Origin of the sequence: Actinomadura sp. NPDC000600 (genome assembly GCF_040492135.1) — a bacterium.
GTDB lineage: Bacteria > Actinomycetota > Actinomycetes > Streptosporangiales > Streptosporangiaceae > Spirillospora.
Genome location: NZ_JBEUPD010000011.1, coordinates 188,566 through 244,309, shown reverse-complemented (window position 1 = coordinate 244,309; position 55,744 = coordinate 188,566). Strand labels below are relative to the sequence as shown.

Below are 55,744 nucleotides of genomic sequence, written 5' to 3'. Positions count from 1 at the left end.
CGGAGGACAGGCTGAGCGCACGCGCCGGACAGGCGGTCCGCACGGGACGGGAAAATCCCGCGCCGCCTACTCGCGGAGCGCGCGGATCGCCCGCATGGCCTCGCGGCGGGCGTCCCCGGACAGCACGTCGATGTAGACCCTGCCCGCCAGGTGGTCGCACTCGTGCTGCAGGGCGCGGGCGAAGTACCCGGTGCCCTCGACGCGGACGGGCCTGCCCTTCACGTCAACGCCCCCGACGACGGCGTGGTGGTGGCGGGGGGTGTCGAAACGCAGGCCGGGGACGGACAGGCAGCCCTCCGACTCCACGACCCGCTCGCCGTCGGCGGCCACCAGCTCCGGGTTGACGACGTGGCCGATGTGGCGGCGGCCCTTGTCGTCCTCGACGTCGTAGACGAACAGCCGCAGCCCGACGCCGATCTGGTTCCCGGCGAGGCCGGCGCCGTCCTCCTCGTACATGGTGGCGAACATGTCGTCGACGAGGCGCTCCAGCGACGCGTCGAACGTCCGGACCGGGTCGCACTCGGTGCGCAGGACCGGGTCCCCGAGAAGCCTGACCGGGCGGGCGGTTCCGCGCGGATGGGTCCGTTTGCTCACGATCAAGATCCTATATCCCGGGAAAACGCGGTCCCCCGAAACGCCGCGGGCGGTGCGGCGGGCCTGCTCAGGACCCGCCGCACCGCCCGCGGTGCGCGCGCTAGAGCTCGATGGGGCCGCGCGGCTGCTGCGGCGGGATGGGCGCGGTCGCCGGGCCGCCGGAGTCCTCGTCCGGACGCGCGGGCTTGGCCTGCGGCGGGACGGAGGGCGCCGGGCCGTCGCCGACCGGGGACGGCTCGGGCTTCTTGAGCGGGGGAGCGGTCTGCGGCGGGACCGACTGCGCCGGGCTCGCCTGCGCCGGAGCGGCGGCGGGCGCGGGCTTGGCCGGGGCCGGGGCCGGTGCCGGCTTCGCGGCGGCCGGCGCGGGCTTCGCCACCGGCTTGGCGCCCGGGGACGCGGGCTGCTGGGGAGCCGCCTGCGCGGGCTGCGCCTGCGGCGCCGGCTTGCCCTGGGCGCGGGGCGGCGAACTCTGCCGGACCGCGTCCTCGACCATCTTCTCCAGCGGACCGGCCTCGTTCTCGGCGGTCAGCAGCCGGTGCAGCGTCTCGCTGATCTCGGTGAGGCGCTGCAGGGCTTGGGTGTGGTTCTTGGTGAGCGCGGTGAGCCGCTGGGTCGCGCCCTCGTTGATCACGCTGGCGCGCCGCTCGGACGCGGTGAGGGTGCGCTCGGCCTCCAGCCGGGCGCCGGTCACCGTCTGCTCGGCCTCCTGCTTGGCGGCCGACAGGACGCTCTCGGACTCCTTCTTGGCGGAGGCGAGCACGTGCTCGGCCTTCTCCTGCGCCTGGGAGAGGTTCCGCTCGGCGTGCGAGCGGGCCTCGTCGATGATCCGCTTGGACTCCTGCTCGGCGTCCTTGCGGATCTCGGTGCCCCTGGCCTCGGCCTCGGCGAGCTTGTCCTGGGCCTCGTCCTCGGCGAGGTTGATGATCTGCCGGAGGCGGTCGCTGAGGTCGTCGCCGGTCGGCTTGCGGGCCTCCCGGACCTCGGCCATCTCGCGGCGGATCCGCTCGACCTCGTCCTGCGCGCGGGCGAGCCGCGCCTCTAGTTCACGGTGCTTCTGCTGGGCGCGGGCGATGTAGTCGTCGACCTGGCGGCGGTTGTAGCCGCGCATGACGATCTCGAAGGACTCTTCTTGGAGGAGGTTCGGCAGGATTTCGGCTTCGTTGCTCATGATGCCTAAGGGGTCGTTGGCGGGGGTCATCACCCCGTCAGGGTCGGTTGAGATGCGATCCTCACCCGCCGGTGAGCGGCCCACGGTGGGAAACGTCAGGACGACTCTTGTCCGGTCCACCCCATTCGCGCAACCGGAACCGCACTACTCGCAGCCGTTTCGTCACCTGGACATGCGCGACAAACTATCCAATCTGCGGAGAAAACCCTCCGCTGGGGGGCGGCTACCATCGGCGCCATGAGCTACCTGGGAGCGTTGGGCGAGGACCGGCCGAAGATCGACCCCGCGGCGTGGGTCGCGCCCGGCGCGGTCGTGGTCGGACGGGTGACGCTGGGCCGCGCGTCCAGCGTCTGGTACGGCTCGGTGCTGCGCGGGGACGACGAGGAGATCATCGTCGGCGAGGAGTGCAACATCCAGGACCTCAGCTGCATGCACTCCGACCCGGGCATGCCCGCGGTCCTGGAGGACCGGGTCAGCCTCGGCCACAAGGCGATGGTGCACGGCGCCCACGTCGAGGCCGGCTCGCTCATCGGCATCGGCGCCATCGTGCTGAACGGCGCCCGGATCGGCTCCGGGACGCTGATCGCTGCCGGCGCGCTCGTCCCGCCCGGCAAGAAGATCCCGTCCGGGGTGCTCGTCGCGGGCACCCCCGGCAAGATCGTCCGGGAGCTCACCGACGACGACCGGGCGGTCCTGCGGTACACGCCCGAGGTGTACGTCCAGAAGGCCGAGCGGCACCGCACCGCCCAGTGGGACTGAACCGTCCAGGGGGCTGAACCGCGCAGGGGGCTGAGCGGCTCGCCCGACCGAAATGTGCGGTACGGCCGACCGCGAACTGCCCCGCGGATCGCCCAGCCCCACTGTTTCCCGCCTCTGATAATTCGCTGACCTGCGGGGACACGGCGAATGGGCCGGTGAGGGGAGCCCCGGCCGGATTCTGCTGACTACCATGACCATCGTGGTGTGGGGACCGGGCTATGGCAGTGCTCCGCCGCCCAGCCCCGCTGCGGGGCAGGATCCGTTCACGGAGGCAGAGCGCGACACGAGGGCGATGGTGGCCGCCGCATGGTGGCCGTCGGCGCCTCCGCAGCAGCGCCATCACGCCATCGCGGGGCGCATGCTCGTCCTGCCGGACGGGACGTGGTGGCTGTTCGGGGCGTGGGCCCGCTGGTACCGGCTGCACCCGTCCGACGGGCAGTGGTACCTGTGCCCGCCGCCGCGCATCCCCGCCGTCCGGATGGCCGCGCGGCCCGCGCAGCAGCGGCCCGGGCAGGTGCCCGCGCTGCCGCCGCACGTCATCCCCGCCGGGCCCGACTTCTCCTACGACCCGCCGTCCGGGCTGCCCTTCGTCGCGCACGGGTTCGCGACCGAGCTGACCTCGCGGGTCCGCTCGACCGTCGAGTCCGCCGCCACGCTGGCCGCGCAGGACTACCCGCACTGGTGGCGGGAGTTCACGAGCGAGGCGCCGTCCACCGTCGCCGTCGCCTGGGGCGTGATGCTCTGGTGCTCCGCCGCGCCCGCGTTCGACTCGCGGCTGGACGCCCAGATGCTCGACCTGTGGAAGCCCTACCGCGCGAGGCCCCTCCCCGACGTGGACGGCCCGCGCTGGCTCACCCCGCCCGCCCTGGAGTCTCTGGTCGCGCTCTACTCCGAGCGGCTGCGCGCCAGCCGGGTGGACGCGGCGGTCGTCGTCCTGCGGACGATGTGGGCCGTCGCCAGCGCGCTGCGCGACGACGTCCGGTTCCAGGTGAGGGCGGACGCGCTGCTCGCCATCCTCGGCACCACCCTGTCCAACCCCACCGTCGACTACGGGGCGCTGCCCTACGGGGACCAGGCGATCGTCCAGCAGTGGCTGACGCGGTGCCCGCCCAACCTCGTGCCCGCGCTGAGGAACGAGAGCTCGCCGGGGGACAACTTCCGGCACGCCTTCTACACGCTCAGCGAGCTGATAGCCGACCTGTCGGGCGACCCCGCCGAACCGGCCTACATCGAGCCCCGGCTGGTGGCCGCCGCGCTGCTGGCCGCCGATCTGGACGTCGTCCGCAAGGACATGGTGGGCACCATCGTCCCCTGGCTGGACCCGGAGATCCGCTACACCGTGCAGGCGGTGTCGGAGCAGCGGGGGCATCCGCTGCGCCGGCTGTGGCCGCAGGACATGCGCCTTCCGGAGCCGCTGCGGTCGGCCGCCGGATCCGGTCCGGGCGCCGAGTCGCTGCTGGCGGCCATGTACGAGGTCGACCTCGCGTGGTGCCGGCTCGGCGGCATGCCCGCCCGGCCCCGCGGCTTCCCCGTCCCGACCGCGATCGTCGCCGGGATCATCGGACGCAACCGGGCCCGCGCCACGGCCGCCGCGCCGACGTCCACGCCCAGCCCGGTGCCGCAGCAGCCGTCCCCGTTCAACATGCCGAGCCAGCCCGGCCTCGCCCCCGGCGCGTCGCCGCAGGGGGCGTCCGGGGCGAACTTCGCGCCGTCCGAGCCCGACCGCCCCTTCGTCCAGCCGCCCGCGCAGCCCGGCTGGGAGAACGCGCCCGGCCCCGCCGCCGGGCATGCCCAGACCCCGGCGCCCGGCCAAGGGCAGCAGGCCGCGTTCAACTCCCCGGGGTTCGCCGCCCCGGATCCGATGATGGGCGGCCACTCGCCCGCCGAGGACGACAAGGACGAGGCCGCCGCCGCGCCGCCGTACACCGAACTCGGCTTCCAGCGCCCCGGCGCGGCCCCGCCCGCACCCGTGCAGAGTCCCGGAGCCGTGCCGCCCGCACCCGTGCAGAGTCCCGGAGCCATGCAGAGCCCGGCACCGCCCGCGCCGATGCAGAGCCCGCCGCTGCCCTCGTCTCCGGCGCAGCCGCCGTCTCCGGCCCAGCCCGCCGTGCCCGAGCCGGTCCAGGCCGGCCACACGCCCGCGCCTCCTCAGGAGGCAGGCGGCTTCTCCCCTCCCGAGGAGGAGAGTCAGGACGCCGACTTCCTGCCGCCGTACACGCAGCTGGGCTACCAGCCTGCGGGCTCGGCGCCTCCGCCACAGCCGAACGTCCAGCCGAACATGCAGCCGGGTCCGGCGGGCCCTGCGCAGCCCCCGTCCCCGGCCGAGCCGCAGCCCCAGGCGTTCGACCCGTACGCGACGCGCGTGGAGGACCAGGGCGGCCGGCCCCAGCAGAGCCGGCAGGCCCCGCCGGGGCAGCCGCCGGGAACGCGCATCCTCGGCCCGGACGACCTCGAGGACGGTCCGCCGAACCCCGCGCCGCCGCCCGTCCCGGGAGGCGGCCCGGGGACGAAGGTCATGTCCCAGACGATGGTCGGCGACTTCGACTTCCTGGACGACACGCCCTCGCCGGACCAGCCCGTCAGCGAGATCCCGCCGCCGAGCGACCGCAGCACCCGCCGCGTCCTGGAGCGGTTCGGGTTCGGCTTCGTGTACGGCGAGCACGACGCCGCGGCGCTGCTCGGCGACCTGAAGGCGCAGGCCGAGGAGTGGAACGCGGCGGGCGAGGACATCGAGCGCACCCGCGTGGACGGCGCGCCGAGCTCGATCAAGGCCGGCGTGCCCGGTGTGCTGCTGGTCGGCAAGCCGCACTCGGGGCAGCGGCGGCTCTCCCGGATGATCGCGCTGACGCTGGCCAACGCCGGGCTCGGCGACGGGTCGATCCGCGCGCACGACGCCGAGGACGTCCGGAACGCGCCGCCGGAGCGGATCGGGCAGCTGCTCGGGCAGCCGGGCCCGGTGATCCTCTTCGAGCGGCTGGACGTGGCCGTCACCGGCGCGGCCGACCCGGCCGCGGTCGTCGGCGCGGTGCGCCGCGCCCGCCGCGACCCGGTGAACACCACCCCGGTGATCGCGACCTGCGGGCCGGGCGCCTACAAGCGGCTGCTCCAGGAGCACCCGAAGCTCGTGCAGGCGTTCCGCGTCCACCGGCTGCCCGACTTCGGCGACCTCGACAACCGGATGACGCTGCTGCACCTGCTGGCGGAGGAGCGGCGCGTCACGATCGGCGCGTCGGCCCTGGAGGTGGTCCGCGCCGACCTGGAGCGGCTCCGCGGACCGGGCGACCTGGTCAACGCGCGGCTCGTCGAGGCGTACCTGGACCAGGCGGCCCAGCGCAACATGGAGCGCGCCGGGGCGTCCCACGACCGGCTCGTGCTGACCCCGGACGACCTCGCGGGCGTCGCCGAGGGGATCGAGCCGGCGCTGCGCCCGCCCGGCGACATCGACGGCTACCTGCGGCAGCTCGACCAGCTCACCGGGCTGGAGGACGTGAAGGCGGCCGTGCTGGAGCTGACCGAGGAGGCGGGCCTCGCGGCCGACCGGGCCCGGTACGGGGTGTCCGGCGGCGACGCGCGGCACCTGGTGTTCACGGGGCCGCCCGGCACCGGCAAGACGACCGTCGCCGGCCTCGTCGGCGGCATCTACGCGGCGCTGGGGCTGCTGGACTCCGGACACGTGGTCGCCTGCCGCCCGGTCCACCTGGCGGGCCGCGACCGGGTCGACACCGAGAACCGGGTCGCGGGCATGGTCGACCAGGCGCTCGGCGGCGTGCTGCTCATCCAGGAGGCGTACCTGCTCGACCGGTCTCCCGCCGTGGTGGAGGAACTGCTGCGCCGTATGCGGCAGGGCGCGGAGGGCAGGGCCCGGTTCATGGTGGTGTGCTCCAGTCCGGCGGCGGAGATGGAGGGCTTCCTCGCGGGCAGTCCCGAGTTCCGCGCCGAGTTCGGGCGGATCCTGGAGTTCACCGGGATGGGCGACCGCGACATGGTCCGGCTGTTCCAGAGCTATGCCGAGCGCGACCTTTACATGCTGGACGAGGAGCTGCGCGTCGAGCTGCTCAACCGGTTCTCGCGGCTGCGGGAGGACCCGCAGTTCGCCTACGCGCGGACGGTGCGCGCGCTGTTCGAGCAGACCGTGGCGCGGCAGGCGGCCCGGCTCGCGGGCGCCGACGTCAACGCCGCGACCGTGGCCCGGCTGACGGTCCGCGACCTGCCCGAGACGTCGCTGGAGCAGATGCTCGGCGGCTTCCACCAGGGGACCCGGGAGGGGTTCCGGCCGGGGCGGTGACCGGCCCGTCCGTGCCATGCGGCACGGGCCGCGCGCATCAGACGGGCGCCACCTGGGAAGGCTAGGCAGTCCGGGGTGCGGCTCCCGGGATCGGTGGGCCGCGGCTGTCTGGCGGCGCCTACCCCCCGGCGGGGGACCTCCCCCGGACGGACAGGGTCGGAGTGGCCCTCGAATGGCCCTCTTGGGTCATGTGCCCGCCGGGGCGAGGCGCGTAGCCTCGACGACGGGTGTGGGGAACGAACGGAGGTGGACGCGGTGCGCCAGAACCTCGATTTGCGCGTCCACGACCGCGTTGCGCTGGACGAGATCGAACTCTATGCCGAGATGCTGAGCGCGGTGGCCGCGGCGGAGCGGCCGCTGACCATCGCGGAGATCGACATGGTGCTCGGAGTGCGGTCCGGCGAGGCCGGTCGTCGTGAGCTGACGCCACGGGATTGAACCACCGCTGCCGGGGACGCCGTTTGGGGCGTCCCCGGTTCGTCTTTTCAGTCCGCCGAAGCCCGCCGCCCAGGTCGCGGCACTGTAACGAATCTCACTCGTGGTCATCCCTGTCGGGGCGCACGGCCGTCCCGCAAGCCCCGTTCTGACGGGCGTTCCCCCAGATTGGGGACTTCTCGCGGGGTATGTACCTCCTGATCTAGGGCAACCTTGTAGGTGAGAGGATGGCGGACAGCAGCCGAAGCCGGGGCAAAGGTTCTTTTTACGGCTGGTTGCGCCTACGATCCTCTGCGGACTGTTCCGGCACTTCAGGAGAACGACGTGCGCTTGCGTCTCACGCCGCGTGAGGACAGCTTCTACGACATGTTCGCCGACTCGGCGAACAACCTGGTCACCGGCGCCAGGTTGCTCGTGGAACTCATCAGCGACGGCGCCGACCGCGCGGCGATCGCGGAGAAGATGCGCGCCTGCGAGCATGCGGGCGACGAAAACACCCACGCGATCATGCGTCGGTTGAACGAAACGTTCATCACTCCGTTCGACCGCGAGGACATCTACCGGCTGGCCTCCACGATCGACGACGTCATGGACGAGATGGAGGAGGCCGCGGACCTCGTCGTGCTCTACAAGATCGACGAGTTCCCGAAGGGCGTCGTCCACATGGTCGAGGTCCTGGAGCGCGCCGCCGAGCTGACCGCCGAGGCCATGCCCCGGCTGCGCTCGATGAAGGAGCTCAACGAGTACTGGATCGAGATCAACCGGCTCGAGAACCAGGGCGACCAGGTCTACCGCAAGCTGCTGGCCCAGCTGTTCAGCGGCGAGTACGACACCCTGACCGTGCTGAAGCTGAAGCAGATCATCGACCGCCTCGAGGACGCCGCGGACGCGTTCGAGCACGTGGCGAACACGGTCGAGACCATAGCGGTCAAGGAATCATGAGCGCTGCCGAGGACCCCGGCGCCACCCTCACCCGCGAGTCCCCGGCCGGCGCCGAGACCCTGGGCGAGCAGGCGACCCGCCGGGTGTCCGGACGCGCCTGGCTGCTGCTGCTGGCGGGCGTGCTGGTCGTCATGATCGCGGGCGTGTTCGGCCTGCGCTCGGACGCCCAGCTGGCGGTGCTGGCCCTCGTCGTCGTGGTGGCCCTGGTGTTCGACTACACCAACGGGTTCCACGACGCGGCCAACGCGATCGCCACGGCGGTCTCGACCCGGGCGCTCACCCCGCGGGTGGCGCTCGGCATGGCCGCCGCGATGAACATGATCGGCGCTCTGCTCGGCGTCGGCGTCGCCAAGACGGTCAGCGAGGTCATCACGCCGCCGACCGGCCTGCACGGCCTCACCGTCGTCGCGGCCGGCGTGCTCGGCGCGATCACCTGGAACCTGATCACCTGGTACTTCGGGCTGCCGTCGTCGTCCTCGCACGCGCTGATCGGCGGGGTGGTGGGGGCCGGGCTGGCCTCGCTGTCGGACGTCAACTGGACCAGCGTGGTCGACAAGGTCGCGGTGCCGATGGTGCTGTCCCCGGTGGTCGGGTTCTGCCTCGCCTACCTGGCCATGGTCGCGATCCTGTGGATCTTCCGGCGGTCCAACCCGAGCCGGGTCGGCCGCCGCTTCCGCATCGCGCAGACCATGTCGGCCGCGTCCCTCGCGCTCGGCCACGGGCTGCAGGACGCGCAGAAGACGATGGGCATCATCGTCCTCGCGCTGGTCACGACCGGGCACTCGGACGGCAAGACCGTCCCCTGGTGGGTCATCATCGCCTGTGCGGGCGCGCTGTCGGCCGGAACCTACGCGGGCGGCTGGCGCATCATGCGCACGCTGGGCCGCAAGGTGATCGAGGTCGATCCGCCGAAGGGCTTCGCCGCGGAGGCGACCGCCTCCCTCGTGCTCTACGCGACCGCGTTCATCTGGCACGCTCCAATCTCCACCACCCACACGATCACTTCGGCGATCATGGGGTCGGGCGCCACCAAGCGGCTCTCCGCGGTCCGCTGGGGCGTCGCGGGCAACATCCTGATCGCCTGGGTGCTCACGATGCCCGCCGCCGGGGCGGTCGCGGCGATCGTCTACTACGTCGTCCACTTCTTCGGCGCGTGACATCCGGGGCCCGCCCCCGAGCGAAATGCCGAGCGGACATGCGTGTGGCCCGTGCCCCGGCGCCTGAGGCGCCCGGACACGGGCCACACCTGTGATCGATCACCTACCGGAGATCATCACTTGCCGGAGATGCGGTCCAGCGCGGGCGGGGAGATCGTGCCCTGCGCGGCGAAGTAGGCGACGAACGTGTCCAGGTCGATGGCGCCGAGGACCTGGTCCTTGCCCTCGGTGAAGACGCTGAAGCCGTCACCGCCGCCGAGGAGGAAGTTGTTCGCCGCGACCTTGTAGACGGCGGCCGGGTCGACCGGGGTCCCGCCGATGGTGATCGCCGAGACGCGGTCGCCGACCGGCCTGGTGCGGTCGATGGTGAAGTGCAGGTTCGCCGACGGCTGGAGGATCTTCTCGCCCGCCGGCGTCCACTGCTGCTCCAGCAGGGCGTCGAGCTGCGCGCCGGTCAGCGACGTCACGCCCATCACGTTGCTGAACGGCTGCACGGCGAACGCCTCGCCGTAGGTGACGACGCCGTCGCCCTCAGAGCCGCTCGCCTTGTAGACGAGGTCGGTGCGGACGCCGCCCGGGTTCATCAGCGCGACCTGGGCGCCGAGGTCCTTGGTCCCGGCGAGCTGGCCGTCCGCGATGACGTCGCCGAGCGCGGTCTCGCCCGCGGCGGAGGGGGCCCGGGTCAGATCGGCGGTGATCTTGCCGATGGGCTTGTCGGCGATCACGGAGACCCGGTCCTTCCAGGTCTGCACGAACCGCTGGGTCGCCGGGTCCGGCGGGACGTCCCGCGTCACGACGTGGTTGTCGCCCGTGACCGAGGACCGGACGATGTCGCCGGTGCGCCGGTCCACCTTGAGGTTCACCTCGGTGATGACGCGGCCGAAGGACGAGCCGGAGGAGAACAGCCGCGGGTTGCCCGCGGGGTCCTTGACCGAGCAGACGTACTGCTGGTGGGTGTGACCGGTCAGCACCATGTCGATCTCGGGGTCGGCCTGCTGGGCGATGCGCGTCCCGGCGCCCGGCACGACGCCGCACTCGTCCGGCCGCGAGCCGGACTTGACCTGGTCGCCCTCGTGCACGAGCAGGACCATCGCGCGGACGTGCCGGCGCTTCAGCTCGCGCGCGGCGCGGTTCGCCGCCTCGACCTCGTCCTGGAACTTGAGGTCCTTGATGCCCTCGGCCGTGACGATGCTCGGGGTGGTCTTGGTGACGACGCCGATGATGCCGATCCGGACGCCGTTGACGCGGCGGATCGTCCACGGCCTGATGGCGGGCCGGTCGTTCTTCTTCAGCAGGACGTTCGCACCGAGGTAGTCGAACTTCGCGCCGCTCCAGGTGCCCGCGGGGGAGCAGCCGTCGACCGGGTGGCAGCCGCCGTTCTGGATGCGGAGCAGCTCCTGGTAGCCCTCGTCGAACTCGTGGTTGCCGACCGCGGACGCCGTGACGCCGGCGTCGCCGAGGAACTGCACGGACGGCTCGTCGTGGTAGGCGGCCGAGATCAGCGGCGAGGCGCCGATCAGGTCGCCCTGCGCGACGGTGAGGGTGTCGCGGTTGCGCAGCTGCTTGAGGTGGGCCGCGATGTAGGCGGCGCCGCCGGCGGGGACGGCGTTGCCGTTCTCGTCGATGGCCGTGCCCGAGCTTCCGGAGGGGGGTTCGAGGTTGCCGTGGAAGTCGTTCAGGGCGAGAAGCCGCACGGACGCGGTCGGCGCGGGGCGCGCGGCGGCGGGTTGCGCGGCCACGCCCACGACCGTCAGCCCCGCCGCGGCGCAGGCCAGGAAGGTGCGTCGTCGAATCATTCTGAGGACGGTAGATTCGCTCGGCATCCAGTACCCGGCGGCCTGATGACGTTTCTATGACGAATTGACCAGGGGACATGCTCTCTGGGGGGTTCGCTTGGCGTGTGCGTTACGTCGGTCGCCGTCGGCATAGGCTGTGGACCGTGAGTGAGGTGCGGGCGCGCGGGACGCTGGGGGACGGAGAGGTCGCCGAGGTGCTGGCGCTGGCGCTGGCCGCGACCGAGGCCGACGGTGTGGGGCCGTTGTCGGAGCACGCTCTGCTGGCCCTGCGGGGCGGCCGGTCCGGGCTCGCGGTGTCCGACCGGGGCGCGGTCGTGGCCTACGCCCATTTCGATCCGGCCTCCGGGGAGGAGCCCGCCGCGGGGGAGCTGGTCGTCCATCCCGAGCACCGGCGCCGGGGGCACGGGCGGGCGCTGCTGCGCGCCCTGCGGGACGAGGCCGGCGGGCCGCTGCGGGTGTGGGCGCACGGTGATCTTCCGGCCGCCGCCGCGCTCGCGTCCGCCGAGCGGATGGAGCGGGCCCGCGCGCTGTTCCAGATGCGGCGCCCGGCCGCCGATCCGCTGCCGGAGGCGCGCGCCGCCGAGGGCGTGACGATCCGGACCTTCGAACCGGGCCGGGACGAGGGCGCGTGGCTGGAGGTGAACGCCCGGGCGTTCGCCGACCATCCGGAGCAGGGCGCCTGGACGATGGCCGACGTCCGCGAGCGCGAGGCCGAGGACTGGTTCGACCCGGCCGGGTTCTTCCTCGCCGAGCGGGACGGGCGGCTCGCCGGGTTCCACTGGACGAAGGTGCACCCGGGCGGGATCGGCGAGGTCTACGTCGTGGGCGTCGCCCCGGACGCGCAGGGCCTCGGGCTCGGCCGCACGCTCACCCTGCGGGGCCTGCACCACCTGCGCGACATCGGCATGGACCAGATCATGCTGTACGTGGACGAGTCGAACGCCGCGGCCGTCCGCCTCTACGAGTCGCTGGGCTTCACCCGCCACGCCGTGGACGTCATGTACGCCACCACCGCGTAGCTTCCCGGGCCGCGCAGCACCCGACCGCGCGGCACTCGACCCGCGCAGCGCCTGCGACCTGGGAAAACCCGCGGGTACCCGCATCCCGGCGGGCCAACCCTCCTTGGGGCGGCCTCGACCGGGATTTTGGGCTTCTGAGCTGCACTGTTAACCCCGTGTCCACGACATATCGGGACATTCTTCGTAACTCTGCTCGCCCGCGTTCATTCGCCGTTCACCTGGATCGGGGCGGCTGGTCACCTCGCCTGCTTAGCGTCGTTTTCGACGGCGAACCCGTCGTCCGGTCGACATGGGCCGGGGCGGCTCGGGGGACCCGCCCGACGAAACTCAAGGAGACCCTCCGGTGAAGAACGGTTCCCGACTCGCTGCCCTGGGCGGTGTAGTCGTCGCGGGGGCGCTGGCCCTCTCCGCTTGCGGAAGCGACAACAACACGACGGCGAGTTCGAGTGCTGCGCCGTCCGGCGACATCGACTGCGCCAAGGCCAGCGTCAACGCGGCCGGCTCCAGCGCGCAGAAGAACGCGATGGAGGAGTGGACGAAGCTCTACTCGTCCAAGTGCGCGGGCGCCAACCTGAACTACAACCCGAGCGGCTCGGGCGCCGGCATCCAGGCGTTCACGAGCGGCCAGGTGTCGTTCGCCGGCTCGGACTCGGCGCTGAAGCCCGAGGAGGCCCCCGCCGCGCAGAAGCGCTGCCAGGGGAGCAACGCGCTCAACCTGCCGATGGTCGTCGGCCCGATCGCGGTCGTCTACAACGTGAAGGGCGTGGACGGCCTCAAGGTCTCGCCCGAGACGCTCGCGAGCATCTTCTCCGGCAAGATCAAGACCTGGAACGACCCGGCGATCGCCAAGGAGAACGACGGCGCCAAGCTGCCGTCCGAGCCGATCAAGCCGGTCTACCGCTCGGACGAGTCCGGCACCACGGACAACTTCACGGACTACCTGCACAACACGGCGCCGAAGATCTGGACGTGGGAGAAGGCCAAGAAGTGGCCGAACTCCACCGGCCAGGGCGCGCCGAAGTCCGACGGCGTCAGCAGCCAGGTGAAGAGCACCGAGGGCTCGATCTCCTACGTGGAGATGTCCTACGCGACGAACAACCAGCTGCAGACCGCGCACGTCAAGAACGGCGCGGGCGAGTTCACCGAGCTGTCGCCGGACAGCGCGTCCAAGGCCGTCGCCGGGGCGAAGGTCGTCGGCACCGGCAACGACGTCGCGCTGAAGATCGACTACTCGACCAAGGAGCCGGGCGCCTACCCGATCGTCCTGGTCACCTACGAGATCGCGTGCGAGAAGGGGCTGCCGGCCGAGCAGGCCAAGTTCGTCAAGTCCTTCCTCACCTACACCTCCAGCGCGGACGGCCAGAAGATCCTGACCGACAAGGGTTACGCGCCGCTCCCGCAGAGCGTGCTGACCAAGGTCCAGGCGTCCGTCAAGGCCCTGTCCTGACAGCAGAAGACGGAAACCGCAGCCCCGCCGCCGACGACCTCGGCGGCGGGGCCGCCGCGGGTTCCGCCGACATGATCGAAGGAGGACGTCCCGTGACGAGCGAGACCGGTGTCCGGGCGGCCGCCGGCGTCGACCGCCGTGCGGCCGGGATGCGGATGAGCACCGGACGGGCCGGAGACAAGATCTTCGTCTCGGCGGCCCGCGGCTCCGGCATCACCGTGCTGCTGATCATGGCCGCGATCGCGGTCTTCCTCGTGTGGAAGGCCATCCCGGCCCTGCAGGACAACAAGGCGAACTTCCTCACCGCCGAGGAGTGGAACCCGAACGCGGCCCCGCCGAGGTTCGGCATCGCGCAGCTCGCGTTCGGGACGGTCGTCTCGTCGCTGCTGGGCATGCTCATCGCGACCCCGGTCGCGGTGGGCATCGCGCTTTTCATCTCCTTCTACTCGCCGCGGCGGCTCGCCTCCGGGCTCGGGTACGTCGTGGACCTGCTCGCGGCGGTGCCCAGCATCGTCTACGGGCTCTGGGGCCTGGCGTTCCTGTCGCAGCACATGGAGGGGATCAGCAAGTTCCTGAACGGGGCGCTCGGCTGGATCCCGCTGTTCGGCGGCGACTCCCCGGGCAAGAGCTCGATCTTCACCGCCTCCGTGGTGCTCGCGATCATGATCCTGCCGATCATCTCGTCGATCTCCCGCGAGGTGTTCCTGCAGGTGCCGCGGGCCAACGTGGAGGCCGCGCTCGCGCTCGGCGCCACCCGCTGGGAGACGATCCGGATGGCGGTGCTGCCCTACGGCCGCTCCGGCATGATCGGCGGCGCCATGCTCGGCCTCGGCCGCGCCATGGGCGAGACGATCGCGGTCGCGATGGTGCTGACCTTCGTCCCCGGGATCAACTGGCACATCCTGGAGAACGGCGGCGCCACGTTCGCGTCCAACATCGCCAACAGCTTCGCCGAGGCGTCCGTCACCGGCCGCGGGGCGCTCATCGCCTCCGGTCTGGTGCTGTTCGTGATCACCCTGCTCGTGAACATGGCCGCCCGCGCGGTCGTCGCGCGCCGGAAGGAGTTCGTGTGACCGCCGTCTCTACCGGCAAGCCCCGGCCCGGCGCCCGGCTCGCCCCGGTCTCCGCCGGACGCAAGATCAAGGACCGGGTCGTCCAGGGCCTGGTCTACCTCGCGTTCGCGCTGGCGCTCATTCCGCTGGTGTCGGTGCTGTGGACCGTGATCGTGAACGGCGCCAAGCGCCTCGACCCGACGTTCTTCCAGTTCTCGATGAACGCCGTCAGCGGCAGCGACGCCGGCGGCGGCGCCTACCACGCGATCATCGGCACCCTGGAGCAGGTGCTGATCACCAGCCTGATCGCCGTGCCGATCGCCGTGCTCACCGCCGTCTACCTGGTGGAGTACGCCGGGAACGGGCGGCTCGGCAAGCTGATCAGCTTCACCGTGGACGTGATGACCGGCATCCCGTCGATCGTCGCGGGCCTGTTCGTGCTGGCGCTGTGGCTGCTGACGTTCGGCTTCGACTTCTCCGGGTTCGCCGGCTCCCTCGCCCTGACGATCCTCATGATCCCGACGGTGGTGCGGGCGACCGAGGAGATGCTCAAGCTCGTCCCGAACGACCTGCGCGAGGCGTCCTACGCGCTCGGGGTGCCGCGCTGGCGGACGGTCTGCTTCGTCATCCTCCCGACCGCCATGACCGGCATCGTCACCGGCGTGATGCTGGCCGTCGCCCGCGTGATGGGCGAGACGGCGCCCCTGCTGCTCACGATCTTCTTCACCAAGGCGATCAACAACGATCCGTTCAACGGCGCGCAGGCCTCGCTGCCGACCTTCATCTGGGAGCAGGCCGCCGACCCCAACCAGAACTCGATCGACCGGGCCTGGACGGGGGCCCTCGTGCTGATCGGGATCATCATGCTGCTCAACCTGGTCGCCAGGCTCGTCGCGCGGCGCACGGCGCCGACAGGGCGCTGACCCCTCCGATCGGCTCGCAGAGCCCGCTGACCCAGAGAAAGGAACCCTGACCCCATGGCCAAGCGGATCGAGGTATCCGGGCTGCACGCCTACTACGGCGGCGTCCACGCCATCGAGGACATCTCGATGACGATCGAGCCGCGCTCGGTGACGGCTTTCATCGGGCCGTCGGGCTGCGGCAAGTCCACGTTCCTGCGCACCCTGAACCGGATGCACGAGGTCATCCCGGGCGCCCGCGTCGAGGGCAAGGTCATGCTGGACGACGAGGACCTGTACGACTCGGCCGTCGACCCGGTCGCGGTGCGGCGCGTCGTCGGAATGGTCTTCCAGCGGCCCAACCCGTTCCCCACCATGTCGATCTACGACAACGTGGCGGCCGGGCTGAAGCTGAACGGCGTCCGCCGCAAGGGCCGGTTGGACGAGGTCGTCGAGGAGTCGCTGCGCGGCGCCAACCTGTGGAACGAGGTCAAGGACCGGCTCGGCAAGCCCGGCGCCGGCCTGTCGGGCGGGCAGCAGCAGCGTCTCTGCATCGCGCGTGCGATCGCCGTCCAGCCGCAGGTGCTGCTGATGGACGAGCCGTGCTCGGCGCTCGACCCGATCTCCACCCTCGCGATCGAGGACCTGATCGAGAAGCTGAAGACGCAGTACACGATCGTCATCGTCACGCACAACATGCAGCAGGCGGCCCGGGTCAGCGACCGCACCGCGTTCTTCAACATCGCGGGGACCGGCAAGCCCGGCAAGCTCATCGAGATCGACGACACCAGCAAGATCTTCGCGAACCCGGAGCAGAAGGCCACCGAGGACTACATCACCGGCCGCTTCGGCTGACCGCCCGACCCTCAGGGCCGGCGGGTGCTGGTCCTTTGGGTCAGGGACCATGGCGCCGGCCGGGAGTCCGGCTCCCGGCCGCCGAGGATCGCCCTGGCGCAGGCCGCGCCCTGGTCGCGTAGGGATTGGGCGACCGTGGTCAGGCCCAGTGGTGCTGCCACCGCCGCGTCGTCCCAGCCGGTGACCGCCACGTCGCCGGGGACGGCACGGCCGGCCGCGTGCGCCGCTTGAACGACCCCGGACGCCTGCTGGTCGCTCATCGCGGCGATCGCGTCGGGCGGCTCCGCGGAGGTCAGGAGGGCCGTTGCGACGCGCTCCGCCTCTGCGGCGTCGTTGCGCGCGCATACGGCGACGGTCACGTCATGCCAGGCGGTCCCGGCGGCTTCGGCCGCCTCTCGATATCCCTCCAGGCGCTCGCGCGTCACCGGGAACAGGACGTCGGGGAGCTCCGCGCCCTTGGTGATCGAGGTCGTCCGGTCCCGGGAGAGCGGGAAGCTCACGATGGCCGGACGCGCGGCGCCCGCGAAGGCGACGGCGCCGACCGCTCGGGCCGCCGCGCGGTTGTCGATGCTCACCAGGCCCATCCCGTCCACCGCAGGGCCGCCGTGGACCACCGCGGGACGCTTCGTCGCCCGGACGGCCGCGAGGACGGGGTCGTCGTCGGACGTCGTCCACACGACGAACCCGTCGACGGCGGCGTCGGTGATCCGGGAGACGTCGTCGGCGGCGCCCGTGATCGGCACGATGGTCATGCCGTAGCCGTGATCGGCGCAGACGTCGGCGATCCCCGCCAGGAAGGACACCGCCTCCGGGTCGTCGAACGCGTAGCTCAGGTGCTCGCCCATCACGACGCCGAGCGTGCGGGTGCTGCCCCGGCGCAGGGACCGGGCGCTCGGGTCGGGGCCCGGATAGCCGAGGCGGGTCGCGGCGGCCAGCACCTTCGCCCGCGTCCGGTCCGATACGCGGTTCGGCCGGTTGTAGGTGTAGCTGGCGGTCATCACCGACACACCGGCCAGTTCCGCCACCTGGGCCAGGGTCGCCCGCTTCGCGCCTCGGGAGGGTTCCATGGCCCTCAGTTTAGATGTGTATCGTTACACAAATGAGTGTCGGCAATCGGATGACGTTCCGGGCATACCTGGGCTTCGGGATGTTCGGAGCGTTCTGGGGGGTGTGGGGCGCCTCGGTGCCGCGGCTCCAGGAGCAGGCAGGCGTCGGGGACGGCGGGCTCGGCTTCGCGCTGCTGTTCGTGGGCGCGGGGGCCCTCCCGGCGATGCTCCTGGCCGGACGTGCGCTGGATCGCCGGGGGCCCGGAGTCGCGGGCGCGGCCCTCGCCGCTCTCGGCGGCGCTGGAGTCCTCGTGGCGTTCACCGCTGTGAACCTGGCGAGCCTTTGCGTCGGGTTGGCCGTGGTGGGGGCTACCAGTGGGGCGGCCGACGTGGCCATCAACGCGGTCGCCGGGCGGGCCGAGAAGGCCGCCGGAAGGCCCGTCATCACCCGTGCCCACGGTGTCTTCTCCAGTCTGGTGGTGCTGGCGAGCCTTGCGACCGGGCTGGTGTCGTCGCTGCCGATCGCCGTTCCGTTCGCTGTCGTGGCCGCTGTCTGTTCGGGGACGAGTGTCGGCTTCAAGGCGGGTGCCGTGCCGGGGGCACGGTCTCGGCAGGTCGGGGCGCCTCCTGAGGAGGACGTCGTCCGGCAGGAGGCGGCGGTGCCGCTCGGGCGGCGCCGGACGGTCCCGTTGGTGCTCGTCGGGGTGCTGGGGGCGTTCGCGTTCGCCAGCGAGAACGCCCACCAGAGCTGGAGCGCGGTCTTCCTCCACGACGAGTTCCACGCCGGTGGGCTGAGCGCCGTCGCGCCCGCCGTCTTCGCGGGGACGGTCGCGATCACACGGTTCGCGGCGGGCGGGCTGACCGCCGTCCGCGGCGTCCTTCTCGCGGGGGCGGCGGGGGCCGCGGGCGGGGCCGCCGTCATCGCCGCCGCGCCCACCCCGGCGGTCGCCGGGGCCGGGCTCGCGCTGGCCGCCGCCGGGACGGCCGTGCTGTTCCCGACGCTGCTCCGCCTGGTCGCGCGGAACGTCGACGAGGACCGCCGCGGGCGCGCGACCTCGGTCGTCACGACCGTGTCCTACCTCGGGTTCCTCGCCGGGCCGGTCTACGTCGGGCTGTGGGCGGACGCCGTGGGGCTGCGCGGGGCCATGGTCGCGGTCGCGGCGCTCGCGGTCGCCCTCCTCGTCCTGACTCCGCCGCTGCTCCGCCTCAGCGGCTTCGGCGGCGCGGCACGGGACGGTCAGGCGCGGGCGGGAGTCTTCTCCTCGGCGTCGCCCGGGCGGTGGTCGGGGACGAAGCGGTAGCCGACGTTGCGGACGGTGCCGATCAGGGACTCGTACTCGGCGCCGAGCTTGGCGCGCAGGCGGCGGACGTGCACGTCGACGGTGCGGGTGCCGCCGAAGTAGTCGTAGCCCCAGACCTCCTGGAGGAGTTGGGCGCGCGTGAAGACGCGGCCCGGGTGCTGCGCCAGGTACTTCAGCAGCTCGAACTCCTTGAACGTCAGGTCGAGGACGCGGCCGCGGAGCCGGGCCGTGTAGGTGGCCTCGTCGATCGTGAGGTCGCCGCTGCGGATCTCGCCCGGGACCTCGTCGGCCTCCGCTCCGGCGGCGGCGCGCCCGACGGCGAGGCGGAGGCGGGCCTCGACCTCGGCGGGGCCGGCGGTCTGGAGCAGCACGTCGTCCAGGCCCCATTCGGGGCTCAGCGCGGCGAGCCCTCCCTCGGTGACGATCGCGAGCAGCGGGCAGTCGAGTCCGGTGGTGCGCAGCAGGCGGCACAGGCTCTTGGCCTGGACCAGCTCGCGGCGGGCGTCCACCAGCACGACGTCGGCCGGTGGCGCGTCGATGAGCGCGGACGCCTCGGCGGGCGCGACGCGCACGGAGTGCAGCAGAAGTCCGAGCGCCGGCAGGACCTCGTCCGAGGGTTCCAGCGCGTTGGTCAGCAAGAGCAAGCTGCTCAAATGCCGCCTCCCGTCTCTAAAAAGACGTAGGACCCAGGCGGCTCACCCTCCAGCCCCGGCACACGGCCAGCGGCTCGAAGACGAGGTGACCATGAAGGGCCTTTCGGATGAACTCCATGGCCTCGTCGCCCGGATCCCTCACCCCTGAGCATAACCGAGGTGGCCCCGGCGTCCATGGCGCGACCTGGCCGGACCGTGTCAGCGGGGGATGAGAGCCTGTATCCATGGCCAAGGGAACGATCCGGTACTGGGCGGCCGCCAAGGCGGCGGCGGGGACCCATGAGGAGCCGTACGACGCGGTGACGCTGGCGGACGCGCTGGCCGCCGCCATGGACGCGCGCGGCGACGAGTTCGCCCGGGTCGTGGGCAGGAGTTCGTTCCTCATCGACGGGGACCCGGTCGGGACCCGCCCGCACGCGACCGTGGCCCTGCCGGAGGGCGCTGTCGTGGAGGTGCTTCCGCCCTTCGCGGGCGGTTGAGCTCACCGCCGGAGGTCACGGTGGGTGGTCGGCGTCACGGTCAGTGACTGGGTGCGCATAAGGTGGTTGATCTCACAACGGGGTGATTTTTCGGTCTCAGAGGTCATCCTCCGGTGCGACCCCTTGCGGGCGGTTCGTTCACTAAGGTGTGGCGGGCGCGTGCCGCAGGCCGAAGGAGAGACATGCGGAAAGTACTGCTGGTCCTGCTGGTCCTGGTCGCCGCGGGGCTGGTCGCCGCGGACCGGATCGGGGTCCGGGTCGCGGAGGACAAGATCGGTGAGCAGGTCGCCGCGCAGTACAACCTGCAGGAGCGGCCGGACGTCACGATCCACGGCATCCCGTTCCTGACCCAGGCGGTCGGCGGCGAGTACAAGCACATCGAGGTGGGCATCGGCGACTGGACGCAGCAGGGCGTGACCGTCACCGGCGTCAAGGTCGACATGCGGGGCGTGGACGCGCCGCTGTCGGAGGTCACCAAGGGCAGCGCCGCCGACGTCACCGCGCGCACCGCGACCGCCTCGGCCGTCGTCCCCTACGACGTGATCCAGAAGCGGGCGCCCAAGGAGGTCAAGCGGATCGGGCCGAAGGGCGACGACCTGTCGGTCGACCTGACCGGCAACGTCCTCGGCGTCCAGTTGGCCGGCACCGCTGTCGTGCAGGTCAAGCCGACCGCGAAGGGCATCGCGATCTCGCCCGTGTCGGTGGGGTCGAACGGCGCGGCGCAGATCCCGCTGGCGCTGGTGAAGCCGCAGCTCACCTGGACCGTGCCGGTCTCCGACCTGCCCGTCGGGTCGCGGATCAGCCAGATCCAGCCCACGCCGGAGGGGCTGCGCGTGGCCGCGACCGCCGAGAACGTCCGGCTGAACGACCTGCAGGCGCCCACCGGGCAGTGATCCCCGCCCCCCCGGGAGAGTGATCCCCGCCACGCCGGGAAGAAGCGGCGGGGGCGCGGGGTTGTACGGGCGATGATCGGAGCAGTGGTCGCCGCGTGCGTCCTCCTCGCGGCCACGGTGTTCGGCCTGGTGAGGCGGCGCCGTGACGGCGTGCTGCGCGCCCGGCGGGAGAGGGGCGGCGAGGTGGGCGAGACCGTCGGCGCGGACGAGCTGGGCGCCGAGCTCGGCGAGAAGGCCACGCTGCTGCAGTTCTCCAGCGCGTTCTGCGCGCCGTGCCGGGCCACCCGCCGCGTCCTCGGCGAGGTGAGCCAGATGGTGGAGGGCGTCGTCCATGTCGAGCTCGACGCCGAGGCGCATCTCGACCTCGTCCGGCGGCTGAACGTCGTCCGCACTCCGACCGTCCTCGTCCTGGACGCCACCGGACGCGTCGTCCGGCGCGCGGCCGGAGCCCCCCGCAAACCCGACGTCATCGCCGCTCTCGGGGAGGCCATCACATGATCCACTACGTGAGCGGCGCCCGGATGACCTGCGCTAAGACGAATGTCACTGTCTCGCAAGGCGAGACGGATGTGACAGCCCGTGGATTGTCGGCTTAACATCGTGTCCGTGCGTTACTGGACAGAGCAGATGCTCACGAAGCGCCGCGCGGTCGACTTCTGCCGCGTGGCCGCCTCGCTCTGTCGTATGGCCTGAGGCATCGAGCCCGTCCGCCCCCCGAGCAAACTTCGTCTTCTAGCTCGTACGCACGCTTCCACTCCGCCAGGAGCACCCCGATGCAGGTTGATCCGCGTGGGCAGCGCTTCGTCGCGTCCGTCACCACGGTCATCCTCATCGCCGTGCTGGTGACCGGAAGCTGGGCACTGCTCGCCGCTCAGGCCGTCGTGTTCGCCATCGCGACCTTCCTCGGCCTTCGGTACGCCCCGTACGGACTGGTGTTCAGAGTGCTCATCCGTCCCCGGCTCGCTCCCCCCAGGGAACTGGAGGACGAGGCCGCGCCCCGCTTCGCGCAGGGTGTCGGGCTCGCCTTCGCCCTCGTGGGCACGGCCGGGTACGCGACGGGGACCACCTGGCTCGGCATCGGTGCCACCGCCCTCGCGCTGGCGGCGGCGTTCCTGAACGCGGCGTTCGGGTTCTGCCTCGGCTGCGAGATGTATCTGCTCATCCGCCGCATCACCGCGAAAGTCCGCTCCGAAGGGAAGGTTCCCGCATGAGCCGCTCAGACGTCCTGGTGGACACCGACTGGGTCGAGGCCCACCTGGACGACCCCGGGCTCGTGCTCGTCGAGGTCGACGAGGACGTGTCCGCCTATGACAAGGGCCACATCCGTGGCGCCGTGAAGATCGACTGGAAGACCGAGCTGCAGGACCCGGTCCGCCGCGACTTCGTGGACAGGACCGGCTTCGAGCAGCTGCTGTCGAGCAAGGGCATCGCGAACGACGACCTCGTCATCCTGTACGGCGGCAACAACAACTGGTTCGCCGCGTACGCGTACTGGTACTTCAAGCTGTACGGCCACGACAAGGTGAAGCTCCTCGACGGCGGCCGCAAGAAGTGGGAGCTCGACTCCCGCGAGCTGGTCACCGACGTCCCGACCCGTCCCGCGACCCAGTACAAGGCCAAGGACCAGGACCTGGCCATCCGCGCCTTCCGCGACGAGGTCGTGGACGCGATCGGCAAGCAGAACCTGATCGACGTCCGCTCGCCGGACGAGTTCAGCGGCAAGCTGCTCGCCCCGGCGCACCTGCCGCAGGAGCAGTCGCAGCGCGCCGGCCACGTGCCGACCGCGGCCAACATCCCGTGGTCGAAGGCGGCCAACGACGACGGCACCTTCAAGTCCGACGAGGAGCTCCGCGCCCTCTACACCGAGGCCGGGGTCGACCTGAACAAGGACACCATCGCCTACTGCCGCATCGGCGAGCGCTCCTCGCACACGTGGTTCGCCCTGCGCGAGCTGCTGGGTCTGGAGAACGTGAAGAACTACGACGGCTCGTGGACCGAGTACGGCTCGCTCGTCGGCGTGCCGATCGAGCTCGGCGCAGGCAAGTAAGTCCGCCAGCACAGTCCGGCAGCACCACACTTGGAGGAACCATGACCCAGGGCTGCGCAGCGCCCGAGCAGACGGCGCACCTTCCGGCGACCGTCGACCTGACCAACGAGGCCGTCATCCAGGGGACCGTCACCCGTGACGGCGTCCCGGTGTCGAGCGCCTACGCCCGCCTGCTCGACTCGTCCGGCGAGTTCACCGCCGAGGTGGTGACGGGCGAGGAGGGCGTGTTCCGGTTCTTCGCCGCCGACGGCGACTGGACGGTCCGCGTCCTGGCGGCCGGCGGCGTGAGCGTCGACACCGCCGTCACCGCGAAGACCGGCACGGTCGCCGGCCTCGAGGTCGCGATCTGACCGGCATGATCTGATCGGCATGATCTGATCGGCGCCGGCCGACCGGTGCCGTCCGACCCGCGCCCGGGTCCGCGAACCCCGTCGTCCCCCCATCGGGACGGCGGGGTTCGTTACGATCGGCGCGATGTCCGCTCTGTCCGCGCGTTCCCCGCTGGTCCTCCCCTGGGCGACGCTGAAGCTCGCGGGGCGGTTCGTCCTGCCGCTCGCCCTGTGGTTCACCGTGGGGGAGCTGCTGCGCTACGGCGCGATGTACGCGGGCTACCGGCTCGGCGCGATGAAGGGCCTCGCGGCGAACGTCGCGCCGATCACCACCGTCGGCCTGCTGGTGGTGATCACCCTGGCGGTGACGGTGCTGATGGTGCACAGCGTCCGGGAGGGCCTGGACGTGGTCACCGCCCGCGACTCCGGCGGCGGCCTCACGCCGTGGGCGGTGGGCAACGAGGAGTCGGTGCTCGGCGCGATCGGCCGCGCCGCGCTTCCGTTCGTCATCTTCTACCTGGCGTGGGGCAAGCAGGGCGAGGACGCCCGCGAGTTCGCGGGCATGGCCGCGAGCCGCGGGTTCGCCGAGGGCGGTTTCGATGGGCAGCTCAAGGGCGCCGGGATGCTGCTGACGATGGAGCGGCACCTCGGCCTCGCGATCGGCCTCACCGCGGGCCTGTTCGTGCTGAAGGTGCTCGCGGAGTGGCGGCTCGAGGAGCGGCTGCCCCGCGCGATCGGCGCGCTGGTGGCGTTCCTGGAGATCAACTTCGCGCTGTTCGGCATCTTCACGATCGACCATCTGCGCGGCGAGGGCGTCGACTGGTTCACCGCGCGGCAGGCGTGGGCGTGGGTGGACGGCGCGACGGGACCCGTCCTCGACCTGTGGCCGCCGTTCAAGGACGCCGTGCTCGGCGCGCTGATCTGGCTCGTGATCGCCGGGGTGGTCCTCGGGCTGGACGCGGGGGACGAGCGGGTCGTGCTCGGCGGGAGCCGCACGGCGCGGCGGCTGGCCCGCGCCGGCGGGATCGACCGCTCGGGCAGCCCCCGGGAGCTGCTGACCCGCGGGTTCCGTGAGATGTGGCTGCCCGCCTGGTACGGGCTGCGGCTGGTGCGCCGGTCGGGACTGATGCCGTTCGCGGTGTTCTGCCTGCTGTTCGCCGGCCTGGACGTGGCGGAGGAGGCCTCCCGCCGGGTCGTCTACGAGCTGATCGGTCCGCACGAGGTGACGTGGTGGATGCGGGCGCTGCCGTTCGTCGGGTATGGGACGGGCCTGGTGTTCGAGATCCTGCGCGTGTGCCTGCTCGCGGCGGCGTTCAACCTGGTGATGGCGCGGGTCAGCGCGAGAACCGCAGCGAAACCTGCGGGGCCCCCGGCTTCCGTGACGTCTTCGGCGCCCGGATCTCCAGTTCCAGCGAGTCCGCCATGGCGCGGGGCACCGTCCCCCTGACGGTCACGGCCATGGCGACGCCCGCCGCCGGCTCGCGCGTCCGCAGCGCCGTCGCCGACCACGCGCGGCCGTCGTCGTCGCGGAACCGGTAGACCAGGCCGTAGGCGCCGACCGCCTTGGCGCTCGCCGCGTCGGACGGGCGGACGGCGAGCTGCAGCCGCAGTTCCGTCACGTCGCCCTGGGCCTTGCCCAGCGGTGCGGCCTTCTGCCGTCCGAAGACCTTCCATCGCGCGCCGGCCAGCTCACCGATCCGTCCCTCCGCGACGGTGGTGACCTTCTCCGGCGGATCCAGGTTCTTGCGGACGGTGCGGGTGTCGTCCGCCCAGTGCACGACGAGGTACGCCGACATCGCGCACACGAGTGCGATCGCCTGGACGACGCGCCGGTCCCTCGGCCGCAACCGGGACCGGTCGGACGGGGTGGGGAGCGGGATCCCGTCGGGGTGGGTGTCGGCGGCGGTCACGGGCCGTCCGCCCTGACCTTGTAGCGCTCCGGGGCGCCGCGCAGCAGCGCCGCCGCGCGGTCCGCGGTGAGGCCGAGGTCGATGTCGGCCGCGGCGGACAGCTGCGGCAGCAGACCGCCGGTCCCGACGACGAGGTGCGCGCCCGCCACCCGGTTCCTCGGCAGCTCGAACAGGAACGTCGCGGGCGTCCAGATCATCGGCTCGAACGTCGGCTGCGCGCCCGCGGAGGCCGACCCGGTCCGCGGGTCCTCCCGGAACGTGTAGCCGCCGGGCGTCTCCAGGACGGCGGAGGACAGCTGGAGCGGCTCCTCCCGGCTCGTCGCCCGCAGCCGCACGACGAGGTAGACGCCGTCCGTCCCGACCGGCGGCGGGTTGCCGAGGCTGAGGCTCGGCTCCAGCGACCGCGCCGCGTCCACCCGCTCGACCCGGACGCTGAAGTACCGGGTCGCGACCTCCTCGCCGACCGCACCGCCGGTCCGGATCGGGTCCAGCTCCGCGGCCCGCACCTGGGGGCGGACGGAGTGCAGCCACATCGCGCCGGCGAGCAGGAGCGTCCCGCCGACGCCGGCGCCCGCCCGCAGCAGGATCTCGCGGCCGTTCACCGCGGGCTCACCGGGAGGGTGAGGCGGCCCGCGAGCTCGTCGCTCTTCGGGTCGACCAGCCAGTTGTAGTCGTCGTCGGTGAACCCGTGCTCGTACTCCCACTTGCGCAGGCCCACGGTCAGTTCGGTGGGCGCGTCGGCCGGTCCCATCTTCCACATCGCGGACGCCTCGACCGGCAGCCCCGGCTGCGTCGTGCCGGTCTTCGAGCCGCCCGCGACGCCCTCCACGTCGTCGGGCTTCAGCCACTTGCCGGCCTTGGTGAGCGCGACCACGCCGTCGGACAGGCCGCCGATGCCGAGCGACTCGGTCTCCTGGCCCTTGTTGAGCACCCGCAGCCGCACGATGAGGCGGCGCTCCCTGCCGGCGCCGAAGCCGCCCTCGACCTGCCCGATCCGCGCGTCGTGGACGGTCACCTCGAACAACCCCAGGTCGAGAGGCTTGCCGGGCTTCGCGGCGGGCTGCTTGGGCGTCTCCTTGAACCCGCCCGTCACCCACAGCACCGGGACCAGGATGGCCGCCACTCCCGCGGCCGCGGCGGGCGCTAGCCATCGCGGCCGCGGCGCGCGGCGCGCGGGACCTGCCGGGGGAGGGGGAGCCGGTGCGGAGGGCAGCACGCGCCAGATCGTAACGCGCCCGGTCCCAACGCACGGGATCGGGAGCGCGCCGGTCGTGTCCGGGACGGCGTGATCTGTACGCTGCTGATCCCTTAGAGTCGTGTGGTTCGCACACGTCAGGAGAGACGAGGAATGCGCGGAGGGCGAATCGCGGCGGGCACCGCAAGCCTGGCCCTGACGTCCGTTCTGGCGTTCGCCCCGGCGGCCGCCGCGGCGCCGGCGGACCGGCCCCAGGCGGCGCCGACGACCACGGCGAAGCCGACGGCCACCAAGAAGCCGCAGGCCACCACCAAGCCGAAGCCGACGCGGCGGCTTCCGACGCAGGCCCCGGCGCCCAAGTGCAACGAGCAGATCGGGCAGCCCGCGTCGGCGATCACGGTCGAGCCGTGGGCGCAGCGGCGGCTGGACTTCGAGCAGGCCTGGCCGATCACCCGCGGCCGGGGCGTGACCGTCGCCGTCGTCGACAGCGGCGTCAACGCGAGCCATCCGCAGCTCAAGGGCAAGATCGCGGCGAGCTACGACGCGACCGGCAGCACCACCGACGACTGCCTCGGGCACGGCACGGAGGTCGCGGGCATCATCGCCGCGACCGACATGCGCGCCCGCAACGTCCCGTTCGTCGGCGTCGCGCCGCAGGTCAGGCTGCTGAACGCCAAGTTCGCCAGCGGCGAGAGCACGCAGGACAACTCGCTCCTGCCGAAGGCCATCGACTGGGCCGTCGCCCACGGCGCGAAGGTCATCAACGTGTCGTCGGCAGCGCCGGACACGCCCGCGCTGCGCAGGGCCGTCGAGGGCGCGCAGAAGCACGACGCGCTCATCGTCGCCGCCGCGGGCAACGTCACCCAGGACCAGCGGGGCAAGGAGAGCGCCGCCTACCCGGCGAGCTACAAGGGCGTCCTGTCCGTCGCCGCGGTGGACGAGGCGGGCACCATCACCGGGTTCTCCAACCAGAAGACCCGCATCGACGTCTCGGCGCCCGGCCAGAACGTCATCTCGACCCTCGGCAAGGGCTACGTCGGCGGCCTGCAGGGCACGAGCTTCGGCGCCCCCTACGCGGCCGGCGTCGCCGCCCTCGTCCGCGCCCGGCACCCCAAGCTGAACTACCAGCAGGTCATCAACCGGATCCTCATCACGGCGGAGGGCGGCAACGGCTCGGGCAGCGGGCACGGCATGATCAGCCCGCTCCAGGCCGTGTCGGCCCTGGTCGATCCGAACGCCTCGCCCGGCGCGGTGCAGGCTCGCCCGCTGAGCGGCGCCGTCCCGATCGCGAAGCCGGCGCCCGTCGACCACCGGGCCCGCACGATCGGGATGGCCGTGGCGGGCGGCGCCCTCGCGCTCGCGCTGTGCGTCGCGTTCGCCGGGGCGATCATCCCGATGGGCCGCCGGCGCGGCTGGCGCCCGGGCCGGGCGGTCATCCCCGCCGAGGAGAGCGACTGACCCCGGACGGGTCAGGGTTTGACGGCGGACGCCAGGACCATCGGCAAGGCCAGGAACAGCCGGTCGCGTGCGGCGCGCTCCCGCTGATCGGCGAGCCACGCGTCGGCCTCCTCGCCGGTGATGTCCCCGCCGGTGCGGCACGCCTCGACGAGGTTGGCCAGTACGGGCAGCGCCTCTTCATCGGTGAGCACGGCGGTGTGGACCTCGACGGCCGCGTCGCGGAAGCCGGCGTCCAGCAGCAGGTTGCGGTACCGGCGGGCGGCCCGCGGGGACGGTAGCCGGTCGGCGCGCGCGTGCACGATCGTCCGGGTGAGTTCCGGGTGGGCCGAGTCCACGACGAACGCGTCCCAGTCCTGGCCGCACAGCACGGCGCGTCCGCCGGGGGACAGGACGCGCCACGCCTCGGCGACGGCCGCGGCGGGTTCGGGAAGGGCGTGCAGGACCTTGTCGGCCCGGTAGCCGCCGAGTTCGCCGTCCCGGAACGGCAGCGCCGTCGCGTCGCCGAGGCGGAAGTCGCCGCCTGCGAACCGGTCGCGCGCCATCGCGAGCATCTTCTCGCTCAGGTCGACCCCGACGGCCCGCGCGCCCAGCGCGGCCATCTCGGCGACCGCGCGTCCGGTGCCGCAGCCGACGTCCGCCACGGGCATGCCCGGAGCGACGTCGAGCAGTTCGTAGGAGCGGGCCCGCAGCCGCGTGGCGTCCGGCTTGGCGTCGTGGGCGTCGAGCAGGGCGATGAGTTCTTCGATCGGGGTCGGCATGGCGCCCATGCTGCGACTTCAAGCCGACTTGAAGTCAAGCCCGGACCGCGGAACGCGGAACGCCCCGGGCTCGTGGGCCCGGGGCGTTCCGCGTTCCCGCCGGTTACTGCTGCTGGCCGTAGAAGGCCGTCTGGATGAGGCGCTTGCCGCTGCGGCGGTCGGCGTGGGTGCCGCGGCCCGGGGGCAGCGGGCTCGGCCGCACGTCGAACAGGTTGCCCTCGTCCTTGTTGCCGGACATGATCAGCGCCGGGCTGGCCATGTCCTTCAGCCGCTGCAGGACCGGGTCGAACATCGCGCGGCCCGCCCCGCCCATGGTGCGGGACAGGATCACGTGCATGCCGATGTCGCGGGCCTGCGGCAGCAGCTCGGCCAGCTGCGCGAGCGGGTTGCCGGACGGGGTGGCGACCAGGTCGTAGTCGTCCACCACCAGGAACAGCTCCGACCCGCTCCACCACGACCGGTTGCGCAGCTGCTCGGGCGTCAGGTCGGACGGAGGGAGCCGGTTGACCAGGGCGCCGTGGACGTCCTTCATCAGCCCGCCCGCGGCCGTCGAGGACGCCGCGAACCCGATGACGTGCTCGCTCTCCGCGGAGTCCAGCAGTGCCCGGCGGTAGTCGAGCATGATGATCCGCGCCTCGTCGGTGGTGTACCTGGCCTTGATCGACTCGACGATGAGCCGCAGCAGGTTGGACTTGCCGCACTCGTTGTCGCCGAGGACGACGAAGTGCGGGTCGTTCTCGAAGTCCAGCAGGACGGGGGACAGCGTGTCCTCGTCGATGCCGATCGGGATGCGCTTGCCGGTCTCGGCGACGGCGGGCAGCGACGCGGCCGGCAGCACGTCCGGCAGCATCCGCACCGGCGGCGCGGGCGGCCGGCCCTGCCAGCCGGCCTGGATCGTCTGCACCAGGTGCCGGACGCCGTCGGTGAGGTCGCCCGCCGAGGCGCGGCCGTCGACGCGGGGCAGCGCGCCGAGGAAGTGCAGGCCCTCGCGGGTGAGGCCGCGGCCCGGACGCCCCTCGGGGACGTTCGAGGCGAGCTTGCGGTCCATCTCCGACTCGTAGGGGTCGCCGAGCTTCAGCTCCAGCTTCGTCGTGAGCAGGTCGCGGATCGTCAGCCGGAACTCCGACCACTTGTTGGTCGAGGCGACGACGTGGATGCCGTAGCCGAGGCCGCGCGCGGCGAGGTCGGTGACCGTCGCCTCGACGGCCTCGAACTCCTGCCGGACGGTCAGCCAGTTGTCGACGACGAGGAACACGTCGCCGAAGCCGTCCCCGGCGATCTGCCCCTCGGCCCGCATCCGCCGGTAGGCGGCGATCGAGTCGATGCCCCGCTCGGTGAAGAACCGCTCCCGCGACTCCAGCAGCCCCGACACCTCCGCGACCGTGCGCCGGACGCGGTCGGGGTCGAGGCGGCTCGCGACGCCGCCGACGTGCGGCAGGTCGGCCAGCGCGGCGAGCGCGCCGCCGCCGAAGTCCAGGCAGTAGAACTGCACCTCCTGCGGCGTGTGCATCAGCGCGAGCGAGGTGATCAGGGTGCGCAGCAGGGTCGACTTGCCGGACTGCGGGTTGCCCGCCACGCCGATGTGGCCGGCGGCGCCGGACAGGTCCAGCCACATCGGGTCGCGGCGCTGGTCGAACGGCTTGTCCACGATGCCCGCGAAGGCGTGCAGCCGCCCCCGGCCGTCCCAGCCGGCCGTCGTGAAGCCGAACTCCGGCGTCTGCTGGAGGTTCGGCAGCACCTGGTCGAGGGTGGACGGATCCTCCAGCGGCGGCAGCCAGATCTCGTGCGGCTTCGGGCCGTGCCCGGCGAGCTGCTTGACGACGAGGTCGAACAGGCTGATCTGCGGGCCCTCGTCCTCCTTGCGGCCCTGCTGCTGCTGCGCCTGCTCCTGCATCTGCGGCCGCACGTACGCGGGCGTGAACGGGACGATCTGCGCGAGCTGCCGCGGCCCCTGCGGCGACTCGTCCGCCCGGCCGTCCTCCGGCTTGTACGGGCCCGAGACGTAGGCCGCGCGGAACCGCGTCATCGTCTCGGTGCCGATCTTCAGGTAGCCGTTGCCGGGCGCCTGCGGCAGCTCGTAGGCGTCGGGCACGCCGAGCACGACCCGCGACTCCGCCGAGGAGAACGTGCGCAGGCCGATCCGGTAGGACAGGTGCGTGTCCAGCCCGCGCAGCTTGCCCTCCTCCAGCCGCTGCGACGCGAGCAGCAGGTGGACGCCGAGCGAGCGCCCGAGCCGTCCGATCATGACGAACAGCTCGGCGAAGTCGGGCTTGGCGGACAGCAGCTCGGAGAACTCGTCCAGCACGACGAACAGGGTCGGCATCGGCTTGAGCGGCGCGCCCTGCTCGCGGGCCTTCTCGTAGTCGCGCAGCGAGGCGTAGTTGCCGGCGGCGCGCAGCCACTCCTGGCGCCGCACCATCTCGCCGTGCAGCGCGTCGTACATGCGGTCGACGAGCGGGAGCTCGTCCTCAAGGTTCGTGATGATGGCCGAGACGTGCTGGAGGCCGTCCATGCCGAGGAACGTCGCGCCGCCCTTGAAGTCGACGAGGACGAAGTTCAGCACCTCGGACGAGTGCGTCATCGCGAGGCCGAGCACCAGCGTGCGCAGCAGCTCCGACTTGCCGGAGCCGGTCGCGCCGATGCACAGGCCGTGCGGGCCGTAGCCGCCCTGGGCGGCCTCCTTGATGTCCAGCTCGATCGGGCGGCCGTCGGCGTCCAGGCCGATCGGCACCCGCAGCCGGTTGCGCGGCGCCCGCGGCTGCCACGCCTGCCGCGGGTCGATCCTGGCCGGGTCGGGGACGCCGAGCAGCGTCGTCAGCGTCGTCGCGGCCGACAGCGCGTCCAGCTCGGGGCCGGCGGCGGCGCTGGCCCGCAGCGGGGCGAGCTGCCGCGCGAGGCCGTCCGCCTGGACGTAGCTGAACTGGTCGGGCCGGCCGAGCAGGTTCGGCACGTCCTTGCCGGTGCGGTCGCGGCGCAGCATCGCCATCTTGTCGGGGGCGACCCGCAGCCGCAGCATCGTGTTGTCGGCGGTCGGCGCGACGTGCCCGGTCAGGTCGATGACGCAGACGCCCTCGATGCCGTCCGAGCCGATCTGCGAGTCGGGGGTGACGGCGCCGCCGTCCACGATGACCACGTGGTAGGGCAGGTCGCTCTGCTGGAGGCCGGGGGTGAACCGGGCCCGGTCCTTCACCTCGGTGCCGAACATCCGCTCCAGCTCGGCGAGGCTGCCCGCCATCAGCCGGACCGGTCCCGCCGCGTCCGTCACCGTGGGGTGCATCGTGTGCGGCAGCCACTTCATCCAGTCCCAGTGCGGCATCGCGTCCGGCGACGCACACACGCTGACCCGCATGTCGTCGGGCGAGTGGAACGCGGTGAGCTGCGCGATCATCGCGCGGACCATGGCGCGCACCGCGTCCATGTCGCCCATCGGCAGGATGCGCGCGAACGACGGCAGCGACACCGCCACCGGCAGGTTCGGCACCGTCGAGTGCGCCCGGACGAACCGGCGCAGCGCGCCCGCCGTCATCGGCTCCAGGTCCTCGATCGGGCGCGTCTCCGGCGGGATCAGCTGGACGGCGAGCTTCTGCGGCCCGGCGCCGATCCGCACGTTCCCGAAGTCGGGGTCGGTGGGGCGCCGCTCCCAGATCCGCGCGCTCATCACCAGCGACCACAGCGAGTCGGGGGACGGGCTGTTCCACTCCAGCGACTCGCGCTGCTGCTCGGCCGCGCGCCGCACCTTGCGCCGCACCTGCGACAGGTAGCGGAAGTAGTCACGGCGCGCACCGTTCAGCTTGAACTTGCGCTCGCCCGAGCCGCGGCCGATCTGGCCGAGCATCATGCCGCCCATGGCCAGCGCCATGCCGCCGCTGCTGATCATCATCATCGGGCTCCTGGTCCCGCCGCCCAGGAACATCAGCCCCATCATGACCGGCATGACGGCCATCGGCAGGTACATGAGCACGTTCTGCAGGCCGCCGCTCTGCATCTCCGGGATCTCCGGAGGCGACTCCAGCAGCAGCTCGCCCTTGGGGGCCGGCGGTGGTTTGCGGCGCTCCTTGCGCCTGACGAGGATCGTGCTCACCTCGGCGTTCCTCCGGGAGCTCTCACGCCGGGGCGGCCGGTGCGGGGACGGCCGGCCCGTGGGGGTGATGTGGTGCTTGTGGTTGATTTAGCGTAGGCGGACGTCACATCCTAAGCTGCGCGTCGATCGGATCCGCGCCTGATCTGACCTGGAGACGGGAGCTCCCGTGAATTCGCCCGCCACGACCGAACTCTGCAGGGTCACCATCGTCGCGCCGAAACGGCGCATCGACGTGTCCCTGCCCGCCGACGTGCCGCTCGCGCACATGCTCCCCACGCTGCTGCGCGCCGCGGGCGAGGACATGGCGGACGCCGGGCTCGCCCACTCCGGGTGGGTCCTGCAGCGGCTGGACGGCGACCCGTTCGACGCCTCGCAGACCACCAGCGCCCTCGGCGTCCGGGACGGGGAGATCCTGTACTTCCGGCCGCGGATGGCGCAGCTGCCGGAGATGTCCTTCGACGACGTCGCCGACGTCATCGCGTCCGGGATCCGGGAGCGCACCGACCGGTGGCGCCCCACCACGACCCGCTCCTTCGGCCTCGGCGCCGGCGGGATCGCGCTGGTCGTGGGCGCGATCGTGATCGCGCTGTCCGGGCCGCCGTGGATCGTCCCGGCCGTCGCCGCGGGGCTCGTCGCGCTCGTCACCCTCATCATGGCGACGGTGCTCTCGCGGGCCGTCGCCGACTCCGGCGCCGGCGTCATCCTCGGCTACGCGGCGCTCCCGTACGCGTTCCTCGCCGGGCTGGCGGCGCCCGCCCGCAAGAACCTCGAACTGCTCGACCTCGGCGCCCCGCACCTGTTGGCAGGGTTCGGGCTGACCGCGCTCGCCGCCGTCATCGCCGCGTTCGCGATCGCCGACGGGCTGCCGGTCTTCCTCGGCGTCGCGTTCGCCGCGTTCGTCGGCGCGATCGGCGCGGGCGTCGGGTTCGCGTTCGACGGCCTGCCCGCCGCGGGCATCGCCGCCGTCGCCGCGGTGGTGGTGATGATGTTCATCGCGGCCGTCCCGTCGCTGTCGTTCAAGCTGGCGCGGATGCCGCTGCCGCCCGTCCCGAGCAGCGCCGAGGACCTGCGCCGCGACACCGAGACGGTGGACGGCCGGCAGGTGCTCGCCCGCACCGCGGCCGCCGACCGGTTCTCCACCGGGCTCATCGCCTCGATCGCGCTGGTCGCGGCGGGGGCGATGCTGTTCCTGTTCGGCGAGGACGGCTGGGCCGGCCCGGCGACGTCCGCGACGATGTCGGTGTCGCTGCTGCTGCGGGCCCGCATCTTCCGCGGGGTCTCGCAGCGCTCGTGGATGCTCGTGGTCGGGCTGTTCGGCCTGGTGCTGACGACGATCGGGATGGCGCTGCACGGGAGCCAGGTGGTCGCGCTCGCCGCGGCGCTCGTCCCGCTGCTGGTGCTCACCGGGATCGTCGTCGCGGTGACGCTGTGGCTGCCGGGCCACCGCCCCACCCCCGTCTGGGGCCGCTGGGGCGACATCCTCGACATGCTCGTGATGATCTCGCTGATCCCGCTCGCGCTCGCGGTACTGGACGTCTACTCCCGCGTGCGCGGGCTGGCCGGGTGACGGGCTGATGCAGAACCGGCGGGATCTCTACCAGGCGCACCGCCTGATGACGCAGCGGGTCGGGCTGGCCCTGCTGCAGGGCGAACCCGACGTCGCCGAGTCGCCGATGCGGCGGCTTTCGGTGGGCGCGTTCGCGGGCGTGATGGTCGGGCTGCTCGTCATCGCGGTGTTCGGCATCTGGGGGATCCTGTCCCCGGGCGGCGCCAAGGGCCTGGACGAACCCGGCAAGCTCATCATCGAGAAAGAGACCGGGACCAAGTACATCTACGACGCCAACACCAAGAAGATGTTCCCGGTGGCGAACTACGCGTCCGCGCTGCTGGCCCTCGACTCCGACAGCTCGCCCGAGCGGCGCACGGTGTCGCGCAAGTCGCTGGCGAAGTTCGAGCGCGGCGCGATGATCGGCATCCAGGGCGCGCCCGACTCGCTGCCGGACAGCGCCCAGCTCATCCGCGGCCCCTGGTCGGTGTGCACCCGCGAGGCCGCCGGGCCGACCGGCGTGAAGCGGCAGATCAGCGCGCTGGCCGCCGGCCGGCAGGTGGGCGGGCGCCGGCTGGGCGAGGGCGAGGCCGTCGTCGTGCAGACCGGCGGCGTCCCGTGGGTGGTCTGGAAGGACCACCGCATGCAGCTGACGATCGCCGCGAACCAGGTGACGGCGCTGACCGGCGGCCCGGGCGCCGTCGAGGTCCCGGCGACGTGGCTGAACGCGATCCCGGCCGCGGGCAACTTCGGCTCGCCCGACGTCCCCGACCGCGGCAAGGCGGTCCCCGGCCCCCGCGGCGGGACGGCCCGCGTCGGGCAGGTGTTCAAGGCCGAGACCGGCGCCGGCGGGCAGGCGCTCTGGTACGTGATGCTCGCCGACGGGCTCTCCCAGATCAACGAGACGCAGGCGCAGCTGCTGCTGCGGGACGTCAGGACCGCCGCCGCCTACCCGGGCGAGCAGGCCAGGCCGCTGCCGACGGACGTCCCGTCGGCGCAGGCGCGGGCCTCCGGGACGCGGCTGCTCGACAACAACCTGCCGCCGACGCTTCCGAGGTTCGTCGCCTGGGACACCTCCACGCCGCTGTGCTCGGTGTTCCCGATCGGCTCCGCGAAGGCGCAGCTGACGATGGGCGGCTCGCTTCCGGCGCCGTCCGCGGGCGTGCTCGGCTCCGGCACCGCCGGCTCGTCCGGCACGATCGACCAGATCGTGCTGCCGCCCGGCGGCGCGGCGCTGATGAGCCTCGTGCCCGCCGGCGGCGACGGCTCCGGGGACGGCTCCGGCGGCGGCTCGGGGTCGCTGTCGCTCGTCAACGACCAGGGCATCCGGTTCGCGCTGCCGTCGGCGGAGATCGCCAAGAAGCTCGGCTACGACGCCAAGAAGGCGGCGCCCGTCCCGTCCAGCGTCATCCACCTCATCCCGCAGGGACCCGCCCTCGACCCGGCGCTCGCCCGCAAGCCGATCTCCACCTCGAAGGCATGAGGTGACTCAGATCACACGAACCGCTAGATCATCAAGAACGTCGACATAGATGGCGTGAAACGCCTATGATCGCTGACATTTCGTGTCGTCAGGAGTGCTCCCAGGCCAGCCCGGCGAGGTGGGCCGCTCTCCACTCTCCTGAGGCGCGCGAGCCGAATTCGCAAACGGAGGTGACACTGTGGGTAACACGTCCGCAGCCGACAGAGCAGCAATGCAGCAGGCCGCCACGCGGATCGAGGACTCCGCGGGCATCGTCAAGGGCCTGCAGAGCCAGCTCGAAGGGCACAAGTCGCAGCTCATGTCCGGCTGGGCCGGTAACGCCGCGGTGTCGTTCGACCGTGTCTTCAACGAGTTCCAGACCGAGATGAACAAGGTGCGCACCGCCCTCGAGGGCATGCACCAGAAGCTCGTGCACACGAAGATCACGTACGAGAGCACGGAGCAGGAGCAGCAGGACGCGGTGAACAAGATCAACCAGCTGCTCAACGGCGGCACCTGATCGGCTCCCTTTCCCGTCATTCCTCCGACCGCAAAGGACTCCTCCCGTGAGCGACAGCTACACAAAGGCCAATTTCGGCGCGATGCAGCAGGCCCAGGCCGACTTCACGCTGGCCTACCGCGCCCTCGTCGACGAGCTCGACGACCTCGAGAAGAACCTCGAACAGCACCTCTCCCAGTGGGAGGGCGGCGCCCAGGCCGCCTACTGGGACGCCAAGCGCCAGTGGGACTCCGCCGCGGCCCACATCGGGCAGGTCCTGAACCAGCTCGGTGTCGTCATCGGCGACGCGCACAGCAACTACAGCGGTGCGGAGCGGGCCAACCAGAACATCTGGGCGGGCTGACCCCGGGGCACATGCCCTGGTCTACGTCGTGCAGGGCCTCGGCCGGGGGTCTGCACGGCGTAGTCGTGCCGGGGGCAGGGACATGATTCGCCAGGAGGGCGAGCGATGGGCGACAAGTTTCATCTGACAGACGAGCAGCTCAAGAACGTCGAGTACACCGAAACCGTCGGGGCCAACCAGTACAGCGCCGGCCAGACCGTCACGGTGCACGGCCTGACCCAGGACGAGTGGGACGACCTTCCGGAGTGGCGCCAGCGCGACCTGTACTACGAGTACAGCGCGGGCGCCCACGCCGGTAAGTGGGACGACCCGAAGAACGCCCTCCCGCGCGGCCAGGAGCCCGACCGCAGCAAGTGGGACATGAAGGCCGAGAAGGGCTACGACGTCGATCCCGCTGAGCTCCGCCAGCTCGCGAAGGACATGAAGTACAAGCTCGACATCTGGAAGCGCAAGCTCAACCAGGTCGGCACCACCCAGATCAGCACGGCCGACCTCGGCGGGGCCAAGGGCTCGGAGAAGTTCGTGGAAGTCGCGAACTCCAGCAAGAGCGGCTTCCAGGAGTACATCTCCGCCATCGAGGGCGCCTACAACGGCGTCATCACCAAGCTCAACGCGACGGCGGACCAGTACGAGAACGCGCACCACAACACGAACACCCGGGTCAAGGGCGTCAACCCGACCGGCAACGGCAACCCGAACCTCAAGTGACGGCCATCCTGGAAGGAGGGACCCATGGGTAAGCGGAACCCCGAGTCGTACCCGATCAGGGACGGGATGGAGTTCGGGAGCTACAGCTTCGGCGACGAGAACTTCGACGACGTCAAGAACAAGCTCAAGAGCATCAAGCCCGAGTCCGTCGGCCACGCGTCGACCGCGTACAAGGACGCCGCCGACGTCCTCGCGGAGATGACCGCCGAGCTGCGCAACAACTTCGCCAAGCGCATCGTCAAGCACTGGCAGGGCGACGTGGCCCAGGAGGCCCTCGACCAGCTCGGTCAGGTGTACGAGACGTCGGGCAAGCTGTCGGACGACAGTCACAACAACGCGCAGCTCTACAACTGGTACAAGACCAGCATCCTCGACTGGTACAAGACGACCGGCGAGACGATGGAGGACGGGTACTTCAACACCGACAGTGACGACGAGCGCGCCCGCGAGTTGATGAAGAACTACAACACGCGGATGAGGGAGGCCTTCGAGGGCCACCCGCTCAAGATCACCAAGGACCTCCCAGCGGACCAGCGGGGCAACGTCCACGACAAGCCCCCGGGCAGCCCCGGCGGCCCCGGCGGCCCTGGGAGCCCACCCGGTGGTCCCGGCGGCCCCGGGAGCCCGCCTGGTGGTCCCGGTGGCGTTCCCCTCCCGAAGTCCGACACCGCGAGCCCGTTCCACCCGCCCTCCGGTAACAACAGCCCGTTCCACCCGGGTGGGACCCCCAACAGCCCGTTCCACCCGCCCGGCAACACGGGCCCGTACCACCCGCCCGGCGGCGTTCCGGGCAGCAGCCCGTTCGGCGGCCACACGGGCACCGATCTGTCGGGCATGCCCGGCGGCGGTCCCCCCGGCGGCGGCCCCGGTCTTGGCGGCGGCCCGGGCGGCGGCCCCGGCTTCGGTGCCGACCCGGGCGGCTTCGGCGGCGCGGGCACGGGCCCGGCGGGCGGTCCCGGCGGCGCCTTCGGCGGCGGCGCCGGCCTCGGCGGAGCCGGCCGCGCCGGCGCGGGCATGCGCGGCCCCATGGGCGGCATGCCGATGGGGCAGGGCGCCCAGGGCGGCAAGGACGAGGAGCGCGAGCGCAACACGTGGCTCACCGAGGACGAGGACGTGTGGGGAGCCGACGACGACACCGCTCCTCCGGTGATCGGCTGAACCCGAACGGGACGTGATGCGGGCGGACGGGGCCACGGGCCACGTCCGCCCGCACCGGCGCGGCGGACTAGGGAGTGTGCGACAGATGCGGTGGCTGCTTCGGACGGCGGCGGCGGTGGCGGCGATCGGACTGGCGGCGGCGCCCGTCGTCCCCGCGCACGCCGCCCCGGGGCCCAGGGCGGACCAGTGGTGGTTCGACTCCTGGGGCATCCAGCAGGACGTGTGGCCCGTCACCAAGGGCAAGGGCGTGACGGTCGCCGTCATCGACACGGGCGTCAACGCGCAACTGCCCGACATGCGGTCCGTCGTGCTCCCCGGCATCGATCTGACGGGCCAGGGCGGGGACGGACGGCGGGACAACGACACCGAGAACCACGGCCACGGCACGGGCATGGCAAGCCTCATCGCCTCGCAGGGCACCAGGACCGGCTTCGTGGGCGTCGCCCCGGAGGCCAAGATCCTTCCTATCGCGGCCCCCTCCGTGAGCGGCATGACGATGGCCAAGGCCGTACGGTTCGCCGTCGACCACGGTGCGAAGGTCGTCAACATCTCCGAGAGCAGCGAAGCCGCCGACATCTACCCGAACCAGTGCCCGCCGCAGCTGCTCGATGCGGTCAAGTACGCCGCCGAGAAGGACGTCGTGATCGTCGCCTCCGCCGGCAACTCGGGCGACGCCGGCAACAAGCCCAACTATCCGGCGTCCTGCCCGGGTGTCGTCGCCGTCGGCGCCTTCGGCCAGGACGGCAAGCCGTGGAAGTCGACCCAGCGGCAGCCCTACGTCACCGTGGCCGCCCCGGGCACGGAGGTCGGGTACCTCGGCAAGGAAGGGCACGCCTACAACGCCGGTGAAGGGACGAGCCAGGCGTCCGCGCTGGCCTCCGGCGCCATCGCCCTCGTGCGCAGCCACTACCCGCAGATGCCCGCGCGCCAGGTCGTCCAGCGGGTCACCGCGACCGCGAAGGACTTCGGCCCGCCCGGTAAGGACGATCTGCTCGGCTACGGGGTCATCAGCATCCCGCGCGCCCTCAAGCAGAACGTCCCGTCCAGCGCGCCGAACCCGGTGTACGAGCGGCTCGACAAGGTCGCGGGTGCCAAGAAGGCCGGGGCCGGGGCCACGAAGACGGCCGCCGAGAAGGACGACTCCGGCGGCTTCCCGACCCTCATCGTGGTCGGCGTCGTGGTCGTGCTGATCGTCGTGGGCGGCGTCCTGTTCCTGGTCCTGCGGGGGCGCAAGAAGCCCTCCGCGCCGTCCGGGCCGATGCCGGGGCCCATGGGCCCGCCGCAGCCGTTCGGCGCTCCCCAGGGCGGCCCGCAGCATTCGCCTTACCAGTCGGGTCCGCAGCAGCGGCCCCCGGCGGGCCCGCCGGCCGGCGGACCGCAGAACCCGCCGCCCGGCCGCTGACGGGATGCGCCGGAGGCTGACCGCGCCGACGTTCATCCTCTCGTCGGTGCGGACGGGTTCGACGCTGCTGCGCGCCGTCCTCGGCGCGCATTCCGAACTGCACGCCCCGCACGAGACGCACCTCGGCGACATCACGGTGGGCTTCGAGTCCCGCCAGGTCGCCGCCTCGATGGAGCGGCTCGGGCACACCGAACGCGAGCTGCGCTTCCTGCTCTGGGACGCGGTCCTCGCCGAGGAGCTCGCGCGCAGCGGCAAGCGGCACCTGGTCAACAAGTCGCCCAACGACGTCTTCATCCGCGACGAGATCGCGGCCTGCTGGCCCGACGCCCGGTTCGTCTTCCTGATCCGCCACCCGGCCGCGATCCTGCGGTCCTGGCGCAACGCCCGGCCGTACTACTCCCGCGACGACCTGGTCGCCGACATCGTCCGGTACTGCGAGGCGGTCGAGGCCGCCCGCACGGAGCTGCCGGGCCCGACCGTCCGGTACGAGGACCTGGTCGGCGACCCGGCTGGGACCGTCCGGGGCCTCTGCGACTTCCTCGGCGTCGAGTGGGAGGAGGAGATGCTCGACTACGGGAAGGCGGGCACGGACACCTTCGTCCCCGGGCTCGGCGACTGGATGGAGAAGATCAAGTCCGGTCGGATCCAGTCGGATCTGCTGGTCCCCGGCCCTCCGCCGCCGCAGCTGAAGGACGTCTGCGTCGCCTGGGGCTACCCGCCGGACTAGCGGCTCAGGCAGTCCTCGCACGCCGCGAGCGTCTTCGCGATCTCCCGGGCGGCCGCCTCGGCGCCCGCCCGCGCGGCCGCCTCGTCCAGCGGCACGGCCTTGCCGATCTTGGGGGAGCCGTCCACGGCGAGCGGCGACGTCGTCCCCCGGAACCGGACGCTGATGACCGCGTTGCGCAGGCGCACCGTCGCGGCGACGGAACCGGACCGGCCGAGCGGCCCGGTGAGCGTCAGATGCTGCGTGAACGCCTGGTCGCCGATGCCGATCGCGGCGGGGGCCTCGGCGTGCAGGGAACCGGGCGCGCCCTTCGCCGTGCCCGCCATGGACCGGGCCCCGTCCCACGCCGCGCCGTACTCGGACTTCGCCGCCGCGAGCCCGTCCAGATGCAGCCGCACCGAGACGTTCAGCCGCCGGGACGTGCTGACGCCCTTGGCCCCCACCGGCTCCGCCCACTCGCACGCCTCGTACCGCTCGTCCGGCGAGTTCCTCGCCTTGCTGGGGACGGGCGGGTCGGACATGGGCACGTACCGTTCGAGCGTCTCCCCGGGCACCAGCGAGCACGGCTCGGGCATGGACGTGAACCGAGCAGGCCCCGACTCGCCCGAAGACCCGCTCACGGCCCAGACGCCCCCGGCGGCGGCGACCAGGACCAGCGCACCGGCCCCCAACACCCACCGACTCGCCCACCACCGATGCGGCGCGGCGACATGCGCCTCAGGCCCCCCGACGGCCGGTTCTGAAACCTCGACCGACTCCGGAACCTCGACGCGCGCCTCTTCGCCCAGCCGGTCAGACCCGTCCAGCTGCTGGTCCGGAGCCAAGAACTCCGGACGCCCCCCATCCGACAAGGTTGCGAGCCCCCAACCCGACGCCGACACTCCGCCGCGAGGCTAACACCTTCCCCCCACCCCCGGCGCAGGCACAACTGATCAGCGGAGACGATCTCCGTGAACGCCGAGCCCGTTCCCCTCCTGCGGCGTTCAAGCCCGAACCGGCGGCCGCCCGAACGGTGAGCTGTCGCCGGGCAGCTTCGGACAGGCCGAACATCGAACCGGCCGCCGGCGTCGGGGCAAGCCGATGTTCACGTACTTGGTGACACGGGTCAATGAAGCTGTTATTCTCCCCAACGAGCTAATGGGCAAATCGTGCGCCAAGTGATATCAATCGTGATGACAGGAAGATTATGGCAAATGAGAAAGACGTTGATTCCATCGAGAAATTACTCAATACTAATACGCCATATGCGGGAAGATGTCAGCCGAAAGCAGGTCTGCCGTCTGCCAGTGGCGGTGAGGCCGTCCAGGGGGCTTCCTCGGCGCTCGATGCATCCCAGTCGATGTACGTACCGGCTCATCCGCTGGTCCGCGACGGCGAGGTCGTCATCGGCTACGAGACCCGGGAGCTCGAACCCGGGCGTTCGGCTTTGCCCGTCTTCTCCAGCGAGCAGAAGCTCGTGGAGCAGCTCGGCGCCGTCCAACCCTGGGTGACGATCAGACTTGAGACCTTGGTCGACCTCATGGGTGCGCGCTTTCTGGCCGTCGATCCGACCGTGGATCCGGATGCGGAGCGGTGGACCGCCCGCGAGGCTGCCGAGCATGAGGCCCTGATCAGACGAGAGCTGGGGAGATCGTCATGACCGAGGTGCAGGTGGTCTTCAAGGACCTGCTGGCGGCATCGAAGGCCTTTCATGTGCACGGCAAGGAGTTCGGCGACATCGTCCCCAAGGCGGGCCCTCCGGCTCCGCACGTCAACGAGCCGACCCTCCAACTGGTGCTGCCGAAGGTCTTGCAGGCGATCGGCGCCATGCATGATGCCGTTGCCGCGTCCATGGAGGCGCACTCGGTGAAGTTGCGCCGCGCGCATGACGTCTACTTGGCGTCTGAATTGAAGAACCGGGATCTGATCGAACGCTTGGCGCAGGCGCTCGCCAACCCCGACGCGATTCAGTAGGAGACCTTTCAGATGGCTCCCAAGGACGGAGACTCCCCTGTCGCTCTGCCGTACAACACGATCGGCGGGCAGTGGAACATAGGCGTGGACTTCGTTGGCCTGGCGGGACTGGCCAACACCCTGCACAAGTACGTGTCCGCGGACGAGCGGATCGTTTCCGACGTCAACAAGTCGGTTCACCGCGTGACGAAGGACGCGGGGTGGCGGGGAGACGCGGCCAAGAGCTTCAATGAGGCGTGGGAGAAGGACACGCAGTTCGCCCAGAAACTCTCCACCTTCGAGGATGGTGTAGGCGATGTCATCGCGGACCTGGCGGTCGCGTTGGCCTGGATCCAGAAGAAGCTTGTGGAAAGAGTGGACGAACTGGCGCGGACCGTCGGCCTGACCAACTTCGGCGGTGACCCGGGGGTGGCGCAGGCCGCGCTGCGATCCGAGCAGGCCAAGGCCGGCCGGGAGGCCGACAAGCTCTCCCAGAAGGCGCAGAAGGAAGCGGCCGAGAAACTCATCGCGCTGTACTCGGGTAAAGCGGGAGGTTGGTCGGCGGTCAAGGCGCTGGACGACCTCGAGCACAACCAGTACGTCCCCCGCGAGCTGCAGAAGACCATCTCCAAGATCGAGGATGGTCTCAGGGAGCAGGTGCCCGGCGAGAAGTCGTTGTTCGATCAGGTGACCGGGAGCAAAACGCTGACGGGGTTGGGGGTGGGAGGTACGGTCGGGGCCTTCGTCGGCGGCGTCATCGGCGTGGTGGGGGGGCCTCCCGGGATAGGCACGGGTGCCGCCATCGGGGGCCTGATCGGTTCCAGCGGTGGCGGCATATGGGGCGGTATAGAGGACCTCTTCTAGCAGAGTTGAGACGAATGAAGCATTTCGAGCTGCTGGTCGGTGCGGGGCTCATCGTGCTCAGCCTGTTCTCGTCAGCCAACTGCCTGCTGCGGGTTCGGCGAGGCACGGGACTGGAAGGCATGCAGTACGTCGTCGTCGCGAACTTCTTTATGGGAGTGTTCCTGATCACGTTCGCGCTGGCCAGGTCCGATGCGGTCGGGGGAGTGGTGATGCTGGGGTCGGCGTGCCTCGGATTCGGTGCCGGGGCCCTCGTCCTGATCAATTCGGTGCGCCAGATCAGAAAGGACCCGTTCGACTGATGTGACCCGTCCGTCACTCCCTGCGGTCGTCGAGGGCGGCTCGCGCACGATAGGTCCGGCCTGCGTTCAGCCGCAGTGGGGCTGCGGCCTGTCAGCGTATTCGCGGCGCCCGGTCGATCCTGCGGGGGGTCACATGGGGGGTGGGACGAGGAGGCGGTGCCAGCGGAGGGTGCGTTTTGCTCGTTCGCGGGTGGCGGGGTCTTCGGGGGGGAGTTGGGCGTTCGCGGCCCGGATGTGGTGCAGGAGGTCGGGCTCGGGCGGGATGCCGTGGTGCTCCAGGTGGTGGGGGACTCCGCCCAGCCAGATCCAGGTGCCGTCCGTCTGGTAGGTGTCGGGGACGGTGGACGGGCGCGCCGGGTCGAAGGCGTCGGAGAAGAGGCGTCCGCTGTCGTAGACGACCGGGGCCTCGCGCAGGTAGCGCAGGACCGCGTCGCGTTCGGCCGGGTCGAGGGCGGGGCGCTTCATGGTCTCCGGGTCGCCCGGGACCGGGTTGTTGGCCAGGCGCAGCGACTGCTCGTACGCGTCCGCGCGGTCGCGGAGGGCGGCCAGGGAGGGCGAGTCCTGCACGGCCGCGTCCGGGGGGACGGCGCCCGCGACGGGGTCGGCGGGCATGGTGCGGCAGTGGGAGAGGACCTCGGACGCGGGGACGTTCCGGGCGTGCAGGTCGCGGAGCCGCTGGATCCAGACGCCGGCGGCGTCGCTGCCGAGGGCGGCCGCGTCGGCGCGGGGCAGGAAGAGGGCCGCGGTGCCGCCCTGCCAGAGGTAGCCGAGGACGACGCCGTCCTGCACGACCGGCAGGTACCGGACGGGCCCGTCGGTGGTCAGGTCGTAGCTCGGCGGCAGCTCGAAGTGCAGCGGCCCCCAGCCCTCCGACCGGTCCATCGGGGTGCCGTCGGGGAACTCGCCGTGGCTGAGGGACTCCCACGGGGAGCGTTCGGCGCCGGGGTTGGCCAGTTCGGCCAGGGCCTGCCTGCCGTCCGCGGTCTCCTCGCGGGCATCGGCGGGGACGCCGCCGCCGCGCGGGTCCTCGGGGCGGCCGATCCACTGCCGGATCGCCTCGCGGGACGGCAGCCCCCGCGTGTAGGACTCCCGGAGCCGCTCCGACCACACGGCGGGCGCTCCGAACGCCTCCTGCACGTACTGGTTGCGGCGGATGAAGCCGGCGGACCTGTCGTCCATGCCCGCCCACAGGTACCCGACGTGGAGGCCGTTCAGCATCACGGGGAGGTACACGATCGGCGTGCGGGTCGTGTAGGAGTACGACTCGCTCGACTCCGCGATCCGCGGCGCCTGGGGGAAGCCCTGCGGGCCGTTCGGCGGGGGGAGGTTCATGACGACTCCGAGCCGGTGATGGTCGCGACCGCGGCGGAGCGGACGTCGTCGGCGACGTCCGGCACCCGGAACCCGGTCTGCCGGATGTGGGCTGCGAGCTCGGGCTCGGGAGGGACGCCGTGGGCGCGCAGGTAGTAGCCGACGGCGCCGGGCCAGATCCACGTGCCGTCGGTGTGGAAGGTCAGCGGGACGTTCCGCGCGTGGTCCGGGTCGAGGGCGTCGCTGTCGTAGCTGCGCGCCGCCAGCACGATCGGGGCCTGCTCCAGGTAGCGGACCATCGCGTCGCGCTCCGCGCCGGGGACGTCGGGCCGCCGCGCCTCGGGCCGCCCGTCGGGGGCCGTGCCGTCGAAGGGCTTGGCGATGCGCATGCCTTGCGCCTGCGGGGTGCTCAGCCAGGCGGGGGTGTGCTCGGAGTCGCGCGGGAACCTGCGGCGTTCGTCGTCCGACGCGTCCGGAGGCGGCGGGCTCTGCCAGCGCGGCTCGCCCTCGCGGTCGTAGCGGACGTCATAGGTGAACGGGAACGTCAGCTTGAAGGTGGCGGAGAACCAGGTGCCGAGGCCGGGGGCGTACATGCCGGCGCGCAGCCGCTCGAACAGCTCGCCGAGCGCGGCGGGCACGTCGAACGGGCTGGGCAGCCCGGGCCCGGTGACCATGCGGAGCTGCCCCAGGGTCTCGGTGTGCGACCCGAGCGAGCGGTGCACGACCGTGCATTCCCCCCACCCCGGGGGCAGGGTGTGCGTCAGCAGCAGGGTGATCTGCTGGAGCAGGTCGTTCTGCTCGACGGGGTTCAGCGGCCCGTTCTCGCTCACGACTTACCTCTTTCCGTCCGTCCGAGGGTCATCGGCCCGCGCCTGCTGCCTGGTCGAGCCGCTCTCGCAGCCAGCCGGGGATGTGCTCGTCCGCGCGGGGGAACGCCGCGAGGTCGCGGGCCCACGCCTCGGGCGGGACGGGCGGGTCCCACAAGGGGTCGAAGTCCCCGTTGAAGCTGACCCAGTAGGCGCTCGGCGGGTCCATCATGAACCGCATCCCGAACCAGGTCCCCTCGCCGGGCCGGTACATCATCGACCGCAGCTCGCCCGCGACGAGCGCGCACTCGCGGGGCGGGTCGACGGCGGGGGAGCCCTCGTCCGGCATGATGACGGTGAGGCGGAGGTCGGTGACGCCGGCCAGCATGAGGATCTTCAGGTCGATCCGCCGCCAGCCCGCCGGGGCGACCTGCAGCACCGCCCGTCCGAGTTGCTGCGTCAGCTCCTCGTAGCGCTGCCGATCGTAGGGCCGGGGCTCCTGCGGCGGAACCGGCGCCTCGGCGGGGGGCTGGTTCATCGTGTCGCTGCTCCTCTCCTCGTCGCGCAAGTCTATTGCTCCCGCCGCATCGGGCCGTGCGTTCCCAGCCGCGCACCGAGCCATTCCGGGACGTGCGCGTCCGCGCGGGGGAAGACGTCGAGGTCGCGTCGCCATTCCGCGGCGGAGAGCGGCGGGTCCCACAAGGGATCGAACGCGCGGTTGTAGCTCACCCAGAAAGCGTCCGGCGGGTCCATCATGAACCGCATTCCGAACCAGGTCCCCTGGTCGGGCCGGTACATGAGCGACCGTATTTCCGCAGCCGTCTCGACGAGTTCCGGCACGGTCTCCACCAAGGGCCTACCGCCGTTCTTCCGCACCACCGTCAGTTGGGCATCGCACACGCCCACCAGCATGAGGATCTTCAGGTCGATGCGTTTCCAGCCCTGCGGAGCGACGGCGACCAGTGTCTGCTTCATGCGGTCGAGGAGCTGCGCATGGCGCTCCTCGTCGTAGGGGCGCGGCTCCTGCGGCGGGACGTCGGGTGCGGCGAGCCGTACGGGCTCTCTCCTGGCCATTCCTACTCCCCGAGGTCCCATTCGTCCCGGAGCGGGACGGGTGTGCCCCCGGGCTCGCTGATCTCGACGATGTCACCGGCCTCGAGGTGGCCGCGGATCGAGCGTTCGAGGACGTAGGCCCGGCCGCGTTCGTCGGGCAGCCGCTTCGGTCCGCGTTCTCCCGGCCGGTAGACGGTCCTGGAGTCCGGGACGAAGACGGTCGCCTCAAGCGGCCGCAGGAGCCGGTAGACCCGGTAGGGGGTGTCCTCCGGATAGCCGTGCAGTTGCCGTCTCTCGAACGGCGTGCCGATGGTGAAGAGGGTGCCGAGGTTATCCCCGTCGTAGGTGTCCAGTTCCGTTCCGGCTTCCAGCGTCACCGTTTCGTCGGGGGCGGGCGGCGGGACCTTGGCCTTGGGCAGCGATGACCGGACGTGCCATTCGAAGATCTGGTGCGTGCTGACGAAGTCGCCCTTCGCGGGGACGCGGCCGGGATGCACGACGAAGTACCCGCCCGGCCTGTTCGCCAGTGGCAACAGCGCGAAGTAGCGGCGTCCTCGGCCGGTGGCGGGCCGTGGCCGCTCGGCGGCGATCGTACGGCGGATCTGCTTGATCCCGTTCCGCGCGGAGGAGTCGAGCGTCCAGGCGTCGATGTTCATTCTGGGGGCGGTGGTCTCGCTCAGGACGCCGGCGCCCCGCAGGACCGAGGAGTTCACCTCCACGCCGGCCTCGGCGATCACGGCACCGGCAGCGGCCGCGGCGGCGGCCGCGGGATCGGTGTACGCGTGCCGCTCGGCGCACACGCCGTCCTTCATGCGCACGGCCAGCCAGGCGGGAGCCAGGTGGACGACCGACCAGCATCCCTCCGCCAGACGGCCGACCAGGAACCGGTCGGCGTTCTCCGGGGGGAGGAAGTCGAGCAGCCGGTCGCGCGCCGCCGCGAACAATCCGTCGAGGCCATCGGGCAGGGCCGCTTCGAGGTCGGTTTCGGGCTGCGGAGCGAACCCGTCCGGCTCGAACCGGTCCGCCGCCTCCTGCGCGGCCGCCAGTTCCGCCATCCACTCGGGGACGCGATGGGGTTCCTGCGGGAACATGCGCAGCTCTTCGGCCGCGGCGGCCGGGGGGATCTCGTCCATGAACGTGATCTCGTCAACGCTCTTGAACCTGACCTCCCACCGCGGGATCCCGCCGTCCGCGAGTGAGGAGGAAGCGGGCCGCAGCTCGACCTTCAGGTCCATTTCCAGCCACGTGCCGTCGCCTTCCACATGCATGCGCGATCGGAGGTCGCGCAGCAGGGAGTAGATGCCGGTGAACGGGAGCAGCGCCTCCGTCCGGTTGAATCCATAGGGGACGGCGGCCTGCTCGAAGGAAGTGCCCACGGCGGAATAGGCGAACTTCATGGATTCCGTGCCGCCGGGCGCGAGATGGACGAGCAGCGCGGCGATCTCGTTGAGGCGCGCGTCCTGCTCCGCGGTGTCCAACATGCTCTCACCTCCCGTTCCCGGTCGTCGCCGACGCTGTTCTCACGCGCCCGCCCGGCGCTGCGACTCGCGCTGCCGCTGGTAGACGCGGGTCGCTTCCGCTTCGCCGAGCCGGACGATGTCGCCGGCCTCGAGCAGCGCCGCTACCGGGCGCGGCAGAAGATACCCCTGCCCTCCTGTCGACGGCTCCCGGACGCGGCCCAGGCCCCGCGCGGGAATGGCGGTCGCGTTGACCGGGAAGCCCGGATACACCCGGATGGGGCGCCGGACAAGATAGAACCTGCGCACGAGGTCGCGTCCGGTCCCGAAGAGCCCGCGCCGCTCGAAAGGCGCGTCCAGGGTGAACAGATACGGCTCGTCGAACGGGGCGTAGGTGTCCAGCAGCGTGTCCACCGGAAGGTCCTCTCCGGCACTCGCCCCGAAATCGCCGGGAAGGCGCGACCGGACGTGCGCCGTGAAGAAGTCGTGCGCCCAGATGAACAGGCCGTCCTCGGTGCGCGGCACGCGGGGGAGCACCTGATATCCCCGGGGGTGCTCGAGGACCTGGTCGAGCGTGACGCCGGAATCCCCGTACCGGGGGCGGTCGGCGTCACGAGACGCCGCCACGAGCCGTCGGCCTTCGTCCTTCAGCGTGCAGACGAGGCGTTTCGCGGACTCGTCCCAAGTACTGTCGAAAATGCCCTGATCCCGCAGGAGACCCTCGTGGATCACCGCGTCCTCGTCGACGATCAAGCCTGCGGCGGCGTGGGCGACCGCGTCCTGAGCCGACGAGAAGGAAGCCGTGTGAGCGGGCGCGGACGCCGTTCCGTCGGTGCCGCGGACGGCCAGCCATACGCCGTCCCCGCGCAGCACCGACCAGCAGCCCGGTTCGAGACGCCCCACCAGGAAACGCGAGGCCCGGTCGCCGGCGAAGTCGCGCAATATCCGGCGCGCCCAGACGAACGTCCAGGCGCTTTCCGGGTAGAGCCGCCCGACGAGTTCGTGCTCGTCCTGCGGGACCTCTGGGAGTGTTTCAGGGGTCATTCACGCGTCCTCGGGCGTCCCTTGCCGTCCCTGCGCGCGGAGCTCCGCCTCGAAGAGGTCGTGGACGCGGAGGCGCAGCGTGTGGACGAGGGCCTTCTCCTCCGGCGTGAGGGGGCGGGGCTCGGCACGGGCCGCGTCCAAGAGGCCGTTGATGGTCTCGTAGAGCGCGTACGCGGGGCCTTCACCGCGCAGATACCGTCCCCGGTACTCCTCGACCCGCTGGATGAACTCGTCCCGGGAAAGCGTGTCGATGTCCGCGGTGGTCCCGAACCAGATCTTGTCCAGGTAGGACTTGTCGAGCTGGAACTCGCCGGTCCGCGGGGACAGCGCCCAGACGAACAGGCCGCCGTCGGGCGCCTTGACGAACGCGACCGGCCTCCGCTCATAGGTGTAGTACTGCGGATACTCCTCAGCCATTTCGCCCCCTCACTGGCGCGCGAGTTCGCGCAGCGCGTCGAGGCCCGGCAGCTCCTGCTCGGGCACGTCCCGGCCGACGGCGCCCGACAGCCTGTCCTCGGGAGCGAGCGCGCACCGCCGCAGCGCCTCCAGGGAGGAGGCGCCGTCCTGGTAGGCGTCGCTCAGCCGCATCCTCCACAGCCCGGCCGCGACCTCGCCCGCCGTTCCCGCCCGCTCCCGGCCCAGGTAGCCGGCGGCCCGGCCGTCCGCCGAAGCCCACACGTAGCCCACGACCGTCCCCTGGAGCACGACGGGCAGGTACCGGACGGGCCCGGCCGCCTGGTCGGGGTAGGTCGGCGGCAGGGCGCTGAACAGCGGCCCGAACCCCTGCGACCGGTCGGCGGGCGTGCCGTCCTCGAACCTGCCGTCCTGGACCGACGGACCCTCCGGCACCGGGTAGCCGGGCGCGACGACCTGGTGCAGGGCCCGCAGGTCGGGAGCCTGCTGCTCCGCCTCGCCTGCCGGGATGCCGCCGCCCACCGGGTCCTCCGGGGCGCCCTTCCAGCGCCGGACGGCCTCGGCGGCGGGCACGTCCGCCGCGTACGCCTCGGCGAGCCGGTCCTCCCAGAAGTCGGCGGCGAACATCTCCTGCTCCGACACGTCGGGGACGAGCAGGAACCCGGCCGCCTGGTGCCGGACCGACCCCCACAGGCAGCCGATCAGCCTGCCGCGCAGCCGCACCCAGTAATAGATCAGCGGTTCCCGCGTCCAGTGCGCGTACGACGAGGCCGACGCCGGCAGCAGGCCGGTGTCGGGGAAGGGCGGCGGTGACCCGGGCGGCGGCGGGGGAGCGCCTGGGTCCCACGGGGGAGGCAGGTCACTCATCTCAGCGCGCACCTTTCACGTCGACGTCCGTCCATCATGACCCTGACCTGGGCGTAGGCGGTCCCGGAGGGATGACCACGGCCTCTATATCGTAGGTGGGCCTGCGCTGCACGGTTCCGTCGCGGAGCGTGACCGTCTCAAAGCCGGTGTGCACGACACTGGTGATCTGGTAGCGGGTGCCCCGCGGCAGGATCAGCTCGCGCTGGTCGGGGAAGGCGCTGCTGGAGCCCATCCACAGACCGCGGCTCCCGGGCGGCAGCACCAGGTGGACGCGGTTGCCGAACGACTGCCCGTCCACCTCGGCGGGATTGCGTCCGAACGAGGTGGACATGGGGGCGCCGTCGGTCTGCACCGTGCCGACCAGGTTGGCGACCGGGTCCCGCCCGGAGAGCGGCAGGCCGTCCCGTCCCAGCAGGAAGTTCAGGTCCGCCAGCCCGCGCACGGCCTGGACGGGCTCGGGCAGCGGCTGGTTCAGCGCCTGGTCGATCTCGGCGATGCGCCGCCAGAACGCCTGCTCCGTCGGCTCCTCGCCGAGGTACTGGCGCAGCCAGTGGCGCTCCTGGTGGTCGGCCCGCAGCTGTTCGAGGCGCGCCGTCACCGACGTCAGCGGCGGCGCGAGGAGCCGGTCGACGAGTTGCCGCTGGTGCGGGTCGAGGTCCGTGCGGCTCCGCAGCCGGACGATCTCCTCCAGCCGGGTCGGCATCCGCCCGCCGTTCAGGTGGTGCAGCTGGTTCGCCGACCACTCCGACCACGCGAGGCGGTTCAGGTGGGCGCCGACGTCCGGTCCGCCCGGACGCAGGAACCGGTTCGGCATGGACTGCCGCGTGTACCACCACGCTGCGCGCCGCAGATGGTCGGGCAGGTTGCGGAACACGTGCCCGAGCCGGTTCTCGCCGTACCGCTCGCCCTGCCGGTCGGTGTCGAACCGGTGGACCCCGTCGGGATCGGTCCGGCCCTCCGGCCGGAGCCAGTCGCGCAGCCCGCGCGCCTCGGCGTCCTGCGGCTCGCCGCCGTGCTCGCGGTGGCCGGCGTCGCCGGGATGGCCGGGCGGGTGGCCGCCGTCCCCGGCGAGGACGGTGCCGTCGGGGCGGTGCACGTCCCAGCCGCCGTCCGGCGGCCAGGTGGGACGCTGCTGCCCGTCCGGTCCGGGGCGTCCGGACGAGGCGAAGACGTTGCCGTCCGAGTCCGACCAGGCGAGCCCGCGCGGGGCCACCACCGGGACGCCGAGCTGTTGCGCGAGCCGGGCGGCGAAGTCGCCCTCGCCCGTCCGGCAGGACAGCAGCATGACCTGGCGGCCGTTCCAGTTCGGGTCGGTGCGGATCAGCGCGGCCATGTCGTCGACGCTCAGCCGCCGCCCGTTGACCAGCACCCCGTCCCGGTCGCCGTGGCCGTCGACGACGAACGTGTCCGGGTCGGGCTCGACGCGCCGCGCGAGGTCGCGCATGGCGGGCTCGTCCGGGCCGAAGAACGACCGTCCGGCCGGGGTGCTCTCGCTGTCCCGGTAGAGGTCGTGCAGGTGCTCGGGGAGGTCGGCGGGCACCGGGTCGTCGGCGGTGTCCGCCGTGTCTTGGTCCTTGCCGGAGGTGCCCTCGTCGGCCGTGTCCCTGTCGGCGGGGTCGTTGCCGTTGCCGTCGTGCGGGGGATCCACCGAGTGCGGCGGCCGGACGCCGTCCGTGCCGCTCTCGGGGGGCGTTCCGCGCGAGGGCGCGGGGGCCTCGGGCGCGGGCTCGGAGTACCAGCCGTACTTCGCGGCGACCTCGGGCCTCGGCACGGTCTCGGGACGGGCGGCCCGGCCGTCTCCTGAAGGCGCGTCGTGCGGAGGCGGCTCGGAGGAAGCCGCGTCGTGCGGGGCCGCGGTCCGGGAATGCGGTGGCGGGCCGTGGAGCGCCTCGTCCACAGCCTCCTGGAAGCGGCCGATCACCCGCTGCTTGATCGCCTCGTCGAGCGCGAGTTCCTCCGGGGTGACGGTGCGGTTCTGGGCCTCCGCGACGTTCGGCAGGTCCCGGCGCACCTCGTACAGGGAGTGCTCGTACGAGGCGACGTCGTCGATCGACCGCAGGTGCAGCCGCAGCTCACCGATGTGCCCGTTCGGCATGCGGATCGTCAGTTGGACGTCGCGGTAGCCGCTCGGCACCGGGCTCTGCATCCGGTCCTTGACGGACACGATCTCCACGCCGTGCTTTCCGGCGATCCGTTCGATGTCGCCGAGCGCCCGGTAGAGCCCGTCCACGGAACGGAACTGGATGCGGGCACCGAGCAGGTCGTTCAGCCGGCTCGCGTCCCCGACGTAGTCGCCCATGATCTTGTCGAGAGCTCGGGTCCGGTCCTTGTCGCCGGGGCGCAGCTTCGGGTCGGCGCCCATCTCCCCGAGTTCCGGGTCGTGGACGAGCGCGTGCAGCAGAGCCTCCGACTCGTGCTTGGCGTGGTACAGGCCGTCCAGGTAGGCGTTGATGTACGGGTCGTCGCGCCCGGCCTCGGGATCGACCCTCGACGGGTCGAAACCGGGCTGGTCCGGTGCCACGTGCGGAACGGCGTCCTCGCCCGGCCGCCGCGCTTGCACCACGGAGTCGGCCAGTCGCCGGCTGACCTGCTCCTGCTCGGGCGTGAGAGGCGTCGGCTGCGCCTTCGCCCTCTCCCCGCCGAGGATGGCGTCCGCGCCGCGCTCGTTGACGTCGTGCACGGCCCCTTCGAGGATCCGCACGGCCTCGGGGTGGCTCAGCACGCTGTTCAGCGTCTTCGGGCGTTCGAGAAGCGACTCGCGGAGGGACGTCTCCAAGTCGTTCAGGCCGTGTCCCGCGACGATGCGGGCCAGCTCGGGGTGGTTCGGAAGCGCGTCCTGCAACTGCGTGCGCAACTGCTCGCCCAGTGGCTCCCCGGCCCGGTCCAGCATCTCCCGGACGCGCGGATCGTCGTGGACCTGGCGCATCACCTCGTCGGACGCCCGGTGCTCCGGCGCGGGTCCGTCCGAGTCGCCGTGTCCGCGCTCCGGCCCGTCCTGCGGCGTCGGCTCCGCGGAACGGGCCGCCGGGTCGATGGGCGGAGGCGTGTCGCCGTGCGTTGCAGTGCCGTTCTGCGGCGGTGGTTCCGTGGAGCGCGAGGCCGGATGCGGGGGCTCCGGCGACCTGGCCTCTGGTTCCGCCCAGCCGAACGGCCGCGCCGGGCCCTTCGGAGTGCCGTCCGAGTTGTGGGGGATCGTGGGCGGCGTGCCGAACTGGTTCGGTGGAAGGTTGTAGAACGTCCGGTAATGGACCGTCGTAACCGGAGGGATCTCGTTGAAATCGGTCTGCGACCACCGCGCGTGAATCACCTGCGGGGTGTATGCGAGGTCGCCATCGGTGCTGCGGTTGGGCTCGGCGAAGAACTCGAACCGGTCGACCGTGATGTTGTTGCCGGTGTCCCGGGCGAGTTGCGCCAGGTGTTCCTCCAGCCCGTACCAGCTCTCCGGACGGGTGACCTGGTAGGCGTTCTTGCCCTGGTTCTCCACCTCCCACTGCGGGAAGTAGTTGATGCGCTCCCTCGGACCCTGCCCTTGGTGGCCGAAGATGTGGCCGCCGTTGAACCGGGTACCGGGGTACTCGTCGTTCCCCATGTGCCCGACATGCCTCTGTGCCCCGTAGCGGACGCCGCCGCCCGCGTCGTAGTCGGGGCGGCCGGAGGCCATGTCGGTCTGGCCGTTGTCGTCGGTGTGGAACAGGAACGTGCCTGGCGGTACCTGGTGGTCCGGATCGAGCGTTTCCGGTTCCGCGGGGTCGGGGACCCCTTGGTCGGGCTCGTGCTGGGCACCGAGGTCACCGCGGCGGACGGCGTCTATCGGGTCGAAATCCGCCGGGTCCAGGACCGAGAAACGGGTGCGCGGCTCGACCATGTAGTTGACGTTGGGAAGCGGGACCCCGTCGTCCTGATGCGAGAGCAGGCCGAGTTCGCCGTTGTAGTGGGCGACGCCGTTCTGGTCGCCGTACCACGTCCGGACGTGGGTGATGTTGCCGTCGCCGTCCGTCCAGAAGATGCCGTGCAGGCGGTTCTGGTTGTCGTAGACCGCGATCCTGGAGTTCTCGGCCAGCGGCTGCCGCGCGCTGTAGGGCCCGCTCGACGGGTCGTGCCCGGTCTCGGTGACCTCGTTGAGCGGTTCGCCGTCGGCCGTGTGGGTCGGCGGGTCGAAGGGGGCGGCGGCTGGTGACACGTTGTCGTCGGTGCCGACGAAGACGTGCGGATCGCCTTGCCCGAAGTCGATCTGGTGGACGACGCCGGGCCTCGGCCGCGTCAGGTCGATGTTCTCGTTAGGGTTCCGCAGCGCGCCCGGTTCGCCCTCCGCCTGCGGGTTCGTGATGTGGGTGACCCGGCCGTCGGCGTTCGTGTAGACGATGGAACGGACGATCTGCCGCCCGTTCTCGTCCAGGACGGGATGGCCGTCCTTGTCCACCGCCAGAATGCGGTGGCGGCCTTCCCGCTTCGGATAGTCGACGTCCGCGGCGTGCTGCTTCGGGTTCAGGGAGTGGTTCTGGGTGTCGGCCCTGTTCACCTGCGGCGGGTTCCACGGATCCTGCGTGGGTGAGCCGCGGGTGGCGTCGCCCGCGCCTGGGCGGACCGCCGCGGATTCCGCGTCGGACACCGGGTGGCCCGGGGCGTATCCGTCGCGCCCGGCGGGGGCGGTGCCGCCGTCCGGGCGGTGGGTCTGCCAGCCGCCGTTCGGCGGGAGGTCGGGCCGGGTCCGCCCGTCCTCGCCGGGGCGTCCGGACGAGGCGTAGACGTTGCCGTCGGCGTCCGACCAGGCGAGTCCGTGCGGGGCGGTCACCGGGACGCCGAGCCGCTGCGCGAGCTGCGTGGCGAACTGGCCGTCGCCCGTCTCGCACGACAGCAGCATGACCTCGCGGCCGTCCCAGTTCGGGTCGTTGCGGATCAGGTCGGCGACGTCGTCGACGCTGAGCCGCCGGCCTCCGACACGCATCCCGTCCGCGTCGCCGTGCCCGTCGACGATGAACCGGTTCGGGTCGGCGGGCACCCGGCTCGCGAGGTCCCGCATGGGTGCCTCGTCGGGCCCGTAGAAGGCACGCCCGCCGGGCGTCTCCTGGCTGCCCCGGAAGACGTCGTGCAGGTGGTCGGGAAGACCGTCGGGCGGCGTCTCGCCGGGGTCCGCGTCGTGGTCGGGAGTCCCGTCCTCGTCGCGGGGCTGCCCACCGTCCTCCGACCGCGCCGCCGGATCGTGCGCTCCCGCACCACCGTCCTCCCCACGCGCAGCGGCTCCCTCGCCTCCCCGCGCGGCGGGTCCTTCGCCTCCG

53 protein-coding genes are annotated in these 55,744 nt (G+C 71.9%); 33 read left to right on the top strand and 20 right to left on the bottom strand.

The genetic code is table 11. The features are described 5' to 3' along the window. Window positions 1-66: 66 nt before the first annotated feature. Entirely contained in the window at window positions 67-594 is a 528-nt protein-coding gene (gene def, locus ABWI07_RS18825) for a peptide deformylase (RefSeq protein ID WP_353819276.1), read from the bottom strand. 100 nt (window positions 595-694) lie between these two features. Continuing rightward, complete coding sequence (locus ABWI07_RS18820; protein WP_149263133.1) at window positions 695-1,762, bottom strand: DivIVA domain-containing protein; 1,068 nt, start codon at window positions 1,760-1,762, stop codon at window positions 695-697. 237 nt (window positions 1,763-1,999) lie between these two features. On the opposite strand from ABWI07_RS18820, the gene ABWI07_RS18815 reads away from it, so the two are divergent. The 5 genes from ABWI07_RS18815 to ABWI07_RS18795 all read left to right on the top strand — a co-directional run bounded on the left by ABWI07_RS18815 (window position 2,000) and on the right by ABWI07_RS18795 (window position 9,340). Then, window positions 2,000-2,521 (top strand): gamma carbonic anhydrase family protein, encoded by a 522-nt coding sequence (locus tag ABWI07_RS18815; protein WP_149263132.1) that lies wholly within the window; start codon window positions 2,000-2,002, stop codon window positions 2,519-2,521. 190 nt (window positions 2,522-2,711) lie between these two features. Further along, complete coding sequence (locus tag ABWI07_RS18810) at window positions 2,712-6,806, top strand: AAA family ATPase (protein ID WP_353819275.1); 4,095 nt, start codon at window positions 2,712-2,714, stop codon at window positions 6,804-6,806. Between the two features lie 246 nt (window positions 6,807-7,052). After that, window positions 7,053-7,244, top strand: a complete 192-nt coding sequence (locus tag ABWI07_RS18805) for a hypothetical protein (protein WP_308800926.1) — start codon at window positions 7,053-7,055, stop codon at window positions 7,242-7,244. A gap of 321 nt (window positions 7,245-7,565) precedes the next feature. After that, window positions 7,566-8,183: a DUF47 domain-containing protein gene (locus ABWI07_RS18800; protein ID WP_149263130.1), complete on the top strand. Its 618-nt coding sequence runs from the start codon at window positions 7,566-7,568 to the stop codon at window positions 8,181-8,183. Continuing rightward, window positions 8,180-9,340 carry an inorganic phosphate transporter gene (locus ABWI07_RS18795; RefSeq protein WP_502912834.1) on the top strand — a complete coding sequence of 387 codons (1,161 nt, stop codon included), beginning with the start codon at window positions 8,180-8,182 and terminating at the stop codon, window positions 9,338-9,340. Before ABWI07_RS18800 ends, ABWI07_RS18795 begins: the two co-directional genes overlap by 4 nt. A gap of 116 nt (window positions 9,341-9,456) precedes the next feature. Here ABWI07_RS18795 and ABWI07_RS18790 read toward each other — a convergent pair whose 3' ends face one another. Next, window positions 9,457-11,136 carry a bifunctional metallophosphatase/5'-nucleotidase gene (locus tag ABWI07_RS18790; protein WP_149263129.1) on the bottom strand — a complete coding sequence of 560 codons (1,680 nt, stop codon included), beginning with the start codon at window positions 11,134-11,136 and terminating at the stop codon, window positions 9,457-9,459. A gap of 143 nt (window positions 11,137-11,279) precedes the next feature. On the opposite strand from ABWI07_RS18790, the gene mshD reads away from it, so the two are divergent. The 5 genes from mshD to pstB all read left to right on the top strand — a co-directional run bounded on the left by mshD (window position 11,280) and on the right by pstB (window position 16,408). Continuing rightward, window positions 11,280-12,155, top strand: a complete 876-nt coding sequence (gene mshD, locus ABWI07_RS18785; protein WP_353819274.1) for a mycothiol synthase — start codon at window positions 11,280-11,282, stop codon at window positions 12,153-12,155. A 343-nt stretch (window positions 12,156-12,498) separates the two neighbouring features. After that, window positions 12,499-13,602: a phosphate ABC transporter substrate-binding protein PstS gene (pstS, locus tag ABWI07_RS18780; protein WP_149263127.1), complete on the top strand. Its 1,104-nt coding sequence runs from the start codon at window positions 12,499-12,501 to the stop codon at window positions 13,600-13,602. A gap of 92 nt (window positions 13,603-13,694) precedes the next feature. Next, the gene (gene pstC / locus ABWI07_RS18775) at window positions 13,695-14,675 is read left to right on the top strand and encodes a phosphate ABC transporter permease subunit PstC (protein WP_353819273.1); all 981 of its coding nucleotides are present in this window, start codon (window positions 13,695-13,697) and stop codon (window positions 14,673-14,675) included. Next, window positions 14,672-15,577 (top strand): phosphate ABC transporter permease PstA, encoded by a 906-nt coding sequence (gene pstA / locus ABWI07_RS18770; RefSeq protein ID WP_353819272.1) that lies wholly within the window; start codon window positions 14,672-14,674, stop codon window positions 15,575-15,577. The genes pstC and pstA overlap by 4 nt, the downstream gene beginning before the upstream one ends. A 54-nt stretch (window positions 15,578-15,631) precedes the next feature. Then, on the top strand, window positions 15,632-16,408 hold the full coding sequence (gene pstB / locus ABWI07_RS18765; protein ID WP_149263124.1) for a phosphate ABC transporter ATP-binding protein PstB: 777 nt from the start codon (window positions 15,632-15,634) through the stop codon (window positions 16,406-16,408). A gap of 11 nt (window positions 16,409-16,419) precedes the next feature. Here pstB and ABWI07_RS18760 read toward each other — a convergent pair whose 3' ends face one another. After that, complete coding sequence (locus tag ABWI07_RS18760) at window positions 16,420-17,475, bottom strand: LacI family DNA-binding transcriptional regulator (protein ID WP_353819271.1); 1,056 nt, start codon at window positions 17,473-17,475, stop codon at window positions 16,420-16,422. Between the two features lie 32 nt (window positions 17,476-17,507). Here ABWI07_RS18760 and ABWI07_RS18755 point away from each other — a divergent pair, with 32 nt between their 5' ends. Continuing rightward, entirely contained in the window at window positions 17,508-18,755 is a 1,248-nt protein-coding gene (locus tag ABWI07_RS18755; protein WP_353819270.1) for an MFS transporter, read from the top strand. Here the strand turns inward: ABWI07_RS18755 and ABWI07_RS18750 are convergent. Next, window positions 18,692-19,408 (bottom strand): winged helix-turn-helix transcriptional regulator, encoded by a 717-nt coding sequence (locus ABWI07_RS18750; RefSeq protein ID WP_353819269.1) that lies wholly within the window; start codon window positions 19,406-19,408, stop codon window positions 18,692-18,694. The genes ABWI07_RS18755 and ABWI07_RS18750 overlap by 64 nt on opposite strands. A gap of 224 nt (window positions 19,409-19,632) precedes the next feature. Here ABWI07_RS18750 and ABWI07_RS18745 point away from each other — a divergent pair, with 224 nt between their 5' ends. The 8 genes from ABWI07_RS18745 to ABWI07_RS18710 all read left to right on the top strand — a co-directional run bounded on the left by ABWI07_RS18745 (window position 19,633) and on the right by ABWI07_RS18710 (window position 24,603). After that, window positions 19,633-19,887 (top strand): MoaD/ThiS family protein, encoded by a 255-nt coding sequence (locus tag ABWI07_RS18745; RefSeq protein ID WP_149263120.1) that lies wholly within the window; start codon window positions 19,633-19,635, stop codon window positions 19,885-19,887. Between the two features lie 182 nt (window positions 19,888-20,069). Beyond that, window positions 20,070-20,780 carry an LmeA family phospholipid-binding protein gene (locus ABWI07_RS18740; protein ID WP_353819268.1) on the top strand — a complete coding sequence of 237 codons (711 nt, stop codon included), beginning with the start codon at window positions 20,070-20,072 and terminating at the stop codon, window positions 20,778-20,780. 183 nt (window positions 20,781-20,963) lie between these two features. Then, the gene (locus ABWI07_RS18735; RefSeq protein WP_375708356.1) at window positions 20,964-21,278 is read left to right on the top strand and encodes a TlpA family protein disulfide reductase; all 315 of its coding nucleotides are present in this window, start codon (window positions 20,964-20,966) and stop codon (window positions 21,276-21,278) included. Between the two features lie 129 nt (window positions 21,279-21,407). Next, window positions 21,408-21,473 (top strand): putative leader peptide, encoded by a 66-nt coding sequence (locus ABWI07_RS18730; RefSeq protein ID WP_353819285.1) that lies wholly within the window; start codon window positions 21,408-21,410, stop codon window positions 21,471-21,473. 80 nt (window positions 21,474-21,553) lie between these two features. After that, window positions 21,554-21,991, top strand: a complete 438-nt coding sequence (locus tag ABWI07_RS18725; protein WP_149263117.1) for a DUF4395 domain-containing protein — start codon at window positions 21,554-21,556, stop codon at window positions 21,989-21,991. Further along, the gene (locus ABWI07_RS18720) at window positions 21,988-22,827 is read left to right on the top strand and encodes a sulfurtransferase (RefSeq protein WP_149263116.1); all 840 of its coding nucleotides are present in this window, start codon (window positions 21,988-21,990) and stop codon (window positions 22,825-22,827) included. The genes ABWI07_RS18725 and ABWI07_RS18720 overlap by 4 nt, the downstream gene beginning before the upstream one ends. Before the next feature lie 41 nt (window positions 22,828-22,868). Beyond that, window positions 22,869-23,177 (top strand): DUF1416 domain-containing protein, encoded by a 309-nt coding sequence (locus ABWI07_RS18715; protein WP_353819267.1) that lies wholly within the window; start codon window positions 22,869-22,871, stop codon window positions 23,175-23,177. Window positions 23,178-23,301: 124 nt separating this feature from the next. Next, window positions 23,302-24,603, top strand: coding sequence for a hypothetical protein (locus ABWI07_RS18710; protein WP_353819266.1), 1,302 nt, complete (start codon window positions 23,302-23,304; stop codon window positions 24,601-24,603). On the opposite strand, the gene ABWI07_RS18705 is transcribed toward ABWI07_RS18710, so the two are convergent. From ABWI07_RS18705 to ABWI07_RS18695, 3 genes are read right to left on the bottom strand one after another with little or no spacing between them, the layout of a single operon-like run. Beyond that, the gene (locus tag ABWI07_RS18705; protein WP_149263113.1) at window positions 24,491-25,066 is read right to left on the bottom strand and encodes a hypothetical protein; all 576 of its coding nucleotides are present in this window, start codon (window positions 25,064-25,066) and stop codon (window positions 24,491-24,493) included. The genes ABWI07_RS18710 and ABWI07_RS18705 overlap by 113 nt on opposite strands. Further along, entirely contained in the window at window positions 25,063-25,668 is a 606-nt protein-coding gene (locus tag ABWI07_RS18700) for a hypothetical protein (RefSeq protein ID WP_149263112.1), read from the bottom strand. Before ABWI07_RS18700 ends, ABWI07_RS18705 begins: the two co-directional genes overlap by 4 nt. Then, entirely contained in the window at window positions 25,665-26,282 is a 618-nt protein-coding gene (locus ABWI07_RS18695) for a hypothetical protein (protein WP_353819265.1), read from the bottom strand. Before ABWI07_RS18695 ends, ABWI07_RS18700 begins: the two co-directional genes overlap by 4 nt. Window positions 26,283-26,414: 132 nt before the next feature. On the opposite strand from ABWI07_RS18695, the gene ABWI07_RS18690 reads away from it, so the two are divergent. Continuing rightward, window positions 26,415-27,719 (top strand): S8 family peptidase, encoded by a 1,305-nt coding sequence (locus ABWI07_RS18690; protein ID WP_353819264.1) that lies wholly within the window; start codon window positions 26,415-26,417, stop codon window positions 27,717-27,719. An 11-nt stretch (window positions 27,720-27,730) separates the two neighbouring features. On the opposite strand, the gene ABWI07_RS18685 is transcribed toward ABWI07_RS18690, so the two are convergent. Both ABWI07_RS18685 and eccCa read right to left on the bottom strand, forming a co-directional pair. Next, window positions 27,731-28,477 carry a methyltransferase domain-containing protein gene (locus ABWI07_RS18685; RefSeq protein WP_353819263.1) on the bottom strand — a complete coding sequence of 249 codons (747 nt, stop codon included), beginning with the start codon at window positions 28,475-28,477 and terminating at the stop codon, window positions 27,731-27,733. Between the two features lie 103 nt (window positions 28,478-28,580). Then, entirely contained in the window at window positions 28,581-32,558 is a 3,978-nt protein-coding gene (gene eccCa / locus ABWI07_RS18680) for a type VII secretion protein EccCa (protein ID WP_353819262.1), read from the bottom strand. A gap of 166 nt (window positions 32,559-32,724) precedes the next feature. Here eccCa and eccD point away from each other — a divergent pair, with 166 nt between their 5' ends. The 8 genes from eccD to ABWI07_RS18640 all read left to right on the top strand — a co-directional run bounded on the left by eccD (window position 32,725) and on the right by ABWI07_RS18640 (window position 40,424). Next, window positions 32,725-34,125, top strand: a complete 1,401-nt coding sequence (gene eccD / locus ABWI07_RS18675) for a type VII secretion integral membrane protein EccD (protein WP_149263107.1) — start codon at window positions 32,725-32,727, stop codon at window positions 34,123-34,125. A gap of 7 nt (window positions 34,126-34,132) precedes the next feature. Then, on the top strand, window positions 34,133-35,587 hold the full coding sequence (gene eccB / locus ABWI07_RS18670) for a type VII secretion protein EccB (protein ID WP_149263106.1): 1,455 nt from the start codon (window positions 34,133-34,135) through the stop codon (window positions 35,585-35,587). Between the two features lie 211 nt (window positions 35,588-35,798). Next, on the top strand, window positions 35,799-36,086 hold the full coding sequence (locus tag ABWI07_RS18665; protein WP_149263105.1) for a WXG100 family type VII secretion target: 288 nt from the start codon (window positions 35,799-35,801) through the stop codon (window positions 36,084-36,086). 46 nt (window positions 36,087-36,132) lie between these two features. After that, window positions 36,133-36,429 carry a WXG100 family type VII secretion target gene (locus ABWI07_RS18660; protein WP_353819261.1) on the top strand — a complete coding sequence of 99 codons (297 nt, stop codon included), beginning with the start codon at window positions 36,133-36,135 and terminating at the stop codon, window positions 36,427-36,429. A 105-nt stretch (window positions 36,430-36,534) separates the two neighbouring features. Further along, window positions 36,535-37,137 (top strand): hypothetical protein, encoded by a 603-nt coding sequence (locus tag ABWI07_RS18655; protein WP_353819260.1) that lies wholly within the window; start codon window positions 36,535-36,537, stop codon window positions 37,135-37,137. Between the two features lie 24 nt (window positions 37,138-37,161). Continuing rightward, window positions 37,162-38,295 (top strand): magnesium and cobalt transport protein CorA, encoded by a 1,134-nt coding sequence (locus ABWI07_RS18650; RefSeq protein ID WP_353819259.1) that lies wholly within the window; start codon window positions 37,162-37,164, stop codon window positions 38,293-38,295. A gap of 85 nt (window positions 38,296-38,380) precedes the next feature. Continuing rightward, entirely contained in the window at window positions 38,381-39,697 is a 1,317-nt protein-coding gene (gene mycP, locus ABWI07_RS18645) for a type VII secretion-associated serine protease mycosin (RefSeq protein WP_353819258.1), read from the top strand. A gap of 4 nt (window positions 39,698-39,701) precedes the next feature. Next, a complete protein-coding gene (locus ABWI07_RS18640; RefSeq protein WP_353819257.1) occupies window positions 39,702-40,424 on the top strand; it encodes a sulfotransferase family protein in 723 nt (240 codons plus the stop codon). Here ABWI07_RS18640 and ABWI07_RS18635 read toward each other — a convergent pair. Beyond that, window positions 40,421-41,095 (bottom strand): hypothetical protein, encoded by a 675-nt coding sequence (locus ABWI07_RS18635; RefSeq protein ID WP_353819256.1) that lies wholly within the window; start codon window positions 41,093-41,095, stop codon window positions 40,421-40,423. The two genes, ABWI07_RS18640 and ABWI07_RS18635, sit on opposite strands and share 4 nt — an antisense overlap. Before the next feature lie 512 nt (window positions 41,096-41,607). On the opposite strand from ABWI07_RS18635, the gene ABWI07_RS18630 reads away from it, so the two are divergent. From ABWI07_RS18630 to ABWI07_RS18615, 4 genes are read left to right on the top strand one after another with little or no spacing between them, the layout of a single operon-like run. After that, a complete protein-coding gene (locus tag ABWI07_RS18630; protein ID WP_149263100.1) occupies window positions 41,608-42,060 on the top strand; it encodes an SAV_915 family protein in 453 nt (150 codons plus the stop codon). After that, window positions 42,057-42,374, top strand: coding sequence for a DUF6317 family protein (locus tag ABWI07_RS18625; RefSeq protein WP_353819255.1), 318 nt, complete (start codon window positions 42,057-42,059; stop codon window positions 42,372-42,374). The genes ABWI07_RS18630 and ABWI07_RS18625 overlap by 4 nt, the downstream gene beginning before the upstream one ends. Before the next feature lie 12 nt (window positions 42,375-42,386). Beyond that, entirely contained in the window at window positions 42,387-43,217 is an 831-nt protein-coding gene (locus ABWI07_RS18620; protein ID WP_149263098.1) for a hypothetical protein, read from the top strand. Window positions 43,218-43,231: 14 nt separating this feature from the next. Further along, window positions 43,232-43,516 (top strand): hypothetical protein, encoded by a 285-nt coding sequence (locus ABWI07_RS18615; RefSeq protein ID WP_149263097.1) that lies wholly within the window; start codon window positions 43,232-43,234, stop codon window positions 43,514-43,516. 129 nt (window positions 43,517-43,645) lie between these two features. On the opposite strand, the gene ABWI07_RS18610 is transcribed toward ABWI07_RS18615, so the two are convergent. Genes ABWI07_RS18610 through ABWI07_RS18570 form a run of 9 tightly spaced genes read right to left on the bottom strand, consistent with a single transcriptional unit; the run spans window position 43,646 to window position 55,560 of the window. After that, the gene (locus ABWI07_RS18610; RefSeq protein WP_353819254.1) at window positions 43,646-44,848 is read right to left on the bottom strand and encodes a hypothetical protein; all 1,203 of its coding nucleotides are present in this window, start codon (window positions 44,846-44,848) and stop codon (window positions 43,646-43,648) included. Then, a complete protein-coding gene (locus tag ABWI07_RS18605) occupies window positions 44,845-45,657 on the bottom strand; it encodes a hypothetical protein (protein WP_149263095.1) in 813 nt (270 codons plus the stop codon). The genes ABWI07_RS18610 and ABWI07_RS18605 overlap by 4 nt, the downstream gene beginning before the upstream one ends. Window positions 45,658-45,685: 28 nt before the next feature. Continuing rightward, the gene (locus ABWI07_RS18600; RefSeq protein ID WP_353819253.1) at window positions 45,686-46,171 is read right to left on the bottom strand and encodes a hypothetical protein; all 486 of its coding nucleotides are present in this window, start codon (window positions 46,169-46,171) and stop codon (window positions 45,686-45,688) included. Window positions 46,172-46,203: 32 nt separating this feature from the next. Next, window positions 46,204-46,707, bottom strand: a complete 504-nt coding sequence (locus ABWI07_RS18595; protein ID WP_353819252.1) for a hypothetical protein — start codon at window positions 46,705-46,707, stop codon at window positions 46,204-46,206. A gap of 2 nt (window positions 46,708-46,709) precedes the next feature. After that, entirely contained in the window at window positions 46,710-48,167 is a 1,458-nt protein-coding gene (locus ABWI07_RS18590; RefSeq protein WP_353819251.1) for a glycohydrolase toxin TNT-related protein, read from the bottom strand. Between the two features lie 39 nt (window positions 48,168-48,206). Next, window positions 48,207-49,187, bottom strand: coding sequence for a hypothetical protein (locus ABWI07_RS18585; RefSeq protein WP_353819250.1), 981 nt, complete (start codon window positions 49,185-49,187; stop codon window positions 48,207-48,209). Continuing rightward, on the bottom strand, window positions 49,188-49,604 hold the full coding sequence (locus ABWI07_RS18580; RefSeq protein ID WP_149263090.1) for a hypothetical protein: 417 nt from the start codon (window positions 49,602-49,604) through the stop codon (window positions 49,188-49,190). Window positions 49,605-49,613: 9 nt separating this feature from the next. After that, window positions 49,614-50,468: a hypothetical protein gene (locus tag ABWI07_RS18575; protein ID WP_149263089.1), complete on the bottom strand. Its 855-nt coding sequence runs from the start codon at window positions 50,466-50,468 to the stop codon at window positions 49,614-49,616. 34 nt (window positions 50,469-50,502) lie between these two features. Then, complete coding sequence (locus tag ABWI07_RS18570; protein ID WP_502912836.1) at window positions 50,503-55,560, bottom strand: DUF8616 domain-containing protein; 5,058 nt, start codon at window positions 55,558-55,560, stop codon at window positions 50,503-50,505. On the opposite strand from ABWI07_RS18570, the gene ABWI07_RS18565 reads away from it, so the two are divergent. Next, window positions 55,555-55,744: hypothetical protein (locus ABWI07_RS18565; protein WP_353819248.1), on the top strand; the 190-nt coding region annotated here is incomplete at its 3' end. The two genes, ABWI07_RS18570 and ABWI07_RS18565, sit on opposite strands and share 6 nt — an antisense overlap.

What these genes read in the sequence shown, in the direction of transcription:
- ABWI07_RS18810 (WP_353819275.1), top strand. Translation starts at nt 2,712, where the DNA reads ATGACCATCGTGGTGTGGGGACCGGGCTATGGCAGTGCTCCGCCGCCC.
- ABWI07_RS18595 (WP_353819252.1), bottom strand. Translation starts at nt 46,707, where the DNA reads ATGGCCAGGAGAGAGCCCGTACGGCTCGCCGCACCCGACGTCCCGCCG.
- ABWI07_RS18740 (WP_353819268.1), top strand. Translation starts at nt 20,070, where the DNA reads ATGCGGAAAGTACTGCTGGTCCTGCTGGTCCTGGTCGCCGCGGGGCTG.
- ABWI07_RS18745 (WP_149263120.1), top strand. Translation starts at nt 19,633, where the DNA reads ATGGCCAAGGGAACGATCCGGTACTGGGCGGCCGCCAAGGCGGCGGCG.
- ABWI07_RS18665 (WP_149263105.1), top strand. Translation starts at nt 35,799, where the DNA reads ATGCAGCAGGCCGCCACGCGGATCGAGGACTCCGCGGGCATCGTCAAG.
- ABWI07_RS18575 (WP_149263089.1), bottom strand. Translation starts at nt 50,468, where the DNA reads ATGAGTGACCTGCCTCCCCCGTGGGACCCAGGCGCTCCCCCGCCGCCG.
- ABWI07_RS18655 (WP_353819260.1), top strand. Translation starts at nt 36,535, where the DNA reads ATGGGCGACAAGTTTCATCTGACAGACGAGCAGCTCAAGAACGTCGAG.
- ABWI07_RS18715 (WP_353819267.1), top strand. Translation starts at nt 22,869, where the DNA reads ATGACCCAGGGCTGCGCAGCGCCCGAGCAGACGGCGCACCTTCCGGCG.
- ABWI07_RS18600 (WP_353819253.1), bottom strand. Translation starts at nt 46,171, where the DNA reads ATGAACCAGCCCCCCGCCGAGGCGCCGGTTCCGCCGCAGGAGCCCCGG.
- ABWI07_RS18820 (WP_149263133.1), bottom strand. Translation starts at nt 1,762, where the DNA reads ATGAGCAACGAAGCCGAAATCCTGCCGAACCTCCTCCAAGAAGAGTCC.
- ABWI07_RS18755 (WP_353819270.1), top strand. Translation starts at nt 17,508, where the DNA reads ATGAGTGTCGGCAATCGGATGACGTTCCGGGCATACCTGGGCTTCGGG.
- ABWI07_RS18710 (WP_353819266.1), top strand. Translation starts at nt 23,302, where the DNA reads ATGTCCGCTCTGTCCGCGCGTTCCCCGCTGGTCCTCCCCTGGGCGACG.
- ABWI07_RS18650 (WP_353819259.1), top strand. Translation starts at nt 37,162, where the DNA reads ATGGGTAAGCGGAACCCCGAGTCGTACCCGATCAGGGACGGGATGGAG.
- ABWI07_RS18610 (WP_353819254.1), bottom strand. Translation starts at nt 44,848, where the DNA reads ATGAACCTCCCCCCGCCGAACGGCCCGCAGGGCTTCCCCCAGGCGCCG.
- ABWI07_RS18720 (WP_149263116.1), top strand. Translation starts at nt 21,988, where the DNA reads ATGAGCCGCTCAGACGTCCTGGTGGACACCGACTGGGTCGAGGCCCAC.
- ABWI07_RS18790 (WP_149263129.1), bottom strand. Translation starts at nt 11,136, where the DNA reads ATGATTCGACGACGCACCTTCCTGGCCTGCGCCGCGGCGGGGCTGACG.
- ABWI07_RS18685 (WP_353819263.1), bottom strand. Translation starts at nt 28,477, where the DNA reads ATGCCGACCCCGATCGAAGAACTCATCGCCCTGCTCGACGCCCACGAC.
- ABWI07_RS18630 (WP_149263100.1), top strand. Translation starts at nt 41,608, where the DNA reads ATGGCAAATGAGAAAGACGTTGATTCCATCGAGAAATTACTCAATACT.
- ABWI07_RS18625 (WP_353819255.1), top strand. Translation starts at nt 42,057, where the DNA reads ATGACCGAGGTGCAGGTGGTCTTCAAGGACCTGCTGGCGGCATCGAAG.
- ABWI07_RS18690 (WP_353819264.1), top strand. Translation starts at nt 26,415, where the DNA reads ATGCGCGGAGGGCGAATCGCGGCGGGCACCGCAAGCCTGGCCCTGACG.
- ABWI07_RS18580 (WP_149263090.1), bottom strand. Translation starts at nt 49,604, where the DNA reads ATGGCTGAGGAGTATCCGCAGTACTACACCTATGAGCGGAGGCCGGTC.
- ABWI07_RS18760 (WP_353819271.1), bottom strand. Translation starts at nt 17,475, where the DNA reads ATGGAACCCTCCCGAGGCGCGAAGCGGGCGACCCTGGCCCAGGTGGCG.
- ABWI07_RS18795 (WP_502912834.1), top strand. Translation starts at nt 8,180, where the DNA reads ATGAGCGCTGCCGAGGACCCCGGCGCCACCCTCACCCGCGAGTCCCCG.
- mycP (WP_353819258.1), top strand. Translation starts at nt 38,381, where the DNA reads ATGCGGTGGCTGCTTCGGACGGCGGCGGCGGTGGCGGCGATCGGACTG.
- ABWI07_RS18615 (WP_149263097.1), top strand. Translation starts at nt 43,232, where the DNA reads ATGAAGCATTTCGAGCTGCTGGTCGGTGCGGGGCTCATCGTGCTCAGC.
- ABWI07_RS18815 (WP_149263132.1), top strand. Translation starts at nt 2,000, where the DNA reads ATGAGCTACCTGGGAGCGTTGGGCGAGGACCGGCCGAAGATCGACCCC.
- ABWI07_RS18590 (WP_353819251.1), bottom strand. Translation starts at nt 48,167, where the DNA reads ATGTTGGACACCGCGGAGCAGGACGCGCGCCTCAACGAGATCGCCGCG.
- eccB (WP_149263106.1), top strand. Translation starts at nt 34,133, where the DNA reads ATGCAGAACCGGCGGGATCTCTACCAGGCGCACCGCCTGATGACGCAG.
- ABWI07_RS18620 (WP_149263098.1), top strand. Translation starts at nt 42,387, where the DNA reads ATGGCTCCCAAGGACGGAGACTCCCCTGTCGCTCTGCCGTACAACACG.
- ABWI07_RS18640 (WP_353819257.1), top strand. Translation starts at nt 39,702, where the DNA reads ATGCGCCGGAGGCTGACCGCGCCGACGTTCATCCTCTCGTCGGTGCGG.
- ABWI07_RS18585 (WP_353819250.1), bottom strand. Translation starts at nt 49,187, where the DNA reads ATGACCCCTGAAACACTCCCAGAGGTCCCGCAGGACGAGCACGAACTC.
- pstB (WP_149263124.1), top strand. Translation starts at nt 15,632, where the DNA reads ATGGCCAAGCGGATCGAGGTATCCGGGCTGCACGCCTACTACGGCGGC.
- ABWI07_RS18725 (WP_149263117.1), top strand. Translation starts at nt 21,554, where the DNA reads ATGCAGGTTGATCCGCGTGGGCAGCGCTTCGTCGCGTCCGTCACCACG.